52 protein-coding genes, 2 tRNA genes and 1 pseudogene (2 of these 55 cut by a window edge) are annotated in these 57,671 nt (G+C 65.2%); 37 read left to right on the top strand and 18 right to left on the bottom strand.

Annotated features, from left to right (window positions below; translation table 11 throughout):
* Positions 1-123, bottom strand: the 5' portion of a protein-coding gene (gene glgX, locus CH286_RS24385; RefSeq protein ID WP_037156182.1) for a glycogen debranching protein GlgX. It extends 2,025 nt beyond the left edge of the window; 123 of the gene's 2,148 nt are visible here — the first part of the coding sequence; its start codon is at positions 121-123; its stop codon lies off the left edge, out of view.
* A gap of 49 nt (positions 124-172) precedes the next feature.
* Here glgX and CH286_RS24380 point away from each other — a divergent pair, with 49 nt between their 5' ends.
* From CH286_RS24380 to CH286_RS24360, 5 genes are read left to right on the top strand one after another with little or no spacing between them, the layout of a single operon-like run.
* A complete protein-coding gene (locus CH286_RS24380) occupies positions 173-1,015 on the top strand; it encodes an ABC transporter ATP-binding protein (RefSeq protein WP_032403580.1) in 843 nt (280 codons plus the stop codon).
* 50 nt (positions 1,016-1,065) lie between these two features.
* Entirely contained in the window at positions 1,066-1,881 is an 816-nt protein-coding gene (locus CH286_RS24375) for an NUDIX hydrolase (protein ID WP_094610578.1), read from the top strand.
* A gap of 26 nt (positions 1,882-1,907) precedes the next feature.
* Positions 1,908-2,687, top strand: coding sequence for an enoyl-CoA hydratase/isomerase family protein (locus CH286_RS24370; protein ID WP_094610577.1), 780 nt, complete (start codon positions 1,908-1,910; stop codon positions 2,685-2,687).
* Positions 2,688-2,745: 58 nt separating this feature from the next.
* Positions 2,746-3,798, top strand: coding sequence for a class I SAM-dependent methyltransferase (locus CH286_RS24365; protein ID WP_032403129.1), 1,053 nt, complete (start codon positions 2,746-2,748; stop codon positions 3,796-3,798).
* A 40-nt stretch (positions 3,799-3,838) separates the two neighbouring features.
* Positions 3,839-5,011, top strand: coding sequence for a THUMP-like domain-containing protein (locus CH286_RS24360; RefSeq protein ID WP_094610576.1), 1,173 nt, complete (start codon positions 3,839-3,841; stop codon positions 5,009-5,011).
* Here CH286_RS24360 and CH286_RS24355 read toward each other — a convergent pair.
* On the bottom strand, positions 4,999-6,321 hold the full coding sequence (locus tag CH286_RS24355; RefSeq protein ID WP_032403131.1) for an outer membrane protein assembly factor BamB family protein: 1,323 nt from the start codon (positions 6,319-6,321) through the stop codon (positions 4,999-5,001). The genes CH286_RS24360 and CH286_RS24355 overlap by 13 nt on opposite strands.
* Before the next feature lie 148 nt (positions 6,322-6,469).
* Between CH286_RS24355 and CH286_RS24350 the strand changes: the two genes are divergently transcribed.
* Positions 6,470-7,231, top strand: a complete 762-nt coding sequence (locus CH286_RS24350) for an acyltransferase (RefSeq protein WP_032403132.1) — start codon at positions 6,470-6,472, stop codon at positions 7,229-7,231.
* A 57-nt stretch (positions 7,232-7,288) separates the two neighbouring features.
* Here the strand turns inward: CH286_RS24350 and CH286_RS24345 are convergent, their stop codons facing one another.
* Genes CH286_RS24345 through CH286_RS24335 form a run of 3 tightly spaced genes read right to left on the bottom strand, consistent with a single transcriptional unit; the run spans position 7,289 to position 10,877 of the window.
* Positions 7,289-8,536: a glycosyltransferase family 4 protein gene (locus CH286_RS24345; protein ID WP_037155661.1), complete on the bottom strand. Its 1,248-nt coding sequence runs from the start codon at positions 8,534-8,536 to the stop codon at positions 7,289-7,291.
* Positions 8,533-10,065: a 1,4-alpha-glucan branching protein domain-containing protein gene (locus CH286_RS24340; protein WP_094610652.1), complete on the bottom strand. Its 1,533-nt coding sequence runs from the start codon at positions 10,063-10,065 to the stop codon at positions 8,533-8,535. The genes CH286_RS24345 and CH286_RS24340 overlap by 4 nt, the downstream gene beginning before the upstream one ends.
* A 23-nt stretch (positions 10,066-10,088) precedes the next feature.
* Complete coding sequence (locus CH286_RS24335) at positions 10,089-10,877, bottom strand: class I SAM-dependent methyltransferase (RefSeq protein WP_080734605.1); 789 nt, start codon at positions 10,875-10,877, stop codon at positions 10,089-10,091.
* A gap of 220 nt (positions 10,878-11,097) precedes the next feature.
* On the opposite strand from CH286_RS24335, the gene CH286_RS24330 reads away from it, so the two are divergent.
* The 10 genes from CH286_RS24330 to ligA all read left to right on the top strand — a co-directional run bounded on the left by CH286_RS24330 (position 11,098) and on the right by ligA (position 21,980).
* Positions 11,098-11,898 (top strand): electron transfer flavoprotein subunit beta/FixA family protein, encoded by an 801-nt coding sequence (locus CH286_RS24330; RefSeq protein WP_032376980.1) that lies wholly within the window; start codon positions 11,098-11,100, stop codon positions 11,896-11,898.
* 42 nt (positions 11,899-11,940) lie between these two features.
* Positions 11,941-12,897 carry an electron transfer flavoprotein subunit alpha/FixB family protein gene (locus CH286_RS24325; protein WP_094610575.1) on the top strand — a complete coding sequence of 319 codons (957 nt, stop codon included), beginning with the start codon at positions 11,941-11,943 and terminating at the stop codon, positions 12,895-12,897.
* A gap of 148 nt (positions 12,898-13,045) precedes the next feature.
* On the top strand, positions 13,046-13,864 hold the full coding sequence (locus CH286_RS24320; protein WP_094610574.1) for a GNAT family N-acetyltransferase: 819 nt from the start codon (positions 13,046-13,048) through the stop codon (positions 13,862-13,864).
* Positions 13,861-14,772, top strand: coding sequence for a lysophospholipid acyltransferase family protein (locus tag CH286_RS24315; protein WP_255182757.1), 912 nt, complete (start codon positions 13,861-13,863; stop codon positions 14,770-14,772). The genes CH286_RS24320 and CH286_RS24315 overlap by 4 nt, the downstream gene beginning before the upstream one ends.
* Positions 14,773-14,855: 83 nt before the next feature.
* The gene (locus CH286_RS24310; RefSeq protein ID WP_094610573.1) at positions 14,856-16,094 is read left to right on the top strand and encodes a cysteine desulfurase family protein; all 1,239 of its coding nucleotides are present in this window, start codon (positions 14,856-14,858) and stop codon (positions 16,092-16,094) included.
* Positions 16,094-17,182: a tRNA 2-thiouridine(34) synthase MnmA gene (gene mnmA, locus CH286_RS24305; protein ID WP_037155651.1), complete on the top strand. Its 1,089-nt coding sequence runs from the start codon at positions 16,094-16,096 to the stop codon at positions 17,180-17,182. The genes CH286_RS24310 and mnmA overlap by 1 nt, the downstream gene beginning before the upstream one ends.
* Positions 17,179-18,198, top strand: a complete 1,020-nt coding sequence (locus CH286_RS24300) for a methionine synthase (RefSeq protein ID WP_032376986.1) — start codon at positions 17,179-17,181, stop codon at positions 18,196-18,198. Before mnmA ends, CH286_RS24300 begins: the two co-directional genes overlap by 4 nt.
* A gap of 133 nt (positions 18,199-18,331) precedes the next feature.
* Entirely contained in the window at positions 18,332-19,519 is a 1,188-nt protein-coding gene (locus tag CH286_RS24295; protein ID WP_052058833.1) for a GGDEF domain-containing protein, read from the top strand.
* A gap of 66 nt (positions 19,520-19,585) precedes the next feature.
* Complete coding sequence (locus tag CH286_RS24290; RefSeq protein WP_032378171.1) at positions 19,586-19,768, top strand: hypothetical protein; 183 nt, start codon at positions 19,586-19,588, stop codon at positions 19,766-19,768.
* A 160-nt stretch (positions 19,769-19,928) separates the two neighbouring features.
* A complete protein-coding gene (gene ligA, locus CH286_RS24285; protein ID WP_242640364.1) occupies positions 19,929-21,980 on the top strand; it encodes an NAD-dependent DNA ligase LigA in 2,052 nt (683 codons plus the stop codon).
* A gap of 15 nt (positions 21,981-21,995) precedes the next feature.
* Here the strand turns inward: ligA and CH286_RS24280 are convergent, their stop codons facing one another.
* The gene (locus CH286_RS24280; protein ID WP_032376988.1) at positions 21,996-22,646 is read right to left on the bottom strand and encodes an amino acid-binding protein; all 651 of its coding nucleotides are present in this window, start codon (positions 22,644-22,646) and stop codon (positions 21,996-21,998) included.
* A 306-nt stretch (positions 22,647-22,952) separates the two neighbouring features.
* Here CH286_RS24280 and gatC point away from each other — a divergent pair, with 306 nt between their 5' ends.
* Genes gatC through CH286_RS24265 form a run of 3 tightly spaced genes read left to right on the top strand, consistent with a single transcriptional unit; the run spans position 22,953 to position 25,810 of the window.
* Positions 22,953-23,252, top strand: a complete 300-nt coding sequence (gatC, locus tag CH286_RS24275) for an Asp-tRNA(Asn)/Glu-tRNA(Gln) amidotransferase subunit GatC (protein WP_032378172.1) — start codon at positions 22,953-22,955, stop codon at positions 23,250-23,252.
* Complete coding sequence (gatA, locus tag CH286_RS24270; RefSeq protein WP_032403144.1) at positions 23,249-24,721, top strand: Asp-tRNA(Asn)/Glu-tRNA(Gln) amidotransferase subunit GatA; 1,473 nt, start codon at positions 23,249-23,251, stop codon at positions 24,719-24,721. The genes gatC and gatA overlap by 4 nt, the downstream gene beginning before the upstream one ends.
* A 6-nt stretch (positions 24,722-24,727) precedes the next feature.
* Positions 24,728-25,810 (top strand): alpha/beta hydrolase, encoded by a 1,083-nt coding sequence (locus CH286_RS24265; protein ID WP_094610572.1) that lies wholly within the window; start codon positions 24,728-24,730, stop codon positions 25,808-25,810.
* A 7-nt stretch (positions 25,811-25,817) separates the two neighbouring features.
* Here CH286_RS24265 and CH286_RS24260 read toward each other — a convergent pair whose 3' ends face one another.
* Together CH286_RS24260 and CH286_RS24255 are read right to left on the bottom strand one after the other, a co-directional pair.
* Positions 25,818-27,218: an alpha/beta-hydrolase family protein gene (locus tag CH286_RS24260; protein WP_094610571.1), complete on the bottom strand. Its 1,401-nt coding sequence runs from the start codon at positions 27,216-27,218 to the stop codon at positions 25,818-25,820.
* Complete coding sequence (locus tag CH286_RS24255; RefSeq protein WP_141215885.1) at positions 27,215-27,862, bottom strand: hypothetical protein; 648 nt, start codon at positions 27,860-27,862, stop codon at positions 27,215-27,217. Before CH286_RS24255 ends, CH286_RS24260 begins: the two co-directional genes overlap by 4 nt.
* Positions 27,863-28,027: 165 nt before the next feature.
* Here CH286_RS24255 and CH286_RS24250 point away from each other — a divergent pair, with 165 nt between their 5' ends.
* The 3 genes from CH286_RS24250 to CH286_RS24240 all read left to right on the top strand — a co-directional run bounded on the left by CH286_RS24250 (position 28,028) and on the right by CH286_RS24240 (position 31,069).
* The gene (locus CH286_RS24250; protein WP_371828258.1) at positions 28,028-29,263 is read left to right on the top strand and encodes a sensor histidine kinase; all 1,236 of its coding nucleotides are present in this window, start codon (positions 28,028-28,030) and stop codon (positions 29,261-29,263) included.
* 10 nt (positions 29,264-29,273) lie between these two features.
* Entirely contained in the window at positions 29,274-29,936 is a 663-nt protein-coding gene (locus CH286_RS24245; RefSeq protein ID WP_032376990.1) for a response regulator, read from the top strand.
* 101 nt (positions 29,937-30,037) lie between these two features.
* Positions 30,038-31,069: an ATP-dependent 6-phosphofructokinase gene (locus CH286_RS24240; RefSeq protein ID WP_032376991.1), complete on the top strand. Its 1,032-nt coding sequence runs from the start codon at positions 30,038-30,040 to the stop codon at positions 31,067-31,069.
* A gap of 18 nt (positions 31,070-31,087) precedes the next feature.
* Here the strand turns inward: CH286_RS24240 and CH286_RS24235 are convergent.
* Positions 31,088-31,552: pseudogene (locus CH286_RS24235) on the bottom strand (acyl-CoA thioesterase).
* 94 nt (positions 31,553-31,646) lie between these two features.
* Between CH286_RS24235 and gatB the strand changes: the two are divergent.
* Entirely contained in the window at positions 31,647-33,158 is a 1,512-nt protein-coding gene (gene gatB, locus CH286_RS24230) for an Asp-tRNA(Asn)/Glu-tRNA(Gln) amidotransferase subunit GatB (protein WP_032376993.1), read from the top strand.
* A gap of 56 nt (positions 33,159-33,214) precedes the next feature.
* Here gatB and CH286_RS24225 read toward each other — a convergent pair whose 3' ends face one another.
* On the bottom strand, positions 33,215-34,363 hold the full coding sequence (locus CH286_RS24225) for a PQQ-dependent sugar dehydrogenase (protein WP_094610569.1): 1,149 nt from the start codon (positions 34,361-34,363) through the stop codon (positions 33,215-33,217).
* Between the two features lie 83 nt (positions 34,364-34,446).
* Between CH286_RS24225 and CH286_RS24220 the strand changes: the two genes are divergently transcribed.
* Entirely contained in the window at positions 34,447-35,457 is a 1,011-nt protein-coding gene (locus CH286_RS24220) for a DoxX family protein (RefSeq protein ID WP_255182756.1), read from the top strand.
* Between the two features lie 67 nt (positions 35,458-35,524).
* Here CH286_RS24220 and ilvD read toward each other — a convergent pair whose 3' ends face one another.
* On the bottom strand, positions 35,525-37,366 hold the full coding sequence (gene ilvD, locus CH286_RS24215) for a dihydroxy-acid dehydratase (RefSeq protein WP_094610568.1): 1,842 nt from the start codon (positions 37,364-37,366) through the stop codon (positions 35,525-35,527).
* Positions 37,367-37,425: 59 nt separating this feature from the next.
* A complete protein-coding gene (locus tag CH286_RS24210; protein ID WP_032403586.1) occupies positions 37,426-37,851 on the bottom strand; it encodes a PH domain-containing protein in 426 nt (141 codons plus the stop codon).
* Between the two features lie 365 nt (positions 37,852-38,216).
* Between CH286_RS24210 and CH286_RS24205 the strand changes: the two genes are divergently transcribed.
* From CH286_RS24205 to CH286_RS24185, 5 genes are all read left to right on the top strand, one after another.
* Positions 38,217-40,175 (top strand): acetolactate synthase large subunit, encoded by a 1,959-nt coding sequence (locus CH286_RS24205; protein WP_032376997.1) that lies wholly within the window; start codon positions 38,217-38,219, stop codon positions 40,173-40,175.
* Positions 40,172-40,675, top strand: a complete 504-nt coding sequence (ilvN, locus tag CH286_RS24200) for an acetolactate synthase small subunit (RefSeq protein ID WP_008717436.1) — start codon at positions 40,172-40,174, stop codon at positions 40,673-40,675. Before CH286_RS24205 ends, ilvN begins: the two co-directional genes overlap by 4 nt.
* Positions 40,676-40,737: 62 nt before the next feature.
* Positions 40,738-41,739: a ketol-acid reductoisomerase gene (gene ilvC / locus CH286_RS24195; RefSeq protein ID WP_170944858.1), complete on the top strand. Its 1,002-nt coding sequence runs from the start codon at positions 40,738-40,740 to the stop codon at positions 41,737-41,739.
* A 187-nt stretch (positions 41,740-41,926) separates the two neighbouring features.
* Positions 41,927-43,522: a phosphoglycerate dehydrogenase gene (gene serA, locus CH286_RS24190; protein WP_032403151.1), complete on the top strand. Its 1,596-nt coding sequence runs from the start codon at positions 41,927-41,929 to the stop codon at positions 43,520-43,522.
* A 43-nt stretch (positions 43,523-43,565) separates the two neighbouring features.
* Positions 43,566-44,576: a 3-isopropylmalate dehydrogenase gene (locus CH286_RS24185; protein ID WP_094610567.1), complete on the top strand. Its 1,011-nt coding sequence runs from the start codon at positions 43,566-43,568 to the stop codon at positions 44,574-44,576.
* An 80-nt stretch (positions 44,577-44,656) separates the two neighbouring features.
* Here the strand turns inward: CH286_RS24185 and CH286_RS24180 are convergent, their stop codons facing one another.
* A complete protein-coding gene (locus CH286_RS24180) occupies positions 44,657-45,880 on the bottom strand; it encodes an MFS transporter (protein WP_176458334.1) in 1,224 nt (407 codons plus the stop codon).
* A gap of 144 nt (positions 45,881-46,024) precedes the next feature.
* On the opposite strand from CH286_RS24180, the gene CH286_RS24175 reads away from it, so the two are divergent.
* From CH286_RS24175 to CH286_RS24165, 3 genes are read left to right on the top strand one after another with little or no spacing between them, the layout of a single operon-like run.
* Positions 46,025-46,798, top strand: coding sequence for a fumarylacetoacetate hydrolase family protein (locus CH286_RS24175; protein WP_032377001.1), 774 nt, complete (start codon positions 46,025-46,027; stop codon positions 46,796-46,798).
* A 7-nt stretch (positions 46,799-46,805) separates the two neighbouring features.
* The gene (gene gltX, locus CH286_RS24170; protein ID WP_094610566.1) at positions 46,806-48,281 is read left to right on the top strand and encodes a glutamate--tRNA ligase; all 1,476 of its coding nucleotides are present in this window, start codon (positions 46,806-46,808) and stop codon (positions 48,279-48,281) included.
* A 46-nt stretch (positions 48,282-48,327) separates the two neighbouring features.
* Positions 48,328-49,332 carry a YihY/virulence factor BrkB family protein gene (locus tag CH286_RS24165; RefSeq protein WP_037155627.1) on the top strand — a complete coding sequence of 335 codons (1,005 nt, stop codon included), beginning with the start codon at positions 48,328-48,330 and terminating at the stop codon, positions 49,330-49,332.
* On the opposite strand, the gene CH286_RS24160 is transcribed toward CH286_RS24165, so the two are convergent.
* Positions 49,290-50,855: a bifunctional 3'-5' exonuclease/DNA polymerase gene (locus CH286_RS24160; protein WP_037155624.1), complete on the bottom strand. Its 1,566-nt coding sequence runs from the start codon at positions 50,853-50,855 to the stop codon at positions 49,290-49,292. The genes CH286_RS24165 and CH286_RS24160 overlap by 43 nt on opposite strands.
* Positions 50,856-51,100: 245 nt before the next feature.
* On the opposite strand from CH286_RS24160, the gene CH286_RS24155 reads away from it, so the two are divergent.
* A tRNA-Gln gene (locus CH286_RS24155) sits at positions 51,101-51,172 on the top strand.
* A 90-nt stretch (positions 51,173-51,262) separates the two neighbouring features.
* A tRNA-Glu gene (locus CH286_RS24150) sits at positions 51,263-51,335 on the top strand.
* A gap of 62 nt (positions 51,336-51,397) precedes the next feature.
* Here the strand turns inward: CH286_RS24150 and CH286_RS27930 are convergent.
* The gene (locus CH286_RS27930) at positions 51,398-51,565 is read right to left on the bottom strand and encodes a DUF5302 domain-containing protein (protein ID WP_165430210.1); all 168 of its coding nucleotides are present in this window, start codon (positions 51,563-51,565) and stop codon (positions 51,398-51,400) included.
* A gap of 117 nt (positions 51,566-51,682) precedes the next feature.
* Positions 51,683-52,411, bottom strand: a complete 729-nt coding sequence (locus tag CH286_RS24140) for an IclR family transcriptional regulator (protein WP_032403157.1) — start codon at positions 52,409-52,411, stop codon at positions 51,683-51,685.
* Between the two features lie 144 nt (positions 52,412-52,555).
* Here CH286_RS24140 and leuC point away from each other — a divergent pair, with 144 nt between their 5' ends.
* The 3 genes from leuC to CH286_RS24125 all read left to right on the top strand — a co-directional run bounded on the left by leuC (position 52,556) and on the right by CH286_RS24125 (position 55,480).
* Positions 52,556-53,980 (top strand): 3-isopropylmalate dehydratase large subunit, encoded by a 1,425-nt coding sequence (gene leuC / locus CH286_RS24135; RefSeq protein WP_032403158.1) that lies wholly within the window; start codon positions 52,556-52,558, stop codon positions 53,978-53,980.
* Positions 53,981-54,025: 45 nt separating this feature from the next.
* Positions 54,026-54,643: a 3-isopropylmalate dehydratase small subunit gene (gene leuD / locus CH286_RS24130; protein WP_032403159.1), complete on the top strand. Its 618-nt coding sequence runs from the start codon at positions 54,026-54,028 to the stop codon at positions 54,641-54,643.
* Positions 54,644-54,793: 150 nt separating this feature from the next.
* Positions 54,794-55,480, top strand: coding sequence for an HU family DNA-binding protein (locus tag CH286_RS24125; RefSeq protein ID WP_032377009.1), 687 nt, complete (start codon positions 54,794-54,796; stop codon positions 55,478-55,480).
* Between the two features lie 92 nt (positions 55,481-55,572).
* Here CH286_RS24125 and CH286_RS24120 read toward each other — a convergent pair whose 3' ends face one another.
* Complete coding sequence (locus CH286_RS24120) at positions 55,573-56,508, bottom strand: NUDIX hydrolase (protein WP_094610565.1); 936 nt, start codon at positions 56,506-56,508, stop codon at positions 55,573-55,575.
* A protein-coding gene (locus CH286_RS24115) for an RNA degradosome polyphosphate kinase (protein WP_230592509.1) crosses the window boundary here: on the bottom strand, positions 56,508-57,671 show its 3' portion. The gene runs 957 nt beyond the window's last position; 1,164 of the gene's 2,121 nt are visible here — the last part of the coding sequence; its start codon lies beyond the right edge, outside the window; its stop codon occupies positions 56,508-56,510. The genes CH286_RS24120 and CH286_RS24115 overlap by 1 nt, the downstream gene beginning before the upstream one ends.

Below are 57,671 nucleotides of genomic sequence, written 5' to 3'. Positions count from 1 at the left end.
CTCGGGCGCGTGGACTGCAAATTGAGTGCCAGTCGACATCACCGTGGCACCGAGGGGGAACGGCGATCCAGGTGGATTGGAGCCAGTTTCCTGGTCCTCTGTTCGATGGGCGCTGGCGGGCAGATCGTGATTGGGCGACACGCGTGCACATCCTGCCGTGAATGCAGGGTCGATGTGCGGGAAGATAGGCGTCGTGTCTGAACCGGATCCCGACCTGCTCGTAGATTTCACCGATGTCGTCGTTCGCCGAGGTGGTGTGACCTTGGTGGGGCCCGTCACCTGGAAGGTGGAACTGGACGAACGGTGGGTCGTCCTCGGACCGAACGGTGCCGGAAAGACGTCGTTGCTGCGTATCGCGGCAGCCGAGATCCATCCGACATCGGGTGTCGCCCACGTTCTCGGCGAGGTCATGGGCAAAGCCGACGTCTCCGAACTCCGGCCACGGATCGGGTTGTCGTCGTCCTCGCTGGCCCACCGCATTCCGGCCGACGAGCTCGTGTCCGATCTGGTGGTCTCCGCCGGATACTCCGTGCTGGGACGCTGGCGCGAGAAATACGACGCAATCGACACCGAGCGCGCTGTGGAGATGCTGGAAAGTCTCGGTGCCGAGCATCTCGCCACTCGCACCTACGGCACCCTCTCGGAAGGCGAACGCAAGCGGGTTCTGATCGCGCGTGCGTTGATGACCGACCCCGAACTGCTGCTGCTCGACGAGCCTGCGGCGGGTCTCGACCTGGGCGGTCGCGAAGAACTGGTGTCACGTCTTGCCGATATCGCCGCCGACCCGGATTCCCCCGCCACCGTGCTGATCACCCATCACGTCGAGGAAATCCCCCCGGGTTTCAGTCACGCGTTGCTGCTCAAGGAAGGCGGTGTGGTGGCCCAGGGGCTGGTGGACGATGTCATCACGGCGGAGAACCTCACCGAGGCGTTCAGCCAGTCGATCGCGCTCGACCGTGTCGATGGCCGCTTCTTCGCCCGTCGCACTCGGGCTGCCGGTGCGCACCGACGCTAGCGCTGGACCACCCCGATCTCGCTGAGCTGCTCAGCGGTACGTTGCCTTTCATGAGCTCGAACAGTGCTGCCGATCACGTACCTGCGCGTGACGCCTCGACAGTCATCCTGATCCGTGACGGACGCCTCCGTTCCGAGATAGAAGTATTTCTTCTCGAACGGGTGGGCGGAATGGCGTTCGCGGGCGGAATGACGGTATTTCCCGGAGGCGGAGTCGATCCATCGGACGCTGCGGCCGACGTGGGATGGGCAGGTCCACCCCCGACGTGGTGGGCCCAACGCCTCGGAACCGACGAGGGCAAGGCGCAAGCGCTGGTGTGCGCCGCGGCGCGCGAAACGTTCGAGGAGTGCGGTGTACTCCTGGCCGGGTCGGCACCGGATTCCATCGTTGCCGACACTGCTCCGTTCGCCGCCGAGCGAGGTCGACTCGAGCGCCGCGAACTCTCGTTCGCCGAATTTCTCACCGCACACGACCTGGTGCTGCGCTCGGACCTGCTCAGGCCATGGTCGCACTGGATCACGCCGGTGGGCGAAGCGCGACGGTACGACACCCGGTTCTTCGTCGCAGTGCTTCCGGAAGGCCAGAAGGCGGACGGGGAAACCAGCGAAGCAGCATCGGTGAGTTGGCTTTCGACCGATGATGCATTGGCGGACTGGCGAAAGGGAAACACCATCCTGCTCCCACCGACCTGGAGCCAGTTGGACGCACTGTCTCGGTTCGACACCGTCGCCGACGTTGTCGATCACGAACGTGACATCACTCCGATCCTGCCGATTCTCACCCGTGAGGACGGCGCGGTCCGGGTGATCTTCGACGGGGACGACGCGTACTACGCCGGAACGCGACATCCCTGGGCCGGTCGCTGAACTGTCGCCGGGTAGCCTTTCGGCCCATGGCTGAGTTCGTGAATCTCGAAGTATCCGACGGTATCGGCACCATCCGCCTGGACCGACCGCCGATGAATGCACTCGATCGTCAGATGCAGGAAGAGATTCGTTCGGCGGCTCGGGAAGCGACCGTGAACACCGACGTCAAGGCTGTCGTCGTCTACGGCGGCGAGAAGGTGTTCGCGGCCGGTGCGGACATCAAGGAGATGGTGGCGCTGTCGGCGGCGGAAATGGCGGAGATCGCCGGAGACCTGCAGTCGGCTCTGGGCTCGCTGAGCACCATCCCCAAGCCGGTCGTCGCTGCCGTGACCGGATACGCGCTCGGCGGTGGACTCGAGGTCGCCCTCGGTGCCGATCGTCGAATTGCCGGAGACAACGCCAAGTTCGGTGTCCCCGAAGTGCTCCTCGGTGTCATTCCCGGCGGCGGTGGCAGTCAACGACTCGCGCGGTTGATCGGCCCGAGTCGAGCAAAGGACATGGTCTTCACCGGCCGCTTCGTCGGCGCGGAGGAGGCCCTGCGGATCGGTCTGGTGGACGAGGTGGTGGCCCCCGACGAGGTGTACAACGCGGCGCGGGCGTGGGCCATGCAATTCACCACGGGCGCATCGCGTGCGCTCGCCGCCGCAAAAGCGTCGATCGACCAGGGACTCGACGTCGATCTCACCAACGGCCTTCGGATCGAGGCCCAGCAATTCGCGGCGCTGTTCGCCACCGACGATCGCACGATCGGGATGGAGTCCTTCGTGGCCGACGGCCCGGGCAAAGCGACCTTCACCGGCCGGTGACGCAATCCCCGTCGACCGACGGAGTTGTTTCACAGCTACCGGATAGTAGGCTCGCCTGATGACTGCAAGCCCCCACGACGGTGTGAATCGATCGATCTCCAGTGTGACGGCCCCGGCCGAGGCCGACGACCGGACGGTCGATCCCGCCCCGAACCCGCACGCCACTGCCGAACAGGTCGAGGCCGCGCGATCGGACACCAAACTGGCGCAGGTGTTGTACCACGACTGGGAAGCCGAGACCTACGACGACAAATGGTCGATTTCCTACGACGAGCGCTGCATCGACTACGCCCGCGGAAGGTTCGATCAGGCTGTCTCCGGGGATGCCGACGCGCAGGCCGCTCTGCCGTACGGCCGCGCCTTGGAATTGGGCTGTGGAACCGGTTTCTTCCTGCTCAATCTGATGCAGGCGGGTATTGCCGACAAGGGGTCGGTCACCGACCTGTCACCGGGAATGGTGAAGGTTGCACTGCGTAACGCCGGGCACCTCGGTCTCGACGTGGACGGCCGAGTTGCCGATGCCGAGACCATTCCGTACGACGACAACACGTTCGATCTGGTGGTCGGACACGCTGTGCTGCATCACATCCCGGACGTCGAGCAGTCCTTGCGCGAGGTGTTGCGCGTGCTCAAGCCCGGCGGGCGATTCGTCTTCGCAGGCGAACCCACCACCGTCGGCAACTTCTACGCTCGCTGGCTCGGACGCATCACCTGGGAAACGACCACTCGCGTGACGAAGCTGCCGTTCCTGGCGAGTTGGCGCAAGCCGCAGGAAGAGCTCGACGAGTCTTCGCGAGCCGCTGCGCTCGAGGCCGTCGTCGACCTCCACACATTCGATCCCACCGACCTGGAGAACATCGCGCTGTCGGCCGGTGCCGAGCGCGTGCAGGCGAACACCGAAGAGTTCGCCGCCGCCCTGCTCGGGTGGCCGGTGCGGACCTTCGAGGCTGCCGTTCCGGCGGGCAAGCTGGGCTGGAACTGGGCGAAGTTCGCCTTTGGCGGTTGGAAGACTCTGAGCTGGGTCGACGAGAACGTGCTGCAGCACGTGGTGCCGCGCGGGCTGTTCTACAACGTGATGATCACCGGCACCAAACCTGCTCCTCGAGCTTGATCGGCTCGGACCGCCGCAGACTCCGAGCTCGAGTCCGCTAGTGGGCTACGAGTTCACCGGCACCGACCTCGACTTCCTACGAAGCGAGGCCGGTGCCGGAGCTCTTGCTGCGGTCGACGCTCTCGACCTGAACGCTCGAACCTCGGTGCGGGACACAGCGTCGGTGCGCACTCGCTTCCCCGACCACGCGAGTGCCCTGATCGAAACCGTCACTGTCCGCCGCAAGGCCCGGGTGAAGTTGTTCGAGTCCGATCACTGGCTGGTGACCGACGACGCCGTCCAGCAAGCCACTCCGACACTCGTGGCGCGCAGGCGTGCCGAGCGACTGGCCGGTCGTCGAGTGCACGATGTCACGTGCTCGATCGGCAGTGAACTGGCCGTGCTGGTCGGATCGGCCGAGCTGGCGGTCGGGAGCGATCTCGACCCGATCCGGCTTCGGATGGCCGCACACAACGTGCCTGCTGCCACCCTGCTGCGGGCCGACGCACTGACACCGACGACGCGGGGGACCGTCGTCGTGGCCGATCCCGGCCGCCGAGCGGGCGGGCGGCGACGCCATGATCCGGCAGCGCTGCAACCTCCGCTACCGGAACTGTTCGACGCCTATCGCGGCCGAGATCTGGTCGTCAAATGCGCGCCAGGTCTCGACTTCGACGCTGTCGATTGGCCCGGCGAGATAGAGGTGGTCTCGCTCGACGGAGGAGTGCGCGAAGCCTGCCTGTGGTCGGAAGGGCTCAGCGAGAAGGGTATTCGGCGTCGTGCGGCAGTTCTTCGCTCCGATGGCAGCGCACTGGACATCACCGATGCGGAATCCGACGACATTCCGGTACGGCCGCCAGGGCAGTACATCGTCGACCCCGACGGGGCAGTGGTCAGGGCCGGTCTGGTTCGTCACTACGGTGCCAGATTCGGTCTGTGGCAACTCGATCCGAGGATCGCATACCTGACCGGGGATACGGTACCGGCGGGGGTACGCGGCTTCCGGGTTCTGGAGCAGTCCAAGTTCTCCGAGAAAGTGCTTCGGCAGCAACTGAATCGGATGGACTGCGGCTCGGTCGAGATACTCGTGCGCGGAGTGGACGTGGATCCCGCGATACTGCGGCCCAAGCTCAAGCTTCGCGGAAGCGTCGCACTCTCGGTGGTCATCACCCGCATCGATCGGTCCGCGGTGTCCTTCGTCTGCGCGCCCGGGGCGATCGATCAGCCGGTGTAGGTGAAGATCTCACCCAGGTAGCTCGCGGTGACGACCTGTCCGTCCGGCCCGATGGACGTGCCGACGGTGCCGCCGACGACGTCGGGAACAGGCTGCGAGTCCACCGTGTTGCCGGTAGCCGAATCGAACGTGAGCAGCGCCAGTCCGTCGCCGTCGCGGACGACGGTATGGCCGCGGCCGTCTGCGGATTGTGCTGCTGTTCCCGCTTGTTCGATGTCGTCGCGCACCCACACCCGCTCGACGGAATCGCCGTTGTCGCGCAATCCGACCAAGGTGCCGTCACCGCCGGCGGGGACGATGGTGCCGTCCGCGGCGATCGACGGGGACGCCCCGACTCCGAGTCCGGTGCCCTCGGTCCACTTCTGCCGCCCGTCCGCGGTGTCGAACGCGGTCAACCGGCCGTCGACGTCGGCCACGTAGACCGTCGACCCGTCCTCGGACAGCACCGGAGACGACGCGACTCCTGCGGGCAAGAGGTCCGAGGACCAGCGTTCGGTGAGTCCGGGGGAGCCATCGCGGTTGTACTGCAGTGAAACGAGTTGCGGCGCAATCGAACCCGGACGCCACAGTGTGAGATAGATCGCTCCGGTTGCGGTGTCGACCGCGGGTGCTGCTGGTACGACGCACTCCGACCCTCCCGCACTGCACTCGGCGAGCCCGGTGTCGACCGGCTGAAAATCGGAGTTCGGATCGGTGAGGAAGTTCGGCGTCGGAACGAGGTCGAGGATGGGCACTCGAAGCTGCCCGTTCTGGGTGTCCAGAACGCTGACCTGACCCATCTGGGTCACCGAGAGCACGCTCCCGTCGCCGAGGAACTGAGCCGACTTCGGTACCCCGTACACCGGTGTCCGCCAACGAAGTTGCCCGTGATCGTTGTACGAGTTCATGCCGCCGTCGTCACCGATGTACACGTTGATCGCGGAGTCGACGGTAGGCGTTGCCGTCACGACCGATGGTCCGACGCGATTGCACCAGCGCTTGCGAGCGGAGTCGATCTCGAAGGAGAAGAGGTTGCACCCGGATTCGGTGGCTGCGGTGACGAACATCTGGCCGGTCGAGCCGATGGACACCGGAGAGCTCACGGTCCCGCCGGTGGGCCGGGTCCAGTCCAACGTGAGGGGAGAGTCGACCGACACTGCGGTCGATCCACTGTTGTGCGCGTTCGCGTGGGAGGCGGGCCACGAATCGGGTGAGAGTGGTTCGATGGCAGCGGTGTCGGAACTGCAGCCGCTCAGGGTCACCAGCACAACCGCAGCGGCGAACGCAGTGACCTTTCTGCCGGTCCTGCCGTGGGCACTGACGCCGTGCATCGATCGCTCCCCATGAGGTCTTCCGTGCCCGACGCGGTGCCGGGGCGTCCTGTTCTCCTGCGCCGACTGGCAACAGTCGACAGGCAACCCTAGCCCGCCGACGGGTGCCGGCAGAGAGCGGGCGAACGAGAAACTAGGGTGAACGACCATGACGAGTATGTGGAACGCGCCGCTGCGGACACGCTGGCGCGGGTCGAGACGACGCGATACAGAGCAGGCGCGTTTCCTGACGCGTGCGTCCCTCGATTGGGTGCTCGCGAACAAGGCGTACACGCCCTGGTATCTCGTGCGGTACTACCGACTTGCGAAGTTCAAGATGGCCAATCCGCACGTGATTCTGAGGGGCATGGTGTTTCTCGGCAAGAACGTCGAGATCCACTCCACCCCCGAGCTCTCGCGTCTCGAGATCGGACGCTGGGTACACATCGGCGACGGCAATGCCATTCGATGCCACGAGGGTTCGCTGCGGATCGGTGACAAGGTGGTGTTCGGCAAGGACAACGTCGTCAACACCTACCTCGACATCGAGATCGGCGCGTCGACGCTGGTGGCCGACTGGTGCTACATCTGCGATTTCGATCATCGGATGGACGATGTCAACATGCCCATCAAGGACCAGGGAATCGTGAAGGGGCCCGTGCGAATAGGGCCGGACACCTGGATCGCCGCCAAGGTGACGATTCTGCGTGAGACCAGGATCGGGCGCGGCTGCGTGCTCGGTGCCCATGCCGTGGTCAAGGGCGAGATCCCCGATTACAGCATCGCCGTCGGTGCACCGGCCAAAGTTGTCCGCAACCGTAAGGACGCGTGGGAAGCCGGTGCTGCAGATCGCGCGAAATACATTGCGGCGCTGGAGGACATTGCACGCAAGAAGGCCCTCGGTCAGGCCGAGGCGGCGCGGGAGAGCTGACACCGAGGTGCACGGAACATCGTCGCCCACTACGAAGTTCTGTGCACGTCGGGCGGCTCAGGTACGGCCGGGGAGAGCGCGTTCGACTATGTGCGGACGGCCCAGCGGATGGCGAACCTTACGCTTGGCCTCCAGGTAGACCCGCGCCGTCGACTCGGCGACGTGTTTCCAGTCGAAGTCGACATCGAGGCGTTCTCGAGCCGCTACCGCCCGTTCCTGCGCGGCGTCGGCGTTGTCGAGCACCTTCCGCACGGCCGCGGCCAGTCCAGCGACGTCCGCGGGCGCGAAGGACAGACCCGTGACACCGTCGACGATTGCTTCGCCGAGTCCGCCTGCGGTGGACGCGACCAACGGTGTGCCTGCGGCCGCGGCCTCGAGGGCGATGATGCCGAACGGTTCGTATCGGCTCGGCAGGACGATGGCGTCGGCTCCGTGCAGCCAACCGAGCAACTCGGTGTGGTCCAGGTTGCCCAGGAACGACACTGCCCGGCTCACCCGGTGCGTGCGCGCCAGCCCCGCCAACCAAGCGAACTGCGTTCCCTCACCGGCGATGTGCAGAGTGGTGCCCGGGTGGCTCCGCCGAATACGGGGTAGGGCGGCAATTGCGTCCTGGATGCCCTTCTCGTATTCGAGCCGGCCTACGTAGAGCAGCTTCGCGGGCTCGGATCGGGGCTCTCGTCTTCGGAAGCTCCAGGTGGATCCGTCGATTCCGTTGCGAATGACCGAGACTGCCGACTCGGACACACCGAACAACGCGGTCACCTCGTCTCGCATCGACGCCGAGCAGGTGATGACCGCATCCGAGTCGTTGGCCAGCCACCATTCGACGGAATGCACCTGACGGTTGACGGGACCGGAGATCCAGCCACTGTGACGTCCGGCCTCGGTCGCGTGGATGGTCGACACGAGAGGTACGTCGTAGAACTCGGCCAGAGCGATGGCGGGGTGCGCAACGAGCCAGTCGTGGGCGTGGACGACGTCGGGCTGCCAGCCCTCGCCCAGCCCCGGCTTACCCAGCGCGACACCCGCCCGGACCATCGCGTGACCCATCGCGAGGGTCCACGCGAGCATGTCTTCCCCGAAGACGAAGTGAGCCGGGTCCTCCGCGACGGCAACGACGAGCACGCCGTCCTCGATGTGATGCGAGGTCGGGTGCGTGGCGGCGTCGGTTCCGGTGGGTCGACGCGACAGGACGACGACCTCGTGTCCGCAGCGGACCAGCTCGGTCGCCAGGTGATGGACGTGGCGACCGAGTCCGCCTACCACCACGGGTGGGTATTCCCACGACACCATCAGAATCTTCATCGACGTCCCCCTGCAGTTTCAGGCTCGCTGCCACTGTGCGCACCGGGTAGGCGGCGCGCGTCCAACGCGGGGAACAATCCGTCCGCGCGGTTCCACTGCCTCGCCAGTTCGGCCGCCCGGGTTGTCGAACCGCCGACGGCCGCGGCAGCGATCTCGCGCAGAGCGTGCGCGTGGACGTGCGCGCGTTCCCGCGCATAACCGGCGGCGGAGTCCTTGCTGACCATGAATGCCCAGTCGCTGGCCACTGCCATCAGTGTCTCACGCAGTATCTGATCGCTGACCCGATTGCGTAGTTCCGGCCCACCGTTGCTGGGTCGGTGCTCCCGAGCGGAATCGACGGCGTCGAGCGCGGTCCGGGAGACCTCGGAATTGAGCGCAACCAGGTCGGCGACATCGTCTCCTGCCCACACTCGCCAGTCCTTGCCCGATCCCCACGAGGAATCCTGCAGTTCGAGCGGTGCACCGACGTACCCCTGCTCGCGTGCGTCGTTCAGCGTGCCGACGGTGATTCCGGCGGCCGGGAGTGCGCGCATGAGCTTCTCCAACCACTGAGGGCCCTCGTGCCACCAGTGTCCGAACAACTCGGTGTCGAATGCGGCCACGACCAGAGCGCCACGGCCGATCCGATCCGATTCCGAGACCAGGCGTCGACGAACCACCTCCACAAAGTCTTCGACGTGGCGATCCACCGTTGCCGCAGCCCGTGCGGGATCGTAGGGAGCCTTGTCGTTCGAGGCGACCGTGCGGCCGGTGACTCGGGCGGGTTTGAGACCGGTGTCGTGATCGTAGGTGTGGAAGTCCCGATAGGCACCGTGTCCCGGATAACCCGATTTGGGTGACCAGACGCGATAGCTGACCGGAAGATCTCGGCCGAACGCGACGACGTCCGAATCCCACACCGGCCTGCCGAGGGAGGTGTCACCGCGCATCGCGGGGCCGTCGACCATGAAGTGCGAGACCCCGGCCGCCGCGTACTCGGTTTCCATGCCGGGTGTGAAGCCGCATTCCGGTGCCCAGATGCCCGACGGGGCGGTGCCCCAGCGTGCGCGAGCGTCCAGCAGGCCCTCTCGGAGGGAGAATTCACGCAGACGCGGATGGAGCAGTGGCTGGAACGGGTGCGCGAGCGGGCCGCCCAACAACTCGACCGTCCCGGCGTCGAGCAGCGGCCGAAGCACCGCGGAGCCGCCATGTCGCCACCGGGTCTCGAATTGTCGGAGGGCAGCGGCCGCACCTCGGTGTTCGCGAACGGACAGCGCGCGATCGGCGGCTTCGTGGGCGCGCAATTGCCAATTTCCGAGCCAGTGATGCATACCCGACAGGCAGTGTGGATCGTCGAGTTGGGCGGCCAGAACCGGGGTGACACCGAGCGAAAGCACATCGGTGTGTCCGTCGTCGGCCAGTCGCTCGAGGGCCGCGGTGAGCGGCAGGTAGCAGTCGGCCCAGGACTGGTACAGCCATTCCTCGCCGACGGGCCATCTGCCGTGATTGGCCAGCCAGGGGAGGTGGGAGTGCAGCACCAGAGAGAACATGCCCGGCACGGTGGTGCCGGATGTCACCCGATCACCGAACTCGAGCTCTTGTTGGCGATTGCAACCAGGTCGAGGCTCTCGTCGATGCGGTCGGCGGCGATCTCGAAGTCGTCGATCGTGATCGCCGCGACGTCCTCGGCAAGCTCGGTCGGCCACGGCTCGCCTGCCAGAGCCCGTTCGATCTGCGCGTCGATGAAGGAGCCACCGTGTTTGGCATCGAGGGCGGCCAGCGTACTGCCGTGTCGGACCCCGGTGAGTTGGGTTACCTCGAGGCGAGCGTCGACGAGAAGTTCGGTCAGCTCGGCGGCGTCGAGTTCGCGGGTGTGGAACGGGTTGAGCGGTGTGTCGCGGCCCGGCGAGAACGTGATTCGGTTGGGTGTGCTGATCAGGAGCGTCCCGCCGGGTTTCAGAATCCGGTGCACTTCGGCGAGGAACGCGCCTTGGTCCCACAGGTGCTCGATCACTTGGAAGTTGACGACGACGTCGACGGTGGAATCCGCGAACGGAAGGCGGTCGAGGTTGCCGCGCAGCATTGTCACCCGGGGGTAACGCGCGCGCACGTGCGTGGCCGCAGAGGCGTCGTAGTCGAGACCGATGACATGCGTTGCAACGTCGGCAATCATGTTGGCTCCGTAGCCTTCTCCCGATCCGGCCTCGAGTACGGTGCAGTCTCGGCACCGCTCGACCAGAGCTCGATAGACCACCTCGTGTCGGCGGAACCAGTAGTTCTCCTCGGCGATACCCGGCACTGTTCTCTCGCCGGTGAGGGGGAGTGGTTCCGGTACCGGTGCCTGAGCCGAAGAATCGTTCACCGACGGAAGGTTAGTGGAGGCGTAGGAGAGGTAAGCCAACGTGGTCTCCGTAACAGTCGGGGCGCAGATGTATGGTCGGACGGACGAGGAAGTAAGTTACCCATGAGTAACTACGGTGAGGTAACCTCGTCCCAGGCCGTAGAACTGCACCACCAGAACTGCACGAACCGTTAGAACACTCACGATCAGCAGAACATGACCAGGAGGTCGACGCAGACCCATGACGAACATCGTTGTTTTGATCAAGCAGGTTCCAGACACGTGGTCCGAGCGCAAGCTCACCGACGGTGACTACACCCTCGATCGCGAGGCCGCCGACGCCGTCCTCGACGAGATCAACGAGCGGGCCGTCGAAGAGGCATTGCTCATCAAGGAAGCCCAGGGCGGTGAGGTCAAGGTGCTGTCTGCAGGCCCCGATCGCGCCACCGATGCGATTCGCAAGGCGCTGTCGATGGGTGCAGACAGTGCAGTGCACCTCAACGACCCGAGCCTGCACGGCTCCGACGCCATCCAGACCGGGTACGCCCTGGCTGCGGCGTTGGGCAACGTCGCATTCGAGAACGACGAGCCGGCCGATCTCATCATCGCCGGCAACGAGGCCACTGACGGACGCACCGGTGCAGTCCCCGCGATCATCGCCGAATACCTGCAGATCCCGGCACTGACGCAGCTGCGTAAGCTCACCGTCGCCGACGGCAAGGTCACCGGCGAGCGCGAGACCGACGAGGGCATCTTCGGCCTCGAAGCCACGCTGCCCGCCATCGTGAGCGTCACCGAGAAGATCAACGAGCCCCGGTTCCCGTCCTTCAAGGGCATCATGGCCGCCAAGAAGAAGACGGTGCAGACCATCACGTTGGCCGACATCGGTGTCGAGGACGGCATCGTCGGAGTCGACAATGCGGGCACGACGGTTACCTCGTCGACCCCCAAGCCTCCCAAAACTGCCGGCGAGCGGCTCACCGACGAGGGCGACGGCGGCGACAAGATCGCCACCTACCTCGTAGGCCAGAAGATCATCTGATCCCGCCCCACCGAGCAATCGAAGACAAACGAGGAGCAAGTCATGGCAGAAGTACTCGTGCTCGTGGAGCACGTCGAGGGAACACTGAAGAAGGTCAGCTCCGAGCTGATCACCGCCGCTCGCGCACTGGGTGAGCCGTCCGCGGTCGTCACCGGTCCGGTCGGCACCACCGACAAGGTCGCCGACGCGCTGGCCGAAGCCGGTGCCGAGAAGATCTACGCCGCCGAGTCCGACGACATCGACGGATTCCTGGTCACGCCGAAGGTCGACGTGCTGTCGGCACTCGCGGAGTCGGTCTCGCCTGCGGCGATCATCACCGCGGCCACGATCGAGGGCAAGGAAGTTGCGGGACGGCTCGCAGCGCGCCTGGGCTCGGGGTACCACAACGACGTCGTGTCGTTGAACGACGACGGCAGTGCCGTCTACTCGATCTTCGGCGGCGCGTTCACCGTCGAGGCCAAGGCCAACGGCGACGTTCCGGTCGTCTCGCTGCGTCCCGGCGCAGTCGAGGCCGAGCCGAAGGCCGGAGCAGGAACTCGCGAAACCGTCGAGGTCCCGGCGCAGGAAGACGGCACCGTCAAGGTCACCTCGCGTGACCCGATCGTGGGCGGCGACCGTCCGGAGCTCACCGAGGCGACGGTCGTCGTCTCCGGTGGACGTGGCGTCGGCAGTGCCGACAAGTTCTCGGTCGTCGAGGAGCTCGCCGATTCACTCGGTGCCGCAGTCGGTGCCTCGCGCGCCGCCGTCGACTCCGGTTACTACCCGGGCCAGTTCCAGGTGGGCCAGACGGGTAAGACCGTCTCCCCGCAGCTGTACGTTGCACTCGGCATCTCCGGAGCCATCCAGCACCGGGCCGGAATGCAGACCTCGAAGACCATCGTCGCAGTGAACAAGGACGAAGAGGCTCCCATCTTCGAGATCGCCGACTACGGCATCGTCGGTGACCTGTTCAACGTCGCGCCGCAGCTGACCGACGCAGTCAAGAAGCACAAGGGATAGCGACAGTCGCTGTTCTGCGAGAAGGCCCTCACCGCGTCGACGGTGGGGGCCTTCTCCCGTGAGTCGGGGCAACCTTGTTCATGCAAACTCTTCCGACACGTTCCCCTGTCGACGCTCGGTAGTCTTCCTGGCTCGTTAGACACACCTCATGACCACTTCCGTCATGAGCTCGACTGCATCGATCGTCCCGGCCACCGACCGCTATTCACTCGTGTTGTCCACCGACCCGGAGCACCGACTCGCGGCGCAGCGTTTGCGCTACGACGTGTTCGCGTCCGAGCCGGGATTTGCTGTTCCCACCGACCCCGACGGCCTCGACGCCGATCGGTTCGACGAATTCTGTGACCACCTTCTCGTCCGTGACCGGTGGACCGACACGTTCGTCGGCTGCTACCGCATGTTACCGCCACCGGCTGCGGTGGCCGCAGGCGGCTACTACACGGCAACCGAATTCGATATCTCCGCACTCGATCCCGTCGGTATGAACATCGTCGAAATGGGCAGAGCCGCAGTGCATCCCGACCATCGATCCGGATCGGTTCTCGGCCTGATGTGGGCGGGAATACTGCACTACCTCGATGTGACGGGGTACGAGTGGGTGATGGGCTGTGTGTCGGTTCCCATGCAATCCGCACCGGGTGAACCTCTCGGGGCCAATGTCCGAAGCGTTCGAGATCGCCTGTTGGACAAGCATGCAACGACGCCCGATCGACGGGTCCGGCCCTACGCTCCGGTCGTCGTCGACGGAGTCGACCTGGTCGACATCGCACCTGCGAAGCGAACATCCATGCCGCCGTTGATGAACGGATACCTCCGACTCGGGGCCTCCATCTGCGGTGAGCCTGCACACGACCCCGATTTCGGTGTCGCGGATTTTGTGGCGCTGCTCGGACTGCACGAGGCCAATACCCGCTACCTCGATCGGTTACGTTCGGCTGCAACGACATTCGAGTCGGGTGCCCGGTGACGCAGCCGATCGCGCACGCTCATGCGTGGATGCCGTCGTCGCCGTGCGGTGACGGTTGTCTACCGAAGAACCCGCCGACGGTGAGACGGATCGTTCTCGTCCTGCGCGTCGTGCTGGCACTGACTGCGTTCGGATTGCTGCCGGTGTTGGTCGTACTCGGCGTGCCCTTTCCTCGGGTTCGTCGTTCGCTGACGCGTCTCGGCTCTCGAATGCTGTTGCTGGCCATCGGCATCGACCTCACAGTCCTCGATGCCCGCTCGGAACGGGAACGATCTCGAACATCCGGGGGAGCTCTGCATGTCTCCGGGCACATCTCCTGGACCGATGTCGTTGTGCTCACCGCTGTCCGGCCCTCGACCTTCGTTGCGCGCGCCGACCTGGTCGACTGGCCGGTGCTCGGACGGCTGGCACGGGCCATGAAGGTGCTCCCCATCGATCGAGCCCGCCTGCATCAGCTGCCCGGTGTCGTCGAGCAGGTGGCCGAACGAGTCCGAGCAGGTGGATCGGTCGTCGTTTTCCCCGAGGCCACCACCTGGTGTGGCCGCGCCTACGGCTCGCTGCGCCCGGCGTTGTTGCAGGCGGCCATCGATTCCGAGACCTGGGTGCAGCCGATCCGGTTGCGGTACCTCGACCGAACCGGAGAGCAGACCACCGCGACCTGCTTCGTCGGAGACGAAACCATCGGCGCGTCCATCGGCCGGATCTTCCGACTTCGAGGACTGCGGGCGGAAGTGGAGTTCACGGCACCGGAGGCACCCGGCAGCGACCGGCGCGACCTCGCTCGCCGCTGTGAGGTGGCAATTCGTCGCGACGACGTATACGACCCCACAGTGCACCAGGTCACAGTGCACGAGGTGGTGGCCGAAGCCGAGCGCCGCCCGAGTGCGCCGACGGTTGCGGCAGCCTGACCGAAGCGTCGACCGACGTGAGTGCGGACCCGCCTTGCGCAGGTAGGTCCGCGCTCCGGGCAGCGGGTATCGTCTAGCCTGTTATGCCTTCTGTGCGCAGTACGACTGCTACCGTCCCGTCTCGGCCACCGGTGTACCTCGATCACGCAGCAACGACCCCGATGTTGCCGAGTGCGATCGAGGCGATGAACTCTGTGTTCACCACCGTCGGAAACGCGTCCTCGCTGCACACCTCGGGCCGATCGGCCCGGCGTCGGGTGGAGGAATCTCGCGAGTCGATAGCCGCGGACCTCGGCGCGCGCCCGTCCGAGGTGATCTTCACCTCCGGTGGCACCGAAAGCGACAACCTCGCCGTGAAGGGCATTTTTGCCGCGCGCCGTGACTCCGACCCCACGCTGACGAGAATCATCGCCAGCTCGGTCGAACACCATGCCGTACTCGACGCCGTGGAATGGCTGGTCGCCCACGACGGCGCGGTTGTCACGTGGCTCCCGGTCGACACAGACGGACGGGTGACTCCTGAGGTATTGAGAGCGGAACTGGCCCTGCACGCGGACGAGACTGCCCTCGTCACCGTGATGTGGGCGAACAACGAGATCGGTACCGTCATGCCGATCACCGAGCTGGCAGCCGTCGCCGCCGAATACGGCGTCCCGATGCACAGTGACGCGATCCAAGCTGTCCCGCATCTGCCCGTGAGTTTCGCGGACAGCGGTCTGTCTGCGCTGAGCATCGCCGCGCACAAGTTCGGTGGACCCCAGGGCGTCGGCGCACTCCTGCTGGGTCGTCAGGTTTCGTGTGTTCCGTTGTTCCACGGCGGTGGCCACGAGCGAGACGTGCGTTCGGGCACTCCGGATACCGCAGGCGTCGTCGCCATGGCAGCTGCGCTGCGGTCGACCACCCAGAATGCGTCACGGCACCGTGCCGAACTGAGTGCATTGCGTGATCGGTTGATCGCCGGAATTCGAGACGCCGTTCCCGACGTCATCCTCAATGGTCCCGAGGGTGACGACCGGTTGGCAGGAAACGTTCATTTCACGTTTCCCGGCTGTGAGGGCGATTCGCTGTTGATGCTGCTCGACGCCGCGGGAATAGAATGCTCGACGGGCTCCGCCTGTACTGCGGGCGTGGCCAGTGCCAGCCACGTACTGATCGCGCTCGGCCTCGATCCTGGCGTGGCCCGTGGATCGTTGCGGTTCTCCCTGGGGACCGGATCGTCCGATGAAGACGTCACCACTGTGCTTGCGGCGCTGCCGCAGGTCGTCGAACGTGCTCGTGCCGCCGGATTGGCCGGCGTCGGAGCTCGAGGAGGAAATCGCTGATGCGTGTTCTGGCTGCTATGAGCGGAGGAGTCGACTCGGCGGTGGCCGCGGCTCGTGCCGTGGACGAAGGCCACGATGTCGTCGGCGTTCACCTGGCCTTGTCGACCGCTCCCGGTGCGCTTCGCACGGGTTCGCGCGGCTGCTGCTCGAAAGAGGACGCCGGTGACGCTCGCCGGGCCGCCGACGTGCTCGGAATACCCTTCTACGTCTGGGATTTCGCCGACCGATTCAAAGAGGACGTCATCGACGACTTCGTGGCGTCGTACGCAGCGGGCGAAACTCCCAACCCCTGCTTGCGGTGCAACGAGAAGATCAAGTTCTCCGCGCTGGCGGACCGGGCTCTTGCACTGGGCTTCGACGCCGTGGCCACCGGACACTATGCCCAGCTGCACGACGGAGTGCTACGCCGGGCCGTGGACGCGGACAAGGACCAGTCCTACGTCTTGGCCGTGCTCAACCAGGGCCAACTCTCGCGTGCGATGTTCCCCATCGGCGACACTCCGAAGTCCGAGATCCGCGAGGAGGCAGCCGAGCGCGGGTTGGCTGTTGCGGACAAGCCGGACAGTCACGACATCTGCTTCATCCCCTCGGGAGACACACGCGCGTTCCTCGGCGCACACATCGGAGTGCGCCCGGGCAAGGTCGTCGACTCCGACACCGGAGTCGAACTGGCCGACCACGACGGTGTGCACGGTTTCACCATCGGACAGCGCAAGGGACTCGGAGTCGAAGGGCCTGCCGCCGACGGCCGCCCGCGCTATGTCACCTCGATCGAGCCCGAGAGCGGCACCGTCATGGTCGGTTCCGCGCAGAAGCTCGATGTCTGGGCCATCAGCGGAGACCGTGCGGTGTGGACCGAAGGCGTTGCCCCGACCGGTCCCATCGAGTGCGTCGTCCAAGTTCGCGCGCACGGCGGGCTGACCGACGCCGTCGCCGAGGCAGTGGGCGACGGGGTGGAGATCCAGTTGCGCGCTCCACTCACCGGAGTTGCCAAGGGGCAGGCAGCGGTGTTGTACCGCAAGGACATTCACGGAGACATCGTCATCGGTAGCTCGACCATCTCGGGCACTCGATCCGAGCGCGAGTGACCGCGAGCGATTTCGCAGGACTGGCAACCGGTATCGGTTCCTGGCCGGGTACCGACATCCGTGAGGCTGCCGCAATCGTCCTCGGTGAGTTCGACGAGCTACCGCACATCGTCGAGCTCCCGGCACGCGGACTGGGTGCGGACACGATCGGGCGCACCGGAGCCATCATGGTCGACGTCGAACTCGACGTGCGCACGTCCGGATATCGGGTCGTGCCACGTCCGATGCTCGCCGGTCGTCGAGCCGGCGATTTTCTCGCCGAGGACCTCGATGTGCTCGAGGAACTGTGGGAGGTCTCGGGGCTTCGCGGCAGCGGCCGCACGATCAAGGTTCAGGCCGCTGGACCGTTCACGATGGCAGCCAATGTCGAACTTCGGCACGGGCATCGGGCTTTGACCGACCGGGGAGCCGTCCGGCATTTCACGGAAGCCCTCGGTGAGGGTCTTCGGGTGCACTGTGCGGAGGTGGCGCGTCGGCTCGGCGTCGACGTCGTGGTTCAGCTCGACGAACCCAGTCTCGCAGCCGTTCTGGCCGGCAGCCTGACGGGAATCACCGGGCTCGATACCGTGCGTTCGGTTCCCGAACCGGACGCACTCGAACTGCTCGACTCGCTCATGGAGACCATTGCGCTCCCAGTCGTGGTGCATTGCTGCGACTCCGATGTCCCTTTCGATCTGCTTCGCCGCTCGCGAGCTGCTGCGGTTGCCGTGGACGCGACCGGACTGCGCCGCACCGACTTCGACGGGATCGGCGAGTTGCTGCAGACGGGAAAGACGCTGATGCTCGGCTTGATTCCAGCGGCGGCCCCCGAGCGGCCCACGGGTTGGCGGGAACTCGCGGAGCCGGGTGTGACCTTGATCGACCGCCTCGGGTTCGATCGTTCTGTGCTCGCATCACAGATTTCGGTGACGCCCAGTTGCGGTCTGGCCGGCAGCACGCCGGAGTGGGCCCGTCGCGCAACAGGACTCGCCCGCGACGTGGCCGCCGCATTCGCCGACTCGCCCGATTCGTTGTGAGATCGCACAGTCGCTTCGAGTGACCGGGCACTGACTCCTCCACCTCGCGCCCCACGAGTATTGGGACGTCGAACAGGTGTGACACTATTCACATGGCCGTCGGGGGTCTATCGAATCGGTGGGAGTTCGGAACATGGCATCAGGCGGTCGCGACTTCGATCAGGTTGCCTCCCTCCGGCGTTCCGGCCGACACCGTCGAGGTGTGTTGGCCAAACTCGCTGCTGCCACCTCCGACTGGTATCGAGCGCCGCACGATTTCGAGTGGATTCTCAACCACAGATCGACCCGCCCGCTGACCGGAATCATTCGCGTCGTGTTCGGCACGGCAACGGTGATGTACGCGCTGACGTCGATCCTGATGCTCTTCAGTGACCTCGGGCCTCGCGGAACGACTGCGATCGGTTGGGTCGCGCTGGTGCTCGTGATCCAGGTTGCCGTCGCCGCTCGGTGTGTGCTCGGGCCGATCCCCGGCAAGAAATGGTTCATCGGCTTTCTCGCCTTCGGCGACATCCTCACGACCTCGGTATTGATTCTGTACGACCCCATCGCCTCACTCATCGGAACGGTGCTGTTCGCCATCACGGGCGCACTGTGCACCTACTTCCTGAGTCCACGACTGCTGGTGGCGCACTTGGTGTGGACCGCCACGTGCATCGTCGGCTTCGGCATTCGCACCTTCGTGACGGTGATGAACGACGATGTGGACTACATCGACGGGCCCGCTGTCGCGACCGCCACCGTGGTGCTGCTCCTGGCGACCGTGGGAGTTCCGGTGTTCGCTCAGGTGGCGTGGACGACGCTGTCCAACGACGCCAAGCGTTCGGTCCTCGATCCGCTGACCGGCGTGTACAACCGGCGAGGCATCGACAGCGAACTGCTGGACCTGTGGCAGCAAGCCCACTATCGGGATATGTCGATGGCGTTCATGGTCGTCGACATCGACAAGTTCAAGTCCGTCAACGACCGATTCGGGCACAGCCGCGGCGACGACGTGATCGTTCGAGTCGCCGACCGACTGCGCCGCCTGGTTCGGCACCAGGGGGGAGTCCTCGCCCGAACCGGCGGCGAAGAATTCCTCGTCGCCCTGGTCGGTGACGCGCGGGGAATGGTCGATCTCGGCTTCGACATCGTTCGGGTGCTCTGCGACCACCGGGACGACATCCCCGTCACCGTCAGCGTCGGCATGGCTTTGCTGCGGGAGGACTCGGCCCTGTGGGACGTGGGAACGTCGGTGGTCGGTAGAGCGGCACGCACGGCGGACGCCGCGATGTACCGGTCCAAGCAGTCCGGCGGCAACAGTCTGGTGATCGACGAGATCTGAGTCCGCACTGTGCCCGTAGCGCGATGCGCCGGTGTGCTCGCCCGAGACCTCTGCGATGATCGTCCGATGTATCGGCTATCGGATGCCCAACGACGGGGCTTGCCCGCCGGAGTGTTGTTGTCTGTGATGGCCTCCGTGCTCGGCGGCATCTACTCCGACTCCTTCGTGACGGGTTTCGCACTGACCGCCGGTATCTGCGCGGTGGCGCTCGTGGCCGCGACGCTGTTGCTGGGACTCATGGGTCGCTAGGGCCACGGTGTCGGCCGATGGGTCACTGTCGGTGGGGTCGGATAATCTTCGAGACGTGCCTGAGCCGACCGAACTACCCGCAGGAACCGACGACAGCGCAGGGACAGTCGGTGTAGAACTCGATGCCGCGTCCTCTGCCGATCGCGACCGATGGCAGACGCTGGCCGAGGAAGTGCGCGGTCACCAGTTCCGCTATTACGTTCGTGATTCGCCCATCGTGTCCGACGGCGAATTCGATGCTCTGCTGCGTGAGCTCAACGATCTGGAAGATGCACACCCGGATCTACGGACCGCGGACTCGCCGACCCAACTCGTCGGAGGCGGCTTCGCGACGGAATTCACCGCCGTGGACCATCTGGAACGAATGCTGAGCCTGGACAACGTGTTCGACCACGACGAGCTTCGTGCTTGGGCAAAACGAGTCGAGACCGAGGCCGGGCCGGATCTGCACTATCTGTGTGAGGTCAAGATCGACGGCGTCGCGCTGAATCTGGTGTACGAGAACGGCACTCTGGTTCGTGGTGCCACCCGCGGAGACGGACGTACGGGCGAGGATGTGACCCTCAACGCACGCACTATCGACGACATCCCGGACACCCTGACGGGCAGTGCGGAGTACCCGGTGCCGGAGGTGCTGGAAGTGCGTGGGGAGGTCTTCTTCCGCCTCGAGGATTTCCAGGCTCTCAACGCCTCCCTCGTGGAGGAGGGCAAGCCCCCGTTCGCCAATCCGCGAAACTCCGCGGCTGGGTCGCTGCGACAGAAGAACCCTGCCGTCACCTCCAAGCGACGCCTGGGAATGATCTGCCACGGGTTCGGGCGCATGGTGGGCTTCACCCCCGATTCGCAGTGGCACGCCTACGAGGCGCTCCGAGCGTGGGGCCTGCCGATCTCGACGCACACCACACGCGTGCGGGGGATCGACGAGGTCGTCGACAAGGTCGTCTACTGGGACCAGCACCGACACGACGTCGAACACGAAATCGACGGGCTCGTGGTCAAGATCGACGAGATGTCGCTGCATCGGCGGTTGGGAACGACGTCTCGAGCACCGAGGTGGGCCATCGCCTACAAGTACCCACCCGAGGAAGTCACCACGACTCTGCTCGACATCCGTGTCAGCGTGGGCAGGACGGGCCGAGTGACCCCGTTCGCGTACATGACTCCGGTTCTCGTAGCCGGCTCGACGGTGTCGTTGGCAACTCTGCACAACGCCTCCGAGGTCAAGCGCAAGGGCGTGTTGATCGGCGACACGGTGACCATCCGCAAGGCGGGTGAGGTCATTCCGGAGGTTCTCGGACCTGTCGTCGACGCCAGGACCGGTGCCGAGACCGAATTCGTCATGCCCACCGAATGCCCGGAGTGCTCGACGCCACTTGCTCCGGCCAAGGAGGGTGATGCAGACCTGCGTTGCCCCAACTCGCAGTTCTGCCCGGCGCAGCGGCGCGAGCGGGTGTTCTTCGTGGCCGAGCGGCAGCGATTCGACATCGAGGGACTCGGGTACGAGGCCGCATCCGACCTGTTGACCACCGGTGCCATCGAGGACGAGGGCGATCTGTTCTCGCTCACCGAGACGGACTTGATGAAGACGGCGATCTTCCGCACCAAATCGGGGGCGCTCTCGGCGACCGGTCGCAAGCTGCTCGACAACTTGGCCGTAGCGAGGAACCAGCCGCTCTGGCGCGTCCTGGTCAGCCTGTCCATCCGGCACGTGGGGCCATCGGCGGCCCGTGCGTTGGCCGGAGAGTTCGGCAGTCTCGAACGTATCGAGGCGGCGTCTGTCGAGGAACTGTCTGCGGTCGACGGGGTGGGTGGCACCATCGCGGCCGCTGTCTCGGAGTGGTTCGACGTCGACTGGCATCGAGCCATAGTCGACAAATGGCGGGCCGCGGGCGTCCGGATGGAAGACGAGCGCGATGCCTCCATCGATCGAAATCTCGAAGGGCTGTCGATCGTCGTCACCGGGTCGCTGACCTCGTACTCACGTGACGAGGCCAAAGAGGCGATCCTGCTGCGCGGCGGGAAGGCGGCGGGTTCGGTGTCGAAGAAAACTGCGTTCGTCGTCGTCGGCGAGTCCCCGGGGTCCAAACACGACAAGGCGATCGAGCTCGGCGTACCGGTACTGGACGAGTCGGGGTTCACACGGTTGTTGACCGAGGGACCTCAGGCGGTGGCACCTGCCGATACCGAACCGGAACCTGCATCGGACGACTGACCTGATGCGACAGCGTCAGGTCAGTACGGTGGCCACGATGCCGGCGAGGTAACCGAGCCGGGCAACCTCCGACGGTCGAAACTCCGGCCCACCCGGCCTTCCCAGCATGAGTACGGTGCCGGTGTTTCCGAGCGGAGCGGCGGCGATCTGGGTGTCCATGTCTCGCCACACCTGCGGAACCCATTCCGCATCTGCGTCCAGCGCAGCGGGAGCCGCCAACGGGAACCACGGCAGCTCCGCGGCGTGGGTCTCGGGTGCTCCGGAGCTACCCACCAGGCGGAACGGGCCGTGCGCGTTGGTGGCCACCACCGTGCTCCACCCCACTCGCAGAACCCGAGGGGCACCGTCGACCAAGACCTGCAGTCGATCGTCGGATGCAGCGGCGACGCGATCGATCAGTTCCAGTTCGCGGTGGGTGTCGAGGACTCCGGTGTACGGCCGGATGGAATCGACCCGGACATCGTCGAGGTTCTCGGCGGCGGTGATCAGCGTGTCGGGAAGCGAACCGGGCGCGACGTCCACCACCAGATCGTCGACCGCGTATCCGTCACCGCGTTCGATGACGTCGAGGGAGAGGATGTCTGCGCCGACCGAACCGAGGGCGACGGCCAACGATCCGAGACTGCCCGGCCGGTCCGGCAGTTGAACGCGGAGCAGGTAGGACATGTCACGCTCCCTTTCGGCTTCTGGCGTACTACGGCCACCCCCGCGCAGCGAATCGATGCTGACGGGCGGAAAGGGAACATGTGCACCCCGGCGCGAGCAATCCTTGCATCTTCGACCTGTTCGGCACGTCCCGCAACGCGGGCAGTGACAATTCTGACACCAGGGGCACCCACGAGGAGTGCGTGCAGCCTGCGCGACGTTCCGCACTAGGCTGGACGGCGTTCGCGGACCCGTTCGGTTCGCTCTGCACAAACATGGGGTCGTTTCGTTCGGCTCCACTCCTACAGTGTGAAAGGGGTCCACGCGGTGCCTGACATCTCCCGCGACGAGGTCGCTCACCTCGCCCGGCTGTCGCGCTTGGCTCTCAGCGACGCCGAACTCGACGAGTTCGCCGGTCAGCTGGATTCGATTCTCCATCACGTCAAAGCCGTGGCGGAGGTGGCTACCGACGATGTTCCGCCGACGGCCAACCCCAGCGAGATCGTCAATGTGACGCGCCCCGACACGACTGTTCCCGGACTGACGCCGGAGCAGTCGCTCGCCGGCGCACCGAACGCGGAAGAGGGCCGTTTCGCGGTACCGCAGATTCTGGGAGAGAGCGAATGACCGACCTGACGAAGCTCGATGCATCCGAGCTCGCCACCCGAATTCACGCGCGCGAGATCAGCGCTGTCGAGGTGACCCAGGCGCATCTCGACCGGATCTCGGAGGTCGATGGAGACCTGCACGCATTCCTGCATGTCGCATCGGTCGAGGCACTCTCCGCGGCGACCGACGTCGACGCGGGACTGTCTGCAGGTCGTGCGCCCGCGTCAGCTCTGGCCGGGGTCCCGTTGGCTCTCAAGGACGTATTCACCACGACCGACATGCCGACGACGGCCGGCTCGAAGATCCTCGACGGCTGGGTTTCGCCGTACGACGCGACACTGACCTCGAAGCTGCGCGCAGCGGGTATCCCGGTGCTGGGCAAGACCAACATGGACGAGTTCGCGATGGGCTCGTCCACCGAGAACTCTGCGTACGGGCCGACCAAGAATCCGTGGGACACCACCCGGATCCCCGGTGGCTCGGGGGGTGGAAGCGCGGCGGCGCTCGCCTCGTACCAGGCACCGTTGGCGATCGGCACCGACACCGGCGGATCCATTCGCCAGCCGGCCGCACTGACCGGCACCGTGGGAACCAAGCCGACCTACGGCAGTGTCTCGCGCTACGGTTTGATCGCCTGTGCATCCTCTCTCGACCAGGGTGGTCCGTGCGGGCGCACGGTGCTCGATACCGCGCTGCTGCACGAGGTGATCGCCGGATACGATCCGCGGGACTCCACGTCCGTCGACACGGCAGTTCGGCCCGTCGTCGCAGCGGCACGAGAGGGTGCTCGCGGCGACCTGTCGGGCGTTCGCGTCGGGGTCGTCAAGGAATTGCATTCCGACAGTTACCAGCCCGGTGTGATCTCGTCCTTCGATGCCGCGGTGACCGCACTCACCGAACTCGGTGCCGAGGTCGTCGAGGTCTCGTGCCCCAATTTCGTGCACGCGTTGGCCGCGTACTACCTGATTCTGCCGTCCGAGGTGTCGTCCAACCTCGCTCGATTCGACGGGATGCGATACGGCTTGCGGGCCGGTGACGACGGCAAGCACAGCGCCGAGCAGGTCATGGCGATCACCCGTGCCGAAGGGTTCGGGCCGGAAGTCAAGCGCCGCATCATGATCGGAACGTACGCACTCTCGGCCGGATACTACGACGCCTACTACGGTTCGGCCCTGAAGGTGCGCACACTCATTGCACGCGACTTCGATGCCGCCTACGAGAAGGTCGACGTGCTGGTGTCGCCGACGACCCCGACAACGGCATTCCCGTTGGGGGAGAAGGTGGACGATCCGATGGCGATGTACCTCAACGACCTGTGCACGCTGCCGACGAACCTCGCGGGCCACTGCGCGATGTCGGTGCCGTCGGGTCTTGCCACCGAGGACGGTCTACCCGTGGGACTTCAGATCATGGCTCCAGCGTTCGCGGACGAACGTCTCTACCGTGTCGGCGCCGCCTACGAGGCCGCTCGCGGCGATCTGAGGTAGTACGAGGTGCTGCATCGGTGGGCTGCAGACCTGGCTCATCTACCTCTGCTCTCCGGTGCCGTGCCGACAGTCGCACTGACGGTGGCGGCGGTACTGTTGCTGGCCACGATCGGTGCCGTCGTCGTGCGGGTTCGGCGCGGCTCGGGGCTCGGGCCGTTGTTCGGTTCGCTGAGCGCCCTCGGTCTGCTGGTAGCGGTACTGGTTGCAGCCGCCGTGATCACCAATCTGACCGTCACCCGGTATCCGACGGCGGCACTCGCTCTGGGGCGTCAACCTGTCGTCCCGGTCGAGGGCCACGGCAGACTGGTCGATCTCGAGGTGCCCGGCACGGTGTCGCACTTCGACGCTCGGCCCGCGACCATCTACCTTCCGGCCTCGTACGACGCCGGTGCCGACGACCTGCCGGTGCTGGTGCTGCTCACCGGCCAACCCGGTCACGTCGTCGACTGGATCGAGGGTGGCCGCTTGATGCAGACGATGGACGCTTTCGCGGCCCGTCACGAGGGTGCTGCCCCGATCGTCGTCGTTGCCGACGGTCTCGGTGACACCGAGGCCAATCCGATGTGCATGGACTCGGACCTCGGAAATGCGGCGACCTACCTCTCTGTCGATGTGCCGCAATGGGTTCGGTCGAATTTCCGGGCGTCCCCGGATCCACGGGCATGGGCGGTCGGCGGGTACTCCTACGGAGGAACCTGCGCCCTGCAGCTTGCGGTGACTGCACCGTCGGTGTACCCGACGTTTCTGGATATCTCCGGTGAGGACGAGCAACGTCGCGGCACGAGAAGCGAATCGGTTGCCGCAGCATTCGGAGCGGACACTCCGGCGAACGAGGCTCGATTCGAAAGCTCGACGCCATTGAACATATTGTCGCGTAACAGCTTTCCCGATTCGGCCGGTGCCTTCGTCGCCGGTTCCGACGACGAAGAATTCAGGCCGCAGACCGAGCGGGCCTTCGAGGCTGCTGCGGCTGCCGGTCTCGACGTTCATTACAGCGAGTTGCCCGGCGGCCACTCGATGCAGGTATGGGCTCCGGCTCTGGAACATGAGATGGACTGGCTCGGAGAACGATTGGGCCTGCTCGACTGACCCGAAGTCACCGGCAGAGCGGCATGCTGGTGCCCTGGTCGATTCCGTATCGATGGCCGTGACCGGCCTCCACGTCGAGAGCCGCAGCCAGATCGACGGACGTCTGGACGAAGCTGACGAGCGGTAGCCACATCGGCGTCGGCGCATCGTGACGAGTTGCCGTTGGATCGGGAGCCGACCACAGCAGATCTGCAGACCATCGGACGACGGGGTCCGATGAATTGGCGAGCACCGTTGCGCCGTCGGTGTTCACGGCTCCGGCGGGTGGACCTGCCCAGACTGCTCCGCAGACGAGCTGATCGGTCCGACGAAGAGCCAGATAGGTGTCGCTGCCCGCTACCGCCCCCAGACTCTGGCCGTACACGACGATCTGCGGCGGTGTCGATTTCGTGGCTGCCCGCGCAGCGACTGCGTGTGCAACTGCCTCGGCCGAGCTGCGTGCATCGTCCTCGGCGAACATGAACGTCGCCCAGCTCGGCTTGTTCGAGTACTGCACCGCCACGGTCGCGACATCCCCGCCGAATCTGCTTTCGGCACCCGTGACCGCGTTCTCGTCCACCCAGCCCGATCCGGTCGGTATCGCGACGACCACCACACTGCGATCGAAAGCGCCCGCGCGTTCCATGTCCGCGACGGCCAACGCGACGCGTCGATCGAGCGTGGGTGCCGAGTCGAGGCCGACGTACGTGCGCACGGAACCGGGGACGAAGCCGCCGGACACGAACTTTCTGCCCTCTCTGCCCAGCGTGCCCCACGGAACGAGCGAGTCGGGACCACCTGATCTCGTTTTCGCAATCGGAGCGGTCACCGTATCGTCCATCACCGAGTTCGAAGCCGAGAAAGAACTGGACATGGCCGACCAGAGCGCGGGCGCGGCAACAACGTACGACAGCACGCCGATGACCGCGATCAGAACGACCGATCGCACACCACCGAGCGCAGTGCACGCTCTCCTGATGGCGAAACCGATTGCCCACAGGGTGAGAGCGACGCACGCCGCTCCACCGACGACGTCGACGGCGTAGTGCCAGTCCACTGCTCGGGTGGCCATCGCAGCTCGTAATGTGTTCTGCCACAGAATATTCGAGTACACCGCGCCGATCGAGATCAGCGTTCCAGTGCCCGCTGCCCACGCCCGCGCGCCGAATCCAGCGGGTCGCCGCGTGCCGAGAGCGTGCCGGGCCGACCATGCGAGGGCGAGCGCGATCGCCATCGATACGCCGACCAACAGTGCCTGGGTGACGGCTGGACGGGGGAGCAGCGCAGGAGCCGACGACACCGACACTGCAGCTGTGAGCGCAATCGAGGTCCCGATTCGTGGCAGCCGTATTCCCGTCGAGAGTGGCGGTGCAACAGCAGTCCCAGCGAAGCCGATTCGCCCGGAGGATCCGGTGATCGAGGCGATCATGCGTGTTCGCCGATCTCGGGTACCGATACTCGTGTGCGCACGTATCGGCCCGTCAGTAGAGCCGAAAGCGTCATCAGGGCAAAGGCTGCGCCGCCCAGCGCGATCGGCAGTGCGGGTTCGGCCACCGGTACGCCGAACGACTGCCGCCACGAATTCATGTCCACGGCCGCCGCGGCCACCGATGCGGCGGCGTCGCACGCCCGTCGTGATCCGTCATCGGTTCGCTCGATGCAGGCGGCGTGCAGACGGCTTTCCAGCTGACCATCGATGGCTCGGCGCCAGTGCGGGTCCACGGTCTTGCCTGTCGCAGCGGCATACCGTAAGAGGTCGTAGCCCAGATCGTGTGCCTTGCAGGAGGGTTCGAATTCCGATGGCAGTGGCACGGGCGAAGAACAGTCCCCGTGAGGATTCTCTGCCATGGCGTCGAGCACTATCGGTCTGTAGCCCATCACCGATGCGAAGTCGGCGGGGATCGCTCGGGTCGCCGCGTCTGCCGACTCGGCGACGAGCGCGTGCACCGCTACGGCGACGGGCGATGTCCTGTCGGGTGGGGACGGCGGGGACGACGCGGCACCGGTGGTAGCAATCACTGCTGTCGTGGCCGCGGCGATGCACATCAGGATGCGAGAAGTGTTCCTGTTCATGGCCTTCGACGCTACGAAGCGAGACGCTCGACGAGCATCGCGCCGAGGTCTCGTTCTGCGGTGACTGGCGGTCTCGGTCTGCGGCCGGTTCGATACCGTAGGTGTGTGCGGAACTGATACTCAGGTATGACGTCCTCGTCGGCCCACACTCCCTAGGCTCGGTCCGTGCGCAAGAACAGATCAGGAGAATCGAAGCCCGGAACGGCGAGGCGTCGGATACCGACTCGAATTGCCGGCGTCCGTTCGGTCGACGTGCTGATCGTTGTCGTCGGTGCGGTGCTGTATTCGATCGCATGGCCGACACTGCCGGTCACCCATCAGGTCTCGGGGCCGTTGATGCCTATCGTCGGCGCACTCGCGGCCTTCCCGTTCGTGCTGATTCGAGTCAATCCCGCGTTGGGGTGGGCGGTGTCGGCGCTGTCCGCTCTGGTCATTCCGATAGCGTTCGACCGCACTCCGGGTTACGACTATCCGTGGCAAGTGGTACACATTCTCGTCCTGTTGGCGCTGTTGTTCGCCGTCGCGTTGCGGTCTCCGCCTTCGGTGCTGCTGCTGGCCTGGTTGGCGAGCATGCTGGTGTTCTTCGCGTACATGCCGGGCTCGGACGGAGTCGGTTGGTCGGTCGGCCTCACGGCGGTCGTCGTGTTCGGACTGTTGATCCGCTGGCTCGTCCTCTCCCGCAGGCAACTTGCCCAGCAGGAGGAGGTCAGCGAACTCGAGCGCACCAGGCGCACGGTTCTCGAGGAGAAGGCGAAGATCGCTCGGGATCTGCACGACGTCGTTGCGCATCACATGTCGATGGTGGTCGTGCAGGCGCAGAGTGCGCCGTATCGACTCGACGACGTATCCGAGGCCGCCGCGCTGGAATTCGCGTCGATCGGTGCCACGGCGCGCGAGGCACTCAACGAGATCAGGGGAATGCTCGGTGTGCTCCGCAGTGATGGGCAGCCGTGGCAGGACGCACCGGCACCGAACGCACTCGATCTCGAACGCACCCTACACGCGAGTCGCAAGGCCGGGATGGACGTGCGCTGGAACATCACCGGACCGATCGAATCGATCTCCGACACAACAGGTTTGGCACTCTACAGAATCCTCCAGGAGTCGTTGTCCAATGCTGCGCGCCATGCCCCCGAGGCTGCCGTGACCGTCGACATCACGGTCACGCCGAGCACCGTCGTGATGACCGTGGTCAATGCGCCGTCACCGAAGATCGGTGGACCTACCGCTGGATCGGATACCGGCGGGCACGGGATAGCGGGCATGCGAGACCGAGCGCGGGCAGCACACGGGTGGCTGCACGCTTCCGCCCTACCGGACGGCGGATTCGAGGTGGCGGTGCACGTTCCGAACGGCATGCCGACCTCGACGGCATGGACGGTCGCGGACGAACTCGCCTAGGCTGACGAGCGTGGCTACCACGGTGTTCATCGCCGACGACCAGGCGATGGTGCGGCAGGGGTTCGGGGCCCTGCTCGGCGCTCAGGCCGACATCTCGGTGATCGGGGACGCCGACAACGGCAGGACGGCGGTCAGCGAGGTAGCTCGCCTGTTGCCCGATGTGGTGCTGATGGACGTTCGGATGCCGGAGATGAACGGTCTCGATGCCGCGCGAGCAATCCTCTCCGCCTCCCTCCCGTCGCCGGTGCGCATCCTGATGCTGACGACATTCGACATCGACGACTATGTCTACGAGGCGCTGGCACTCGGCGCGAGCGGCTTTCTGCTCAAGGATGCGCCGGCCGAGGAATTGATTCGAGGTGTGCGCGTCGTCGCGGCCGGCGATGCTCTGCTGGCACCGTCGGTGACCAGACGGCTCATCGCGGACGTCACCGCCCGTCGCGGAGCGCGCCGCCACACGTCGCCGCGTCTGAGCGACCTGACTCCGCGCGAACGCGAGGTGCTCGAACTCATTGCCACCGGCATGTCCAATTCCGAGATCGCGGGCTCGCTGTTCCTGGCCGAACAGACCGTCAAAACCCATGTGGGCAAGGTCTTGGCCAAGCTCGGCCTACGCGATCGTGCCCAGGCTGTGGTGCTGGCCTACGAGACCGGCGTCGTGACGCCGAAGTGAGCGGCGGGCGGTACCGACGCGCGCACCACACCACGCCCCATTAGGCTGACGACCGTCATCGGGTCCACTTCACGGATCCGTAAGCAGAGAGGCGAAAATCGATGCGCATCGGAGTTCTGACCGGAGGCGGCGATTGCCCAGGGCTCAATGCGGTGATCCGCGCAGTGGTTCGTACCGCTGACGCGCGGTACGGCTCCACGGTCGTCGGCTTCCAGGACGGATGGCGCGGCCTTCTCGAAGATCGCCGCGTGCAACTGCGCAACGACGACCGCAACGACCGGTTGCTCACCAAGGGTGGCACGATGCTCGGCACCGCGCGCACCAACCCGGATGTGTTGCGTGCCGGACTCGATCGGGTCAAGCAGACCCTCGAAGACAACGGCATCGACGTGTTGATTCCGATCGGTGGCGAAGGAACCCTCACTGCTGCCGCGTGGTTGTCCGAAGAGGGAGTGCCTGTGGTCGGGGTGCCCAAGACCATCGACAACGACATCGATTGCACCGACGTCACGTTCGGCTTCGACACGGCACTGACGATCGCCACCGACGCGATCGACCGTTTGCACAGCACCGCCGAATCCCATCAGCGGGTGATGCTCGTCGAGGTGATGGGTCGGCACGCGGGGTGGATTGCGCTGCACGCCGGATTGGCGTCGGGCTCGCACATGACGCTCATCCCGGAGCAGCCGTTCGACGTCGAGGAAGTATGCACCTTGGTGCGCAAGCGTTTTCAGCGTGGAGATTCACACTTCATCTGCGTCGTCGCCGAGGGAGCCAAGCCGATGGAGGGCTCGATGAAGCTTCTCGACGGCGGCATCGACGAGTTCGGGCACGTTCGATTCACCGGAGTCGCTCACCAGCTCGGTGTCGAGATCGAACGTCGCATCAACAAGGAAGTTCGTACCACCGTGCTCGGGCACGTCCAGCGCGGTGGAACCCCCACGCCCTACGACCGCGTACTCGCGACGCGGTTCGGCGTCAACGCGACCGACGCGGCGCACGCCGGCGACTTCGGCAAGATGGTCTCGTTGCGGGGCACCGAGATCGGCCTGGTGTCCTTGGCCGAGGCGACCAAGCAGCTCAAACGGGTACCGCAGACCCGATACGACGACGCCGCCGCGTTCTTCGGCTGAACCGGTGGCCCCGGGAGGTCACATGCGACTGGCGGCCTCTTGGATCTCGGCCTCGCGTGCTTCTGTCTCTCGGCGCAGTTGGCGTCGTCGCCGCGCTGCCTCGAAACGCTGAGCACCGACGTCGGTGGTCGGCGTCAACTGGGGGAGTGTCTTAGGCTTGCCGTCGTCGCCGATCGCGACCATGGTGAAGTAGCAACTGTTGGTGTGCCGCAGCTCACCGCGCTGAATGTTCTCTGTTTCCACGCGAATCCCGACTTCCATCGAGGTGCGGCCGGTGTAGTTGACCGATGCCGAGAAGGTGACGAGTTCACCGACGTGGATGGGCTAGCGAAAGACGACTCGATCGACCGACAGAGTGACCACGTACGCCCCGGCGTAGCGACTGGCACAGGCATACGCCACCTGGTCCAAGAATCTGAGGATGGTGCCGCCGTGGACGTTGCCGGAGAAATTCGCCATGTCCGGGGTCATCAGCACGGTCATCGACAGCGTCTGCTTCTCGGTGTGCGTCACCCGTGCACGGTAACCAGTGCACGTGGTTACTCGCGCGTCGTATGCAATGCATAAACTACGGACCATGACTGCTGCAACCGTCGATCTGATCGATTACGACGATGTGCTCGCCACGTTCGACCCCGTGTTGGGCATGGAGGTCCACGTGGAGCTGGGTACGGAGACCAAGATGTTCTGCGGTTGCCCCACCGCGTTCGGTGCCGAGCCCAACACTCAGGTGTGCCCGGTGTGCCTGAGCCTTCCCGGCGCGCTACCGGTGGTCAATGCCGCTGCCGTGGAATCTGCGATCCGTATCGGGTTGGCGCTCAATTGCTCGATCACTCCGTGGGGTCGGTTCGCTCGCAAGAACTACTTCTACCCGGATCAGCCGAAGAACTATCAGATTTCGCAGTACGACGAGCCCATCGCCACCGAGGGCTACCTCGATGTTCTGCTCGACGACGGCAGCACGTTCCGCGTCGAGATCGAGCGCGCGCACATGGAAGAGGACACCGGCAAGTCGACGCACGTCGGCGGAGCGACCGGCCGCATCGAGGGGGCGTCGCATTCGCTGCTCGATTACAACCGTGCCGGTGTGCCGTTGGTGGAGATCGTGACGAAGACGATCACGGGGACCGGAGCGCGCGCGCCCGAAGTGGCACGCGCCTACGTCACCGCACTCCGAGATCTGTTGAAGTCGCTGAACGTGTCCGATGTACGGATGGATCAGGGGTCGCTGCGCTGTGACGCCAACGTGTCGCTGATGAAGAAGACCGCCACCGAATTCGGCACCCGCACCGAGACGAAGAACGTCAACTCGCTCAAGAGCGTCGAGGTTGCCGTTCGGTACGAGATGCGCCGTCAGGCAGCGGTTCTCGAAGCCGGCGGAGAGGTGACACAGGAGACTCGCCACTTCCAGGAATCCGACGGCACCACCACCCCTGGTCGCAAGAAGGAGACCGCGGAGGACTACCGGTACTTCCCCGAGCCCGATCTTGCGCCCGTCGCTCCGAACGCGGACTGGATCGAGGAGCTCCGCGGGACCCTGCCGGAGCTTCCGTGGCTGCGACGCGGCCGGATCCAGAAGGATTGGGGTGTCTCCGACGAGGAAATGCGCGACCTGGTGAACTCCGGGGCGCTCGAGCTCGTCGCGGCAACGGTGGATGCCGGTGCGTCGCCGCAGGCCGCGCGGTCCTGGTGGGTGTCGTACCTGTCGCAGCAAGCCAATGTGGCCGGAGTGGAGCTGGCCGATCTGGCGATCACTCCGGCGCAGGTGGCGGAAGTGGCCGCGTTGGTCTCGGACGGCAAGCTCAACAACAACGGTGCTCGTCAGGTGGTGGACGGGGTGCTGGCAGGCGAGGGCGAGCCGGCTCAGGTCATGTCCGACCGCAACCTCGTGCTGGAGAAAGACGACACGAAGCTCCAGGCCGCCGTCGACGAGGCACTTGCCGCCAATCCTGGTGTGGTGGAGAAGATCCGCAGCGGCAAGGTTCAAGCTGCCGGGGCCATCGTGGGTGCGGTGATGAAGGCGACACGCGGTCAAGCCGACGCGGCCCGCGTCAAGGAGCTCGTGCTCGAGGCCTGCGGCCAGTCCTGATCGTCGGAATAGACTGCGGCCGAGCGCGATTGCGCTCGGCCGCAGTCTTTCATCGATCAGTCGACTCCGCCTCCACCTCCACCGGGGAAGGGCACCTTGACGACGCGGTCGTCGGTGGGGCCGGGCTCCGCGCCGTTCTTGTTCACCGTTCCCACCAGAATCTGACCGTCCGCCGAGCTCGTTGCCCCGTTCAGCTGTCCGTAACGGTCTTGGATCAGCAGCGTCGGTTCGGCCGATACGGCTCCGGTGTTTGCATCGGTGGTCAGTGCTGCAACAGCTTTCGCTGTCGTGAGGGCTACAGCCACACCGCCGTCGCCTGCTGCACACCCGGCCACGCCGGGGCGGTCCGGCCACGTCCACACCGGCGAGAACACCGCGCCGAGTTTGTCGATGCGCTGCAAGCGGTCTTCGATCGCTGTGCGGTCGGTGACATAGATGTTCCCGGCGCCGTCGGTGCACACATCGCCTGCCGTCCCGATTCCACTCAGTGCGATCTGCGGACGCGGGGGATTGGACGTCGGGGACAACGACGTCACCCGTAACAGCTTGCCGGACAGGGAATCCGGATTCTGGGCTGCGGCCGGGTCGCCGTTGTCGCCGGTGAGGACGAGCAGCTCGGTCGGGGTGTAGAAGTCGATCGACCCACGATTGCCCGTCGTGCCGCGAGGAATGCCGGTCAAGATGTCCTTGGGGACGTCACCGGGAGCGAGCCGAACCACTCTGGTGTCCGAGGGCGTGGTGACGAGGGCGTAGAGCAGCCTGTCCTCGGTGTAGGTGGGGGAGAGCGCGATATCGAGTAGTCCTCCATCACCGGTGCCATCGACCGCGATCCGGGCCACCTCGAGCGGTGTTCGGCCGGCCGCGACCTCCATGATGCGACCGGTTCTGCGCTCGGCTACCAGCGCGCTCTGTCCGTCGGGCAGTGCCACGAGGCCGCCGGTGGTGTCCAGGCACGTCGCGATCACCGACGCGTCGGGATCGACGCAGGGTCCCGACGGCGGGGGCGGAGCATTCGGATCCGACGACGGCGGTGCCTCGCTGGGGGTCGTCGGTTGCAACTCGGCGGCACCGACCTCGGGTGCAGGGGTGAACGGCGACGAATTCGAGTCGTCGAAGCGGGCGCACCCGGCGAGCATGGCGGCCGTCATGGAGAGTGCGACGACAGCGGCAGTGGCACTTCGAGGTGACGCTCCGACCGGCTTCATCCTTCGAACGGTACGGAACAGGGGTGCGGACTCGCCACGCGGCCATGAGGGGAATCGGCGCATATCGGCTCTACTGTGGGGAGGTGACCGATACACCGCGCGACCCCAACCGGCCGGACCAGTCGTACGAACCGGCCGAGAGCCCGTACGACAATCCCACCGAACAGATCCCACCCTCGCGCTCTGCGTCCGGTACATCCGCCTCGGACCGAGCCGATACCTCCGGCGCATCGACCGCTGCGTTCGGTGCCCAGCGTTCGGATCGATTGCCTCGAACCGACGACGAGCTCGACTTCCCGTACTCGTCGACGTCCGACGCACGTTCGTCCGACGCACGTTCGTCCGATACGAGGTCGACCGACGCGCAACCGACCGAGAAGATCCAGGCCTATCGGCCGTCGGCTTACGCCGATTCGCCCACCACCGGTGCGTCGGCCGACAGCACGTCCTCGACCGCATACTCCGATCACTCCACCGAGTACCTCGGCACCTCGGCGGGTGCGGGAGCCGCAGCGTCCAGAGCTGCAGTCACCCCCGAGCCCGAGGTTCGTACCGAGACCGTCGAGGTTCCTGCTCGTCGCGGTAGCACCGATCTCGGCCTGTTCGTCCTGCGCGTGGCGATAGGGGCGGTATTCCTCGGTCACGGCCTGCAGAAACTGGTCGGCCTGTGGAATGGGCCGGGACTCGACGGATTCCAGAATCTGCTGGAGACCTCGGGCTTTCGCTACTCGGAGATTCTCGCGATCGCGGCTGCTGCGGGGGAGACGCTCGGCGGCGCGTTGTTGATCCTTGGTCTGGCGACACCGCTTGCGGGCGCAGCCGTGCTCGCGACCATCATCAACGCGTGGTGCTTCAAGCAGGCCGCAGAGCCCGGGTTGCAGTTCTCCGGTAGCAGCGGCGTCGAGTACGAGACCGTTCTCGGTTTCGCCGCGGCCGCAATCATTCTCACGGGCCCGGGAAAGATCGCCTTCGACGGTCGCCGTGGGTGGGCCACTCGACCGCGAATCGGATCGCTGCTGGCACTCGTCGTCGGCATCGCCGCAGGCGTCTGCATCTGGATCTTCCTCAACGGAGCCAACCCCGTCGTTCGCTGATCCCCGATACCGATCGAACCCATGTGCGTGGCACTTCGTAGCACCACGCACATGGGTTCTGTTGTTCTCAGGGCACGTAGCGGACGGCACCCTTGTCGGCCGACGTCGCCAAGGCTGCATACGCCCGCAGGGCGGTCGTGACCGTGCGCTGGCGGTCCACCGGCTGCCACGGACGCTCGGACGCGAGCATCTTCGCTCGGCGCGTCTCGAGGGTCTCGTCGTCCACCAGAATCTCGAGGGTGCGGGAGGCGACGTCGATCCGAACCTGGTCACCGTTCTCGACGAGCCCGATGACTCCGCCGGCTGCGGCCTCGGGCGAGATGTGCCCGATGGACAGGCCCGAGGTTCCGCCGGAGAAACGGCCGTCGGTGATCAGAGCGCAGACCTTGCCCAGACCGGCACCCTTCAGAAACGCCGTCGGGTGCAGCATCTCCTGCATGCCCGGGCCGCCCTTGGGTCCCTCGTAGCGAACGACCAGCACGTCGCCGGGTTGGATCTTCTTCTGCAGGATGGCGGAGACGGCCTCTTCCTGCGATTCGACGACCAGAGCCGGGCCCTGGAAGGCGAACAGGTCCTCGTCGATGCCTGCGGTCTTGAGGATGGCACCGTCGACTGCGATGTTGCCGCGCAGCACCACCAGGCCACCTTCGACCGTGTACGCATGCTCGAGATCGCGGATGCAGCCGCCGGCGGCGTCGGTGTCGAGAGACGACCAGCGGTTGCTGGTGGAGAACGGCTCGACGGTGCGGACGCCACCGGGCGCAGCATGGAACAACTCGACTGCTTCGTCGGACGCCTTTCCTGATCGGATGTCCCAGGTGTCGAGCCACTCGTCGAAGCTCTTCGTGTGCACGGTCGAGACGTCGGTTTCGAGCAGGTTCGCGCGACGCAGTTCGCCGAGCAGAGCCGGAATTCCGCCGGCGCGGTGCACGTCTTCCATGTGGTAATCGGAATTGGGGGAGACCTTTGCCAGGCAGGGGACCTTGCGGCTGATGGCGTCGATGGTCTCGAGGTCGAAGTCGACCTCACCTTCCTGCGCGGCAGCGAGGGTGTGCAGCACCGTGTTGGTCGAGCCGCCCATCGCCACGTCGAGTGCCATGGCATTGCGAAACGCGGCCGGCGTGGCGATGTTGCGGGGGAGAACGGACTCGTCCTCGTCGCGGTAGTACTTCAGCGCTGCCTCGACGATGGTGGTGCCGGCGCGGGTGAACAGCGCTCGGCGGGCCTCGTGAGTGGCCAGGGTGGAACCGTTGCCGGGCAATGCCAGGCCGAGCGCCTCGGTCAGGCAGTTCATCGAGTTCGCCGTGAACATGCCGGAGCAGGAACCGCACGTGGGGCACGCGCTGCGCTCGACCTCGTCGAGGCCTTCTTCGGACACCGCGTCGTTCGCGCTGGCGGAGATCGCGGTGATCAGGTCGGTCGGTGCCTGCGCGACGCCGCCGACGACGACGGCCTTACCCGCCTCCATCGGTCCGCCCGAGACGAAGACGGCCGGGATGTTCAGGCGCATCGCGGCATTGAGCATGCCGGGAGTGATCTTGTCGCAGTTGGAGATGCACACCAGCGCGTCGGCGGTGTGCGCGTTGGCCATGTACTCGACGGAATCGGCGATGATCTCGCGGCTGGGCAGCGAGTACAGCATGCCGCCGTGGCCCATGGCGATGCCGTCGTCGACGGCGATCGTGTGGAATTCACGGGGAACGCCCCCGGCCGCGCGGACGGCGTCGGCGACGATCTCGCCCACGTTCTTCAGGTGCACGTGGCCCGGGACGAACTGGGTGTACGAGTTCGCGATGGCGACGATGGGTTTACCGAAATCCGAATCGGTCATTCCGGTGGCGCGCCACAGCGAGCGTGCGCCCGCGGCGTTGCGTCCGACAGTGGTGACCCGTGAGCGTAGCGGCGGCATGTGCGTAGTCCTCGTTCGTTGCAGCGGTTTCTCGCACGGACGAGGCTACTCGCCGTCGGCTACCGGTCGGTCGGTGCCTGCTCGCCCTCGGCGTCGTCGGCTTCCGCTCGGGCCTTGTCTTCTGCAGCAGCGGCAGCGGCGTACGGATCGGTGATGCGGCCGCCGCTGGCAGCCGCGAGTTGGGGAAGGAGATCGAACCGCACCAGCGGCAGCGACTTCTCGCTCTTGTCGCTCAGGACGACGCGCGCCCAGCGGCGATCCGGGAAATGCAGACCCGTCACCGAATTCCAGTCGATCACGTCCGAACCCACGAACCGTCGAGCGGTGATCGCGTCAGGAGTGACGACGGTGCGCACCCGAAGCACCCAGACGAACGCAACGACCGGCAGGATCAGCAGCCAGCCCAGAGCCGCAGGCCAGCTGAACGCCGGCAGTGCTGTGCCGAACAGCAGCAGCGCCACGCCGAGCAGTGCAAGGCGCGGCATACGAATGACCTGCGTGGTCGGCGGTTGCTGACCCTCGGCACCGTTCGGTGCCTCGGAGGCAGTGTGGGATGATGGCCGAGGTGGTTCGGACTGCTGCGGAGACGACACCCATTCATCTTCGCATTGCATCTACGCGATCTCACATAATGGGATTGCGTCGTGACGAGTTTGACTCTTCCCTGTGCGCGCGCCTACCGTCGAGCGCGTGAAGCGGAATTGGATACTCGTAATCGGCCGGCGCGTCAACGCCTGAGCCGGTTGTTCAAACTCGCATCGACGCGCCACCCTCGTACAGCACTCGCTGACGGGGGTTTTTTCTTGCCCAGAGATCGCCCAGCAATTTCACATTCCTGAGGAAGCAATCAGTGAGCGCACCAACCGCACGCCCGGGGCCCACGACTCGTAAGTCGGGGCCGGCCGCAAGCCCGTCGACCAGCAGCCCGTCCGCAGAAGCGGCGACCAACGGATCGCGACGTCACGTCGCGCCCGAGAAGGTCTCCGGCGCACAGTCGGTCGTTCGAGCCCTCGAAGAACTCGACGTCGACACCGTATTCGGCATTCCCGGTGGCGCGGTTCTCCCGGTCTACGACCCGCTTTTCGACTCCGTCAAGGTGCGCCACGTGTTGGTGCGTCACGAGCAGGGTGCAGGCCACGCAGCGACCGGCTACGCCCAGGCGACCGGCAAGGTCGGCGTCTGCATGGCGACCTCCGGCCCGGGTGCGACCAACCTCGTCACCCCGTTGGCCGATGCGCAGATGGACTCGGTGCCCATCGTCGCGATCACCGGTCAGGTCGCGCGCAGCCTCATCGGCACCGACGGCTTCCAGGAAGCCGATATCTCGGGTATCACGATGCCCATCACCAAGCACAACTTCCTGATCACCGACGGCGCTGACATTCCGCGCATCATGGCCGAGGCGTTCTACATCGCGGCCTCGGGTCGTCCCGGAGCCGTGCTCGTCGACATCCCGAAGGACGTGTTGCAGGCACAGACCACGTTCTCGTGGCCACCGGAAATGCGTCTGCCCGGGTACCGCCCGGTCACCAAGCCGCACGGCAAGCAGGTTCGTGAAGCAGCGCGCTACATCGCCGATGCCAAACAGCCGGTGCTGTACGTCGGCGGCGGCGTCATCAAGGCGAATGCCTCGGCAGAACTGCTCGAGCTCGCCGAACTGACCGGCATTCCGGTTGTCACCACGCTGATGGCGCGCGGGGCGTTTCCCGACACCCACCAGCTGAACCTGGGCATGCCCGGTATGCACGGCACGGTCGCTGCGGTCGCTGCTCTGCAGCGCAGTGACCTGCTGATCACACTCGGTGCCCGGTTCGACGACCGCGTCACCGGTCAGCTTTCGTCCTTCGCGCCGGATGCCAAGGTCATCCACGCCGACATCGACCCCGCCGAGATCGGTAAGAACCGGTACGCGGACGTGCCGATCGTGGGCGACTGCGGCGAGGTCATCACCGAGCTGATCGAGGCTCTGCGGGCCGATCGCGCGACCGGAACGACTCTCGATCTCGAGCAGTGGTGGGTCTACCTCGACGGCATCCGCAAGACGTACCCGTTGAGCTACGACCGTCCGTCCGACGGTTCCATGTCTCCCGAGTTCGTGATCTCCTCGGTCGGCAAGTTCGCCGGTCCCGACGCGATCTACTGTGCCGGCGTCGGCCAGCACCAGATGTGGGCCGCGCAGTTCATCAACTACGAGAAGCCGCGCACGTGGCTCAACTCGGGCGGCCTCGGCACGATGGGGTACGCGGTTCCGGCCGCCATGGGAGCCAAGATGGGCCTGCCCGACGCCGAGGTGTGGGCCATCGACGGTGACGGTTGTTTCCAGATGACGAACCAGGAGCTCGCAACCTGCGCGGTCGAGGGCATCCCGATCAAGGTCGCGCTCATCAACAACGGCAACCTCGGCATGGTTCGGCAGTGGCAGACCTTGTTCTACGAGGAGCGCTATTCCAACACAAACCTCGGTACGCACGGTGCCGTCCGTATCCCCGATTTCGTCAAGCTTGCCGAGGCATTGGGCTGCGTCGGTCTGCGGTGCGAGCGGGAAGAGGACGTCGATGCCGTGATCGCTCAGGCACGCGCGATCAACGATCGTCCGGTCGTCATCGACTTCATCGTCGGTGCCGATGCCCAGGTGTGGCCGATGGTGGCCGCCGGAACGGGCAACGACGAGATCATGGCCGCCCGCGGAATTCGGCCGCTGTTCGACGAGGACGAGACCGTGGGCAGCGAGCCGGGAATCGACGATGCGATGGAACGCGAGCAGGCGCCGCACCCGATGAACAACGACGTGAAAGGCACCGACCTGTGAGCACGAGCCATACCCTCAGCGTTCTCGTCGAGGACAAGCCAGGTGTGCTGGCCCGCGTCGCCGCACTGTTCTCGCGTCGCGGCTTCAACATCTCCTCGCTCGCCGTCGGCGGAACCGAGATTCCCGACATCTCACGCATGACGATCGTCGTGACCGTCGACGAATTCCCGCTCGAGCAGGTGACCAAGCAGCTCAACAAGCTCATCAACGTCATCAAGATCGTCGAGCAGGACGACGATTCCTCGGTGGCTCGCGAGTTGGTGCTGATCAAGGTCCGAGCCGACGCCAGCGTCCGCAGCGAGGTCATCGAAACGGTGAACCTGTTCCGCGCCAAGGTGATCGATGTCTCGCCCGAGGCAGTCACGGTCGAAGCGACGGGCACCCGCTCGAAGCTCGATGCGTTGCTGAAGATGTTGGACCCCTATGGAATTCGAGAAATAGTTCAGTCGGGAGTCGTTGCCGTCGGACGTGGACCGAAATCGATCACTGCGTCGCGGTAGCGGCCCCGGTGACGAACACGCGTAAAACCCAAGAGGAAAGGTAACAACCAGTGGCAGTCGAGATGTTCTACGACGACGATGCTGATCTGTCGATCATCCAGGGCCGTAAGGTCGCTGTGATCGGATACGGAAGCCAGGGCCACGCGCACTCGCTGAGCCTGCGCGACTCCGGCGTCGATGTTCGCATCGGCCTGGCGGCAGGCTCGAAGTCCCGCGCCAAGGCGGAGGAGCAGGGCCTGAAGGTCGGTACGCCCGCCGAGGTGTCCGAGTGGGCAGACGTGATCATGGTGCTCGCACCCGATACCGCTCAGGCCAAGATCTTCTCCGAAGAGATCGAGCCCAACCTGAAGGACGGCGACGCGCTGTTCTTCGGCCACGGCCTCAACATCCACTTCGACCTGATCAAGGCTCCGGAGTTCGTCACCGTCGGCATGGTCGCGCCCAAGGGCCCCGGCCACCTCGTGCGTCGCCAGTTCGTCGACGGCAAGGGCGTTCCCGCGCTCATCGCCATCGACCAGGACCCGAAGGGTGAGGGCCAGGCCCTCGCACTGTCGTGGGCCAAGGGCATCGGCGGAACCCGCGCAGGCGTCATCAAGACCACGTTCAAGGAAGAGACCGAGACCGACCTCTTCGGTGAGCAGGCCGTGCTGTGCGGTGGCACCGAGGAGCTCGTCAAGACCGGCTTCGAGGTCATGGTCGAGGCCGGCTACGCCCCCGAGATGGCGTACTTCGAGGTGCTGCACGAGCTCAAGCTCATCGTCGACCTCATGTACGAGGGCGGCATCGCTCGCATGAACTACTCGGTGTCCGACACCGCGGAGTTCGGCGGCTACCTCTCGGGACCTCGCGTCATCGACGCAGGTACCAAGGAGCGCATGAAGGCAATTCTGGCCGACATCCAGTCGGGTGAGTTCACTCGTCGCCTGGTCGCCAACGTCGAGAACGGCAACACCGAGCTCGAAGGCCTGCGCAAGGCCAACGCCGAGCACCCCATCGAGGTCACCGGCAAGAAGCTGCGCGACCTGATGAGCTGGGTCGATCGTCCGATCACCGAAACGGCATGATTCTCGCCGAATCGCGTTCGTACGCACACTGATCGAAGGGCACCGCTACACAAGGTGGCGGTGCCCTTCGGTGCGTGCCCGACGGTGGCGTCACAGCTCGACGTCGCCGGCCACTAAACTGTTTCTGCTGCACCAGCTCCGAATTTTCACCGACAACAGTCTCGAACCGACTTAGGGAGTTCTTCACGTGAGCCAGCCAGGCCGTCCTGTCGTTCTGATCGCCGACAAACTTGCGCAGTCCACCGTCGAGGCACTGGGTGACGGCGTCGAGGTCCGTTGGGTCGACGGCCCGGATCGTCCCGCGCTGCTCGCCGCGGTTCCCGAGGCCGACGCGATCCTCGTGCGCTCCGCGACCACGGTCGACGCCGAGGTGCTCGCTGCCGGGACCAATCTCAAGATCGTCGCCCGCGCCGGCGTCGGCCTGGACAACGTCGACGTACCCGCAGCCACCGAGCGCGGCGTCCTCGTCGTCAACGCACCGACCTCCAACATTCACACCGCCGCCGAGCACGCAGTCACGTTGCTCCTCGCGGCCGCGCGTCAGATTCCCGCTGCCGACGCCACCCTGCGTCAGCACGAGTGGAAGCGCAGCAAGTTCAACGGTGTCGAGATCTTCGGCAAGACCGTCGGTGTCGTGGGCCTCGGCCGCATCGGTCAGTTGTTCGCGCAGCGTCTCGCCGCATTCGAAACCCACATCATCGCCTACGACCCCTACGTCTCCGCTGCCCGCGCGGCGCAGCTCGGTATCGAACTGGTGAGCTTGGACGAGCTGCTCGAGCGCGCAGACATGTTCTCGGTTCACCTCCCGAAGACGCCCGAGACCAAGGGCATCATCGGCAAGGAAGCCCTCGCCAAGACCAAGCCGGGTGTCATCGTCGTCAACGCCGCTCGCGGTGGTCTGGTCGACGAGCAGGCGCTGGCCGACGCCATCACCAGCGGTCATGTCTTCGCCGCCGGTATCGACGTCTACGCCTCCGAGCCGTGCACCGACAGCCCGTTGTTCGAGCTGCCCCAGGTCGTCGTGACCCCGCACCTCGGCGCGTCGACCACCGAGGCCCAGGACCGCGCAGGCACCGACGTTGCCAAGTCCGTGTTGCTCGCTCTCGCAGGTGAATTCGTGCCCGACGCGGTCAACGTCAAGGGTGGGGCCGTCGGCGAAGAGGTCTCGCCGTGGCTCGAGATCGTGCGCAAGCAGGGCGTACTGCTGGGCGCACTGTCCACCGAGCTTCCCACGTCGCTCTCGGTCGACGTACGCGGCGAACTGGCCGCCGAGGACGTCGAGATCCTGAAGCTGTCGGCGTTGCGGGGCTTGTTCTCTGCGGTCATCGAGGACTCGGTCACGTTCGTCAACGCTCCGTCGCTCGCCGAGGAGCGTGGCGTCACCGCCGAGGTCACCACGGCGTCCGAAAGTGAGAACCACCGCAGCGTCGTCGACGTCCGGGCCGTGTACGGCGACGGAACGGTCCTGAACGTCGCCGGAACTCTCACCGGGACGACGCAGGTCGAGAAGATCGTCAACATCAACGGTCGCAACTTCGATCTGCGCGCCGAGGGCAAGAATCTCATCGTGAACTACGCGGATCAGCCCGGCAGTCTCGGCCGGATCGGCACGCTGCTCGGCGACGCCGGAATCGACATTCAGGCCGCTGCGCTGAGCCAGGACTCCGAGGGTGACGGCGCAACGATTCTGTTGCGCGTCGACAAGGACGTTCCGGCCGAGCTCAGTGCGAGCATCGCCGGTGCGGTCGGTGCATCCACCATCGAGCTGGTCGACCTGTCCTGATCGCTCGTAGCCGATCGGACCAACACGAACTACGAGGAGTGAGATGAAGCTGGCCGTCATCGCCGGGGACGGAATCGGACCCGAGGTCGTCGCCGAGGCGCTTGCCGTGCTCGACGTGGTCGCGCCCGGTACCGAGAAGACCGAGTACGACCTCGGTGCGCGCCGCTACAACGCCACCGGGGAGCTGCTACCGGACTCGGTGTTGGCGGAACTGCGTGAGCACGACGCAATCCTGTTGGGAGCCATCGGTGATCCGTCGGTACCCAGTGGTGTGCTCGAACGCGGGCTGCTTCTGCGCGCTCGATTCGCGCTAGATCACCACATCAATCTGCGTCCGGCCAAGCTGTATCCCGGAGTTGTCGGCCCGCTGGCCGGCGACAAGGAGATCGACGTCGTCGTCGTGCGCGAGGGCACCGAGGGGCCCTACACCGGAAACGGTGGTGCGCTTCGGGTCGGTACGCCGAACGAGGTCGCTACCGAGGTCAGCGTCAACACGCGCTACGGCGTGGAGCGGGTGGTGCGCAACGGCTTCGAGCGAGCGCTCACTCGGAGGAAGCATCTGACGCTGCTGCACAAGACCAATGTGCTGACCTTCGCAGGCAGCCTGTGGGCTCGCACGGTCGACGAGGTCGCCACGGAATTTCCGGACGTCGAGGTCGCGTATCAGCACATCGATGCCGCCATGATTCACCTCGTCACCGATCCCGGTCGGTTCGATGTGATCGTCACCGACAACCTGTTCGGCGATATCGTGACCGACCTCTCGGCGGCGGTGACCGGCGGAATCGGTTTGGCCGCAAGCGGAAACATCGATGCGACCGGTACCAATCCGAGCATGTTCGAGCCGGTGCACGGCAGTGCTCCCGACATCGCAGGGCAGCAGAAGGCCGATCCGACCGCTGCCATCCTGTCGGTGTCGCTGCTGCTCGATCATCTCGGCGACGCGGCAGGAGCGGCGCGTGTGGAAGCCGCTGTCGCAGCGGACCTCGCCGAGCGAGGAACCACCACCGCGTCCACGAAGGACATCGGCGCACGAATCGCCGCTCGCCTGTAACTGGACCGACACGACATGCCACGGTAGGCCGACCGGCCACCGTGGCATGTCGTGTTTCTCGGGTATAGCGCCGTGCTGGATCAGCCGGTGCTGTCGGCCTTCTCGTCGGCAACCTCGGGACGTGGATCGTCGGGGACGATCGGCACGGAGAGTGCGGGGAAGATCGCCGACACCAGGAATGCGATGGGAAAGCTGACCGCCGCCAGTGCCCCGAACACCGGCGGCACGGCCGACGCGAACACGTACTGACTCGTGTTCTGCACGCCGAGGGCGCGTCCGCTCCAATACGGCCCTGATATCTCGGCAACAGCGGTGAAGGCAAGACCGTTCGGGGCAACGGTGGCGACCGACGCGACGACGAGCATGACGATCGCGACGGGGGAGTCGAACCAGTCGGCCACCCCGAGTCCGAGCATGCTGACGGCGGCAGTCACCGCGACCCACCGCAGGGGCCGCATGCGGCTGCCGACCCGATCGGACAGTGCGCCGACGCTCATCCGGCCCAGTGCGCCGAGAATTTGCGTCACCGTGACGAGGACGCCCGCTGCTGCTGCCGTCCATCCTCGGTCGGTCATCAGCCAGACGAGCGCGTACGTCCAGACCACGTACTGCGGGACCACCAACAGGATCGACGTGGCGTGAATGCGCCACAGTTGTCTGCTGCCTCGGTACGGATTGTCGAGCAAACCCTGCTCCGCCGCATCGGTGCGATTCGGACGTGGGGGGTCGACGACCGCGAGACACAGGAGTGCGGCTGTTGCGCACACGGCGGCGGGTACGAGCAATGCCGCTCCGACGCCGTGGTCCCGGGCGATGGGTGGGATGGTCAGTGCGGCAACGGCCACGCCCAGCGGCACCGACATCTGCCTGATACCCATCGCCAATCCACGGCGATGCGGCGGGAACCATCCCACCACGACTCGTCCGCTCGCGCTGTTCGCACTGGCGGCTGCCATACCGCCGATCAGCAGAAGCACGGCCAGCACCGGAATGGAGGTGCTGACCACTGCAGCGACACTCGCGGCGGCCGTGAGCCCGAGCCCGATCACCAGGACGAGACGCTCGCCGATCCGGTCGACGAGCACGCCCCATGCGATCAGGGTCAACATGATGCCGACGGTGGGCATCGCAACGACGAATCCTGCCGTGGCAAGGCCGAGTCCCCGGTCGTCGTGCAGCGAAGGTATGAGAAAGGCAGCACCGTTGATGAAGACGGCACCTGCAGTCTGCGCAAGCATTCCGAGTACGAGCATGAACCAGCGCCGTGCTTCGCCGATGCCGGCCAACTGCTCGGTGGTGTTCATTCGGCTCTCTCTGTTCTCTGAGCTTCCCATTATGTGGACTGGACATCTTGAGATGTGGAACTTGTCGAAGACTTTACACCGGCGAACGATCCACGGATCGGACGGCGTCGACGTGAGGAGAACGACGGTCGATAGACTTCCGGCATGCGTCTCGGTCGAATTGCAAGTCCTGATGGTGTGGCATTCGTGAGTATCGAAGGTGACGGTGACTCGCAGACTGCGAAGGAAATCGCCGAACATCCCTTCGGCACACCCACGTTCACGGGTCGGTCGTGGCCACTGGCCGACGTCCGACTGCTCGCGCCCATCCTTGCCAGCAAGGTCATCGCCATCGGCAAGAACTACGCCGCTCACGCGGCCGAGATGGGCGGTGAGGCACCGAAGGACCCCGTGATCTTCATCAAGCCGAACACCTCCATCGTCGGCCCGGGTGCGGCCATCGTGCTGCCGTCGTCTTCGAACGAGGTGCACTACGAGGGTGAACTGGCCATTGTGATCGGTCGTCCCTGCAAGGATGTTCCCGCGTCGAAGGCGTACGAGGTGGTGCTCGGATATACCGTGGCCAACGACGTCTCGGCCCGTGACCACCAGAAGAACGACGGGCAGTGGACTCGCGCCAAGGGGCACGACACCTTCTGCCCACTGGGGCCGTGGATCGAGACCTCGCTCGATCCCTCCGATCTGGAGATCAAGACCGAGGTCGACGGTGTCGTCAAGCAGCGGAGCCGCACTTCGCTTCTGCTGCACGACATTCCGAAGATCATCGAGTGGGTGTCCGCGGTGATGACGCTGCTCCCCGGTGACGTCATTCTCACTGGAACCCCCGAGGGAGTGGGACCCATCGTCGACGGTGACAGTGTGTCGATCACCGTCGAGGGAATCGGTACCCTGACCAATCCCGTCGCAGCGAAGAAGTAGGGCAACGATGACCACTCCAGCAGACGTTCGCGTTCGGTTCTGCCCGTCTCCCACCGGTACCCCGCACGTCGGACTGATCCGAACAGCGCTGTTCAACTGGGCGTTCGCCAGGCATCACGGTGGAACTTTCGTCTTTCGCATCGAGGACACGGACGCCGCACGCGACTCCGAGGAGTCCTACGCCGCCCTGCTCGACGCATTGCGCTGGCTCGGTCTCGACTGGGACGAAGGTCCCGAGGTGGGCGGTCCGTACGAGCCCTACCGTCAGTCTTTGCGTCGAGATCAGCACATGGCCGTCGTTCGCCAGTTGCTCGACGCCGGTGAAGCCTACGAATCGTTTTCCACGCCCGAGGAAGTCGAAGCTCGCCACAAGGCGGCCGGGCGCGACCCCAAACTCGGCTACGACAACTTCGACCGCGATCTGACTCCGGAACAGCGGCAGGGCTTTCTGGACGAGGGGCGTGGAGCCGTCGTCCGGTTGCGTATGCCCGATCACGATCTGAGTTGGAACGACCTCGTACGCGGGGAGACCACGTTCAAGGCGGGAACCGTACCGGACTTCGCGTTGACCCGCGGCAACGGAGTTCCGCTGTACACGTTGGTCAATCCCGTCGACGACGCACTGATGAAGATCACCCATGTGCTGCGCGGGGAAGACCTCCTGTCGTCGACCCCTCGTCAGCTCGCCCTCTACGAGGCGCTGATCCGAATCGGCGTGGCCGATCGGACCCCGGAGTTCGGGCATCTGCCGTTCGTGATGGGCCAGGGCAACAAGAAGCTGTCCAAGCGTGACCCCGAAGCCGATCTCTTCATCCACCGCGATCGGGGATTCATCCCCGAGGGGTTGCTGAACTACCTCGCCCTTCTCGGTTGGGGCATCTCGGACGACCACGATGTTTTCTCGCTCGACGAGATGGTGGCGGCGTTCGAGATCTCGTCGGTCAATTCCAACCCGGCGCGCTTCGACCAGAAGAAGGCCGACGCGATCAACGCCGAGCACATCAGGATGCTGGCAGCGGACGATTTCGCGGTGCGCTTGCGCGAATACCTCGTCGCTCGAGGCCATCTCACCGAGCCGGTCGACGAGAAGATCTTCGCCGTCGCGGCCGATCTGGTGCAGACCCGCATCGTCGTGCTGTCGGACGCATGGGGACTGCTGAAATTCTTGTTCGTCGACGAGGCGGACTTCGAGATCGATCCCGCTGCTGCAGCCAAGAACCTCGGCCCCGATGCCGCACCCGTTCTCGACGCCACTGTCGAGGCACTGACGGCGTTGCAGACCTGGACCACGGCGGACCTGGAGGCGACTCTCAAGGACGCGTTGATCGAGAAGCTGGAGCTCAAGCCGCGCAAGGCCTTTGCTCCGGTTCGAGTCGGAGTGACAGGGTCGCACATCAGTCCGCCGCTCTACGAGTCCATGGAACTGCTCGGCCGCGAGAGGACTCTCGCTCGCTTGGCTGCCGCACGCACTCGTATCGCGTGACGGCGGTTCGTCGCTGGCCGTCACGCTCGGTCGGAGATTTCGACACATGAGCGTCGCCGACCGACTCGACCGACTGCAGCGCAGGCGGCCGGTTCTCGGATATCCCATTGCGGTGGTGTACAAGTTCGTCGACGATCAGGGCGGGTATCTTGCCGCCCTGATCACCTACTACGCCTTCGTCTCGCTGTTTCCCGCGCTCCTGTTGTTCTCCACGGTTTTGGGCATCGTGTTGGTCGGTAGCCCGGAACTGCAGCAGCAGATCCTCGATTCGGCGCTGGGGCAGATTCCGGTGATCGGTGACGAACTCGGTCAGCCGGATCGAATCAGCGGCGGTGTCGTGGGTTTGGTCGTCGGTGGACTCGGATCCCTCTATGGCGGGCTCGGTGTGTCGGTGGCACTACAGAACGCGACCAACACCGCGTGGGCCGTGCCCAAGAACGTGCGCCCCGATCCGATTCGCGCCCGCGTGCGCGGGTTGGGCCTGCTCGGTACTGTCGGGATCGCGACCCTCACGATCACGGCTGTCAATGTGCTCAGTGCCGCAGGATATTTCGGTCCCGAGGCCGGCCCGATCGTGTTCACCGTGGCCACCCTCCTGTACGTCGCGGTGTTCGTCGTTGCCTTCCGCTTGGCGACCGCCAGGCCCCTGTCCATCCGAGACGTCCTGCCGGGTGCCATCGCGGCGGGCATCATCTGGCAATTGCTGCAGAGTTTCGGCAGCGTCTACGTGAAGTACGTGGTGAGCAATGCGACCGTCACCAACGGAGTGTTCGCCGTGGTGCTCGGACTGCTCGCGTTTCTGTACGTCACCTCGTTGTCCGTGGTGATGTGCATCGAGATCAACGTCGTTCGTGTCGATCGACTCTTCCCACGAGCCCTTCTGGCACCCTTCACCGACGACGTGGAACTGACCGAGGGTGACAAGCTCACCTTTACCGGACAGGCAGAAGCGCAGCGCAGCACCGCATTCGAGGAAATCGAGGTGACGTTCGAGGACCCACCGAGTGCTCAGTCGGCCTCCGACTCCGACTCGGAAGCCGAAACGCCGTAGAAGCGGTCGATTCTCGTCTCCATCGGAAACCTCACGGCCGTATCGCCGAACATCAACCGGGTAGCTGACAATGCCGCCGCTGCAACGGCTTCCGACACCCGGTCTGCATCGACCGTCGGGCAGTGCACCACCACTTCGTCGTGCTGAAAGAACACCAGCTCGCTACTTCCGGCTCCGATCTCGTCCCGCAACCGTCCGCGCAGATCGGCCAACAAGCACAACGCCCATTCGGCAGCGGTGGCCTGTACCACGAAGTTACGGGTGAATCGTCCGCGCGCGTGCGCGTCACCACCGGACCACCACTGCGCCGACGGCGGTGGGCAGGCCCGCCCCAACCACGAGCGGACGACCTCACCCCGTTCGCCGGCGCGGGCGGCTTCTTCGACGAGTCCCACCGCACCGGGGAACCTGGCCCGCAGCCGTGTCAGCAGACCGCGAGCCTCACCCGACGTCGCGCCGTACAGAACTCCGAGAACGGCGACCTTGGCCTTGCCGCGATCACCCTCGAACGACTCAGCTGCCACGGGTGCGTACAGATCAGCGGTACCGGCAGCGGCAACCATGCGGGGGTCGCCGGACATCGCCGCGAGAATGCGGGGTTCGAGTTGTCCGGCGTCGGCGGCGACGAACGTATGTCCGGGATCGGCGATCACGCTGGCTCGCAACGGTTTCGGAATCTGTAGGCCGCCCCCGCCGCGGCTTGCCCACCGGCCCGAGACCACGGCACCGGGAACGTAGACCGGCCGGAACCGATCGCCCCGCACCCACGAGTCCAGCCAAGTCCACCCATTCGTACTGTGCAATTTGGAGAGATCGCGATGGCGCAACAGCAGGGGGACGGCAGGGTGATCGATCTCGCGGATGACGTGGGCGCGAGTCGATGTCAGTTCGATTCCGGAGCGTGCGAACGCGGCCACCACCTCCACCGGAGACGAAGGATTGACGCGTCGGCCGAACGTCGACGAGATCTCGCTTTCCAGGCGAACCAGAGCCGGGGGAAGGGAACCATCGACCGGACGGGCCCCGAGCATCGACTCGAGATGACGCCGGTGCGCCGCTGCCGAGAACGGCAATCCGCTGTGGGTCATCTCCGCAGCGGCCAGACCTCCGGCCGATTCCGCCGCCGCCAGTAGGTGCAGTGCGCGGTCGGCACCGATGTGCTCGAACTGACGCTGGTACTCGGTGACCACTGCTGCAGGGTCGGAGTGCGGATCCGCGTCGAACAGTCCCGGTCGCAGGTCTGCGGGTGCGGATGGGGCAGCTGCGGAGCCGGTTCGCATCGCCAGAATCGCACCGACCAGAGCGAGATCGTGGCAACGGCGCACGCGTATCCCACGTTCGAGGAGACGAGGGTAGATCCGGCTGGTGTCCTCCCATACCCATCTCGGCCGTTCGGACGCCTCGAGATCGGCAACTGCTGCAGCCGGATCCTCGACCACGGTGGGTACGCCTCGGATCGCACGGTCGTCGTCGAGATACGTCAGTACCGCCTGCTCGCCGCGAGGTACGAGCACGACCTTCATCGGACTGTGCGATGTGTGCGAGCGGTCACGGAGACCAAGTCTGCTGTACGTGCGACCCGAGGGGCAGTGCGGGCTCGTGCATCGGCGACAGACGCCGGTCGAGCGCTGTCGGAGCGGGTCCGCAGCGTTGTTTTGGATGCTCTGAGCAGCCGATTTGGAGAATGGGTATGCACCTTTGATAGTCTCTATCCCGGCTCGAAACGCAGTGCACACCGATGTCGGTGAGCAGTTCGATTCAAGTCCATTGGGGTATGGTGTAATTGGCAACACAGCGGTTTCTGGTACCGCCATTCTAGGTTCGAGTCCTGGTACCCCAGCGAGCAGGTAGTGGCGATTTTGTTGCCGGTGCCGAGGCAGTTAAGCTGACTCGGCACTCACAAGCTCGAAACAATGCAGGTGAAGTTCCTGGCCCCGTCGTCTAGCGGCCTAGGACGCCGCCCTCTCAAGGCGGTAGCGCGGGTTCGAATCCCGTCGGGGCTACAACTGACAACACCCTCTCGATCCTCGGATCGAGAGGGTGTTGTCGTTTCGGACCGGATGCTTCACACGCTCTTGCGACGGAACATCTTCTGATGGTCGGCCGGTCCGTGGGTGCTGTTGACCTTCGGTCCACCGTCTTTGTGCTCGACGGAATTGTGGGCCTTGCTGTTCTTCTGCTCCAGGACCTCGCGGAACTTCTTCTTCAATTCTTCACTGCCGGATTCGGGCATGGGTGACTCCTCGCAGTAGACGACCGGCCGGTGGGGCCGCTCGAGACGAAGGTACTCCATTCTCGCCGCGCGCTCAGCCAATTTTTCGGCTGTCCGACCGTGGCCGGAGAGCATCGGTCAGAGACGCTTGTGCAGCGCGTCGGCTGCTGCGAGAAGATCCGCGGCCCAGCGCGCACCGGGCTTGCGTCCGATTCGATCGATGGGTCCCGATACCGAGATCGCCGCCACCACAGTGTCGTTGCCGTCGCGAACCGGCGCCGCCACGCTGGCGACGCCTGGTTCGCGCTCGCCCGCGCTCTGCGCCCAGCCGCGGCGTCGTACCTCGATGAGGACGCGCTCGCCGAATTCTGCGTCGGGCAGAACGGTTCTTTGAGTGTGCGAGTCTGCCCATGCCAGAAGAACTTTGGCACCGGAACCGGCTGTCATCGGCAGCCGCGCACCGACGAGCACTGTGTCTCGAAGGCCTGTCGGGGGCTCCATGGACGCCACGCAGACACGTACCGTTCCTTCCCGCCGATAGATCTGCACACTTTCACCGGTGATTTCGCGCAGGCGTGGGAGCACGGAGGCGGCGGCGTCGAGCAATGCGTCGGACGCGCTCGCTGCGAGTTCCCCGAGGCCCGGCCCGGTGTGCCACAGGCCGTCGGCATCTCGAACGAGTAGTCGGTGGGTCTCCAGGCCGACCGCGAGTCGGTGAGCGGTGGCGCGGGGGAGGGCGGTGCGAGCGCACAGATCTCCGAGATTGCAGGGCTTCTCGGCCACCGCGTGCAGCACCGCCATTGCCTTGTCGAGTACACCGATGCCACTCGATTTGTCGACGAGGCCGGCCAGGCTATGCTGTCTCATAGAACGATATTAGCCTCCCGAATGCTGAGATTGCACAACTGTGAGATCTCCTGCGTGCCGAGAGGCATGATGTCGAGACGAGACGCGAGGTGAACCAGCGAAGTTCGCCCACGCGACGACAGGAAGGCGAGGTCGACGACACCGATGTCCGAAACACCGAAGACTTTGGCGGAGAAGGTATGGGACCAGCACGTGGTGGTCCGAGGCGGAGGAGAAGGCGGCGCTCGTGAGCCCGATCTGATCTACATCGATCTTCACCTCGTGCACGAGGTGACCAGTCCGCAGGCGTTCGACGGTCTACGGTTGGCCGGCCGCGGGCTTCGCCGCCCCGATCTGACGATCGCGACCGAGGATCACAATGTCCCCACGGCCGATATCTTCGCCCCCATCGCAGATCTCGTCTCGCGTACCCAGGTGGACACCCTTCGCCGAAACTGCGAGGAATTCGGAGTGCGGCTGTACCCGATGGGCGATCTCGATCAGGGCATCGTGCACATCATCGGACCCCAGCTGGGTTTGACCCAGCCCGGTATGACCGTCGTGTGCGGGGACAGTCACACGTCGACGCACGGGGCCTTCGGCTCGATCGCCATGGGCATCGGTACGAGCGAGGTCGAGCACGTGATGGCCACACAGACTCTTTCTCTGCGTCCGTTCAAGACGATGGCGATCACCGTCGACGGTGAACTGGCACCCGGCGTGACGAGCAAGGACCTGATTCTTGCTGTCATTGCCCAGATCGGTACCGGCGGCGGGCAGGGTTACGTCCTCGAGTACCGCGGTGAGGCCATCCGAAAGCTGTCGATGGAAGCGCGAATGACCATCTGCAACATGTCGATCGAAGCCGGTGCGAGGGCAGGAATGATCGCACCCGACGACATCACCTACGAATACCTGAAGGGTCGCCCGCACGCACCGCAGGGAGCCGACTGGGATGCAGCAGTGGCGTCGTGGAACGAGCTGGCGACGGATCCGGATGCAGTGTTCGACAACGAGGTCCACATCGATGCCGATACGTTGACGCCGTTCGTCACGTGGGGCACGAATCCGGGTCAGGGTGCGCCGCTGGGAAGTACGGTGCCCGATCCGGAGTCGATGACCGACGAGGGCGAGCGATTGTCGGCGCAGAAGGCCCTGCAGTACATGGGTCTCGAAGCCGGCACGCCGATCCGTGAGATCGCCGTCGACACCGTATTCGTCGGTTCCTGCACCAATGGCCGGATCGAGGATCTGCGTGCCGTTGCGTCGGTTCTCGAGGGACACCGAGTTGCCGAGGGAGTGCGAATGTTGGTGGTACCCGGCTCCATGCGGGTGCGAGCGCAGGCGGAGGAGGAAGGCCTCGGCGACATCTTCACTGCCGCAGGGGCCGAATGGCGCCAGGCTGGATGTTCCATGTGCCTCGGGATGAATCCGGACCAACTGGTGGCGGGTGAGCGATCGGCGTCGACCTCGAACCGCAATTTCGAGGGCAGGCAGGGCAAAGGCGGTCGTACTCATCTCGTCTCGCCTCTGGTTGCTGCTGCTACCGCAATTCGCGGAACCCTGTCCTCTCCGGCGGATCTCGCGTAGAACGCGTCCTCGCTCGGATCGATCGAACCCATAGGAGACAATTCGATGGAAGCTTTCACCCGGCACACCGGTATCGGAGTTCCGCTTCGGCGGTCCAACGTCGACACCGATCAGATAATCCCCGCGGTCTACCTCAAGCGGGTGACGCGCACCGGATTCGAGGACGGGTTGTTCGCAGCGTGGCGCTCGGATCCGAACTTCATCCTGAATCTCGAGCCGTACAACCGTGGCTCGGTACTCGTAGCCGGCCCCGATTTCGGTACGGGATCGTCACGCGAACATGCCGTCTGGGCGCTGTCGGACTTCGGTTTCAGGGTTGTGATCGCGTCCCGATTCGCCGATATCTTCCGTGGGAACTCGGGCAAAGCCGGGCTGTTGGCGGCCGAAGTGGAACAGTCGGACGTCGAATTGCTGTGGAAAGCCTTAGAAGAACAGCCCGGTCTGGAAATAATTGTCGACCTCGTCGACAAGACCGTAACGGCTGGAACTTTGGTGGTGCGCTTCGCGATTGACGACTACACCCGGTGGCGTCTGCTGGAAGGTCTGGACGACATCGGATTGACATTACGCCAGGTAGAGGCCATTGCGGAGTATGAAAAGTCAAGGCCTTCATACAAACCCCTGACGCTCCCAGCGCGGATCGAGACCCCGACCGAAAGCTGACCGGGTGGGGGTCCGACACGCTATGCGGCCGTGAATCATTCCGCGACACCAAAATGAAAATTGGCGTGGCGCATAGACTCTTGACGACTTGGGGTTTACCGTTGTAGTAGTCGGTCCGACGATGGGCCACCATATAGCGGAGGAAATTCCATGAACAAGGCAGAGCTGATCGACGCCCTGACCGAGAAGTTGGGGTCTGACAGGCGGAGCGCCACAGAGGCTGTCGAGAACATCGTCGACACCATCGTGCGTGCAGTGCACCGCGGCGAGAGTGTCACGATCACAGGCTTCGGCGTGTTCGAGCAGCGTCGTCGCGCAGCGCGTGTCGCGCGCAACCCCCGCACCGGCGAGACCGTTCGCGTCAAGCCGACCAACGTTCCGGCGTTCCGTCCGGGTGCGCAGTTCAAGGCAGTCATCGCAGGCGGACAGAAGTTGCCTGCCACCGGTCCCGCCGTCAAGCGCGGTTCCGCAGCGGCTCCGGCCAAGAAGACTGCGGCGGCGAAGAAGACGGCTGCGAAGAAGGCAGCCGTGAAGACGACCGCCCGCAAGGCAACCACCGCTGCTGCCAAGAAGGCAGCTCCCGCGAAGACCGCCGCCAAGAAGGCAGCTCCCGCGAAGACTGCAGCCAAGAAGGCAGCTCCCGCGAAGACCACCGCGCGCAAGACAGTTGCAAAGAAGGCTCCGGCCAAGACAACCGCTCGCAAGGCTGCCACGACGGCTGCACCCGCCAAGAAGGCTCCGGCCAAGACGGCAGCCAAGAAGACCGTAGCCAAGAAGGCTCCGGCGAAGAAGGCTCCGGCCAAGAAGGCTCCCGCAAAGCGCGCAGCGAAGAAGTAGAGCCCGCAGGCTTCACCTCTCGCACGAACGCAAGTAAGGCCCCCGATTCGATATCCGAGTCGGGGGCCTTATTGTCGTTCGTGTTGCGTCCCCTAGGTGCCGGAAATGAGGGTGGGTAGGGGGCTGGCAATGTGGTCGGCCGCAACGAGCCTGCCGTCGTGACGCGAGAGCACCCACACGCTGCCTTTTCGATTCCTGTTGGCTGGCAACGTGATCCCGTCCTTTTCGGCCCACCAGCGCATCAGGTCGGGGATCACCTTGCCCTGGCTGCAGACAACGGGCGTGCCGGGCAGTTCGGCTATGTCGCGAGCGCGATGACGCCCCTTGCGCGGGTCATCGGCATACCCCTCCTCGGACAGCAGGTGCTCCGGGACGATCTCCGCTCCCAACGATTCTGCGAACGGAGCGACCGTCTGAACACACCGGGCACGGTCGGCCGCGTACACCGCGTCGCCCCCGAATGCCCGAAGCAGCGAGACCAGTGACTCGGCCTGACGTCGTCCGGTCTTGTCGAGCGGGCGATCGACGTCGTTGCCCTTGTACCGCGAGCGCGAGCCGGCGCTGCCGTGACGGACCAGCAGAACCGTCGAGGTGTCGGCAGGTTTGGCCACGAACCGGCGAAGAATCTTGTGGTCCATGGGATACGAGAGTTCGCGGCCGATGTCTGCGGGTGTTATCCAGCGCACCTCGTCCACCTCTTCGTTGGGGACGAACTCGCCGCCGGTAGCTTCCGCCGCCCAGTAGAGGACCTTCTTCATCCGGCGGTGGCCCGGGATCGGGTACGTGACGTAGGACAGTGACCGGCCCAGTCGCGAGTCGAATCCGGTCTCTTCCTTGACTTCTCGGACTGCCGCATCGACAGCGGTCTCTCCGGGATCGAGCTTTCCCTTGGGGAACGACCAGTCGTCGTACTTCGGCCTGTGTACCAACGCGATCTCGACGGAACCGTCGCTGCGCGGAGATTTTCGCCACAGAACAGAGCCGGCCGCAAAGATGTTGGCGCGAGGGGAGCCATCGGAGGTTCCCATCAGGACGCCTGATTCCTCCGGCTACGCATCAACTCCACCTGATGCTCACGGACTGTCTCACCCTGCGCGGGTGAAGCGACCCAGCCGCCGTCCGGTCCCAACTCCCAGCAGCGCGTGGTGGGATCGAGGGCGGAGTCGAAGATCTCGCTCAGTTGGTTCGCCAGTCGTGTGTCCTTGACCTGGGCCATCACCTCGACTCGGCGATCGAGGTTGCGGTGCATCATGTCCGCACTGCCGATCCAGAACTCGTCGGCGCCCTGAAAATGCAGAACTCGCGAGTGTTCGAGGAACCTGCCCAGGATGGAGCGAACCTCGATGTTCTCCGACAGTCCTGGAACTCCCGGCTTGAGCGCGCAGATACCGCGAACCACCACCTTGACCGGGACGCCTGCGATGGACGCGCGGTAGAGCGCATCGATGACCTGCTCGTCGACCAACGCGTTCGCCTTGAGACGAATCCCCGCCGCACGTCCCTGCTTGAGGTGTTCGACCTCGGCTTCGATGCGTTCGACGATGCCGCGGCGCACTCCGTACGGTGCCACGAGTAGGTTGCGGTACTTGGACTTTCGTGAGTATCCGGTGAGCGAGTTGAACAGATCGGTGAGGTCGGCACCGATCTCCGGGGACGACGTGAACAAACCGACGTCCTCGTAGATGCGCGCTGTCTTGGGGTTGTAGTTACCGGTTCCGATGTGGCAGTACCGGCGAATGACCGACCCCTCTCGGCGCACCACGAGGCAGGTCTTGCAGTGCGTCTTGAGGCCGACGAGGCCGTACACCACGTGCACGCCTGCCTTTTCCAGCTTGCGCGCCCATTCGATGTTGGCCTGCTCGTCGAAACGTGCCTTGATCTCGACCAGTGCAACCACCTGTTTGCCCGCACCGGCTGCATCGACGAGCGCATTGACGATCGGGGAATCTCCCGACGTGCGATACAACGTCTGCTTGATGGCGAGCACCTGCGGGTCGGCCGCTGCCTGCTCGATGAAGCGTTGGACGCTGGTGGAGAACGAATCGTACGGATGATGCACCAGGACATCGCCGTCGCGCAGCGTCGAGAAGACGCTCTTGGGGGTCTCGCGCTCGCCGAACGCCGGGTGGGTCGCCGGAACGAAGGGTGCGTCCTTCAGATTGGGACGGTCGACGCTGTAGACCTGCCACAG

Source organism: Rhodococcus sp. WWJCD1, from assembly GCF_002258735.1.
Taxonomy (GTDB): domain Bacteria; phylum Actinomycetota; class Actinomycetes; order Mycobacteriales; family Mycobacteriaceae; genus Rhodococcoides.
Note: the sequence above shows the minus strand (reverse complement) of the source record. Positions and strands in the feature narration are given on the sequence as shown.

Coding starts and splice junctions, on each gene's coding strand:
- gatA (WP_032403144.1), top strand. CDS start 23,249: ATGACCGACCTGACGAAGCTCGATGCATCCGAGCTCGCCACCCGAATT.
- CH286_RS24180 (WP_176458334.1), bottom strand. CDS start 45,880: ATGAACACCACCGAGCAGTTGGCCGGCATCGGCGAAGCACGGCGCTGG.
- CH286_RS24355 (WP_032403131.1), bottom strand. CDS start 6,321: ATGCACGGCGTCAGTGCCCACGGCAGGACCGGCAGAAAGGTCACTGCG.
- CH286_RS24185 (WP_094610567.1), top strand. CDS start 43,566: ATGAAGCTGGCCGTCATCGCCGGGGACGGAATCGGACCCGAGGTCGTC.
- leuC (WP_032403158.1), top strand. CDS start 52,556: ATGTCCGAAACACCGAAGACTTTGGCGGAGAAGGTATGGGACCAGCAC.
- CH286_RS24140 (WP_032403157.1), bottom strand. CDS start 52,411: ATGAGACAGCATAGCCTGGCCGGCCTCGTCGACAAATCGAGTGGCATC.
- CH286_RS24345 (WP_037155661.1), bottom strand. CDS start 8,536: ATGAAGATTCTGATGGTGTCGTGGGAATACCCACCCGTGGTGGTAGGC.
- CH286_RS24310 (WP_094610573.1), top strand. CDS start 14,856: ATGCCTTCTGTGCGCAGTACGACTGCTACCGTCCCGTCTCGGCCACCG.
- leuD (WP_032403159.1), top strand. CDS start 54,026: ATGGAAGCTTTCACCCGGCACACCGGTATCGGAGTTCCGCTTCGGCGG.
- CH286_RS24255 (WP_141215885.1), bottom strand. CDS start 27,862: ATGAACAGGAACACTTCTCGCATCCTGATGTGCATCGCCGCGGCCACG.
- CH286_RS27930 (WP_165430210.1), bottom strand. CDS start 51,565: ATGCCCGAATCCGGCAGTGAAGAATTGAAGAAGAAGTTCCGCGAGGTC.
- CH286_RS24225 (WP_094610569.1), bottom strand. CDS start 34,363: ATGAAGCCGGTCGGAGCGTCACCTCGAAGTGCCACTGCCGCTGTCGTC.
- mnmA (WP_037155651.1), top strand. CDS start 16,094: ATGCGTGTTCTGGCTGCTATGAGCGGAGGAGTCGACTCGGCGGTGGCC.
- CH286_RS24330 (WP_032376980.1), top strand. CDS start 11,098: ATGACGAACATCGTTGTTTTGATCAAGCAGGTTCCAGACACGTGGTCC.
- CH286_RS24375 (WP_094610578.1), top strand. CDS start 1,066: ATGAGCTCGAACAGTGCTGCCGATCACGTACCTGCGCGTGACGCCTCG.
- CH286_RS24295 (WP_052058833.1), top strand. CDS start 18,332: ATGGCATCAGGCGGTCGCGACTTCGATCAGGTTGCCTCCCTCCGGCGT.
- CH286_RS24165 (WP_037155627.1), top strand. CDS start 48,328: ATGAGCGTCGCCGACCGACTCGACCGACTGCAGCGCAGGCGGCCGGTT.
- ilvD (WP_094610568.1), bottom strand. CDS start 37,366: ATGCCGCCGCTACGCTCACGGGTCACCACTGTCGGACGCAACGCCGCG.
- CH286_RS24325 (WP_094610575.1), top strand. CDS start 11,941: ATGGCAGAAGTACTCGTGCTCGTGGAGCACGTCGAGGGAACACTGAAG.
- ilvC (WP_170944858.1), top strand. CDS start 40,738: ATGTTCTACGACGACGATGCTGATCTGTCGATCATCCAGGGCCGTAAG.
- gatB (WP_032376993.1), top strand. CDS start 31,647: ATGACTGCTGCAACCGTCGATCTGATCGATTACGACGATGTGCTCGCC.
- CH286_RS24210 (WP_032403586.1), bottom strand. CDS start 37,851: ATGCCGCGCCTTGCACTGCTCGGCGTGGCGCTGCTGCTGTTCGGCACA.
- CH286_RS24350 (WP_032403132.1), top strand. CDS start 6,470: ATGACGAGTATGTGGAACGCGCCGCTGCGGACACGCTGGCGCGGGTCG.
- CH286_RS24280 (WP_032376988.1), bottom strand. CDS start 22,646: ATGTCCTACCTGCTCCGCGTTCAACTGCCGGACCGGCCGGGCAGTCTC.
- gltX (WP_094610566.1), top strand. CDS start 46,806: ATGACCACTCCAGCAGACGTTCGCGTTCGGTTCTGCCCGTCTCCCACC.
- CH286_RS24290 (WP_032378171.1), top strand. CDS start 19,586: ATGTATCGGCTATCGGATGCCCAACGACGGGGCTTGCCCGCCGGAGTG.
- CH286_RS24380 (WP_032403580.1), top strand. CDS start 173: ATGTGCGGGAAGATAGGCGTCGTGTCTGAACCGGATCCCGACCTGCTC.
- CH286_RS24240 (WP_032376991.1), top strand. CDS start 30,038: ATGCGCATCGGAGTTCTGACCGGAGGCGGCGATTGCCCAGGGCTCAAT.
- CH286_RS24260 (WP_094610571.1), bottom strand. CDS start 27,218: ATGATCGCCTCGATCACCGGATCCTCCGGGCGAATCGGCTTCGCTGGG.
- CH286_RS24365 (WP_032403129.1), top strand. CDS start 2,746: ATGACTGCAAGCCCCCACGACGGTGTGAATCGATCGATCTCCAGTGTG.
- CH286_RS24160 (WP_037155624.1), bottom strand. CDS start 50,855: ATGAAGGTCGTGCTCGTACCTCGCGGCGAGCAGGCGGTACTGACGTAT.
- CH286_RS24125 (WP_032377009.1), top strand. CDS start 54,794: ATGAACAAGGCAGAGCTGATCGACGCCCTGACCGAGAAGTTGGGGTCT.
- CH286_RS24340 (WP_094610652.1), bottom strand. CDS start 10,065: ATGTTCTCTCTGGTGCTGCACTCCCACCTCCCCTGGCTGGCCAATCAC.
- CH286_RS24370 (WP_094610577.1), top strand. CDS start 1,908: ATGGCTGAGTTCGTGAATCTCGAAGTATCCGACGGTATCGGCACCATC.
- CH286_RS24175 (WP_032377001.1), top strand. CDS start 46,025: ATGCGTCTCGGTCGAATTGCAAGTCCTGATGGTGTGGCATTCGTGAGT.
- CH286_RS24120 (WP_094610565.1), bottom strand. CDS start 56,508: ATGGGAACCTCCGATGGCTCCCCTCGCGCCAACATCTTTGCGGCCGGC.
- CH286_RS24320 (WP_094610574.1), top strand. CDS start 13,046: ATGACCACTTCCGTCATGAGCTCGACTGCATCGATCGTCCCGGCCACC.